Origin of the sequence: Streptomyces acidicola, from assembly GCF_009377235.1 — a bacterium.
In the GTDB taxonomy this organism is placed as follows: Bacteria; Actinomycetota; Actinomycetes; order Streptomycetales; family Streptomycetaceae; genus Streptomyces; species Streptomyces acidicola.
Genome location: NZ_VMNX01000065.1, coordinates 1 through 41,710, shown reverse-complemented (window position 1 = coordinate 41,710; position 41,710 = coordinate 1). Strand labels below are relative to the sequence as shown.

Below are 41,710 nucleotides of genomic sequence, written 5' to 3'. Positions count from 1 at the left end.
CGGATAGGGGCCACAGGCGCCGATCGGCAGCAACGGCTCGACCAACGCCCACTCGTCGTCGCTGAGTTCACGCCTCGCCACACGAGAGTTGTACCAGCAGGTGATCACGACTCCGTACAGGCCCTAGGCCTTGCGACGTGGGAGGCGGAAGCGAGGGCGCCTGCGGCTCTTCTTGCCCGAGGGCTTGCTCTGCTCGGGCGGGTGCACGGCGTGGCCCAGTCGTCGACCCAGCAGGACGTACCCCAGCAGTGCGCCCGTGGTGTTGAGGATGACGTCGTCGATGTCGAAGGCGCGCCCCGTGATCATTGCCCCCTGCACCAGTTCCACCAGAAGCATGACCATGGCGGTCAGTACCGGCACGCGCAGGATGCCCCGTGTCCCGGGCGCCAGCATGGGCAGCAGCACGCCGAACGGCACGCCGAGCAGGATGTTCCCGCCGATCTGCTTGACGGCGTCACGCAGCGCGGGCTGGTTCAGGTAGGCCTCCAGGGAGCGGCCGGGGTGCAGGTTGCTGTGGGTCAGCGCTTCCGAGGCCGGTGACGGCTGGAGCGTGAGCCGGGCCAGTACCGCCGCGAACGCGACCATGGCGGCGAAGGCCGTCACCATCGCCAGGAGACGCAAGGGGACGGAGAGCGGCCGCCGCCCGCGCGGGGCTGCCTTGGACCGACGGCGGGCTGTCGATGTGGGGGAACGTGACGTGGTACGGGCCATGCAACCCTCCCAGTTTCAACTTCCCTTGTACTGAAGGCGGTTACCCCCGAAGAGTGCGCCGATGCCGCTCACCCTGATGCCCTGGGCGGGCTCAGGCGTCGCCGTACGTCACCTTCACGTCCTCGAAGCCGAGCGAGCGGAGCAGTCCTTCGAGCATGCCGGTGGTGTTGGACTCGGCGCGGGCGGTGAGGCGGCTCTCCCTGGCCGCCTCGCCGATGTGCTGGGACGCGAGCTTCTGGACGGCCTGTTCGCTGTTGGGGTTGTCGGAGAAGAGGTCGCCGATCCGGTCGAGCAGCCCGCGCTGCTTGGAGACGGCGTAGGAGCGGTCGGGGTCGAGTGCGGGCTTGCCGAGCGCGGCGTGCGGCAGGTGGAGCGTGGCCGCGGTGCGGTCCTCGTTCACCGTGACGTCGTTCTCGCCCACCTTCCCCAGGTCGACGTAGGCGTCGACGGTGCCCGCGCCCACGTACAGGGTGCGGGTGCCGCGGATCGCGTCGGGCAGGTACTTGGCGTCCTTCTCCAGGTCCACCACCACCTGGAAGTTGCCCGTGGCGGCGTCGTAACGGCTGATGTCCTGGATGGACTTGAGGAGTGCGGGGCCGGACCGGTCGTGCGTCTCCTCGCCGAACACGTCCTTCAGCCCTCCGAGGACGAGCAGCGGAACCGCGGCGAGCACGACCACGACGAGCACCACGAGGACGGTCAGGAGCTTCGCCCAGCCGGGCATGTGACGGGCGCGCTTGATGGACGTCGTCATGTCGACGGTCCTCCTTCCTGTCTCCACAACTGCCCGCCAAATTCCTTGACAGAACGCCAAGTTGGCGGTTTGTCGACACCTGTTCGGGGCACGCACGGGTGCCCGGGCGCGGCCGCCGACAGCCTGACCCCGGTCGGTGGGCGGATACACCGGGGTGTGACTGGTACGGATGGACGCCCACCACGACCGCTGTTCGGCGTAGGCGGGGAACGCGTCCCGTCCCCCCGCCGCACGGGAACCTGCGGACCCGCATCCGTCCCGGCGTCAGGCGGTGCCCGAGGTGGCTTCCGGACGGGCCAGCGCCTCCTCCAGGGAGGCCGCTGGTGGCAGCAGGCGGGCGAGGCCGGTCACCCTGAGGACGCGCAGGGTCAGCTCGTGGGTGCACAGCAGGTGCAGCTGCCCGCCCCGGGCGAGGACCCTGCGCCGGGCCCGGTACAGCAGGCGCAGCCCCGAGCAGTCGAAGAACTCGACGGGCCGCAGGTCGATCACGATGTGCGGCTCTGGGCGGGCGGTCGCGGAGTCCAGGTACGGGATGATCTCCAGCGAGGCGAGGATGTCGATCTCGCCGTGGAACTCCAGCACGATGTGCCCGTACTCCTTGCGGACGCGCAGATGCCGGAGCGGCTGCGCGGAACCGTCGTGCACCGACATTGCCTCCATCCGGCTCCCTCATGGCAGGGCTCTCAAGTCACCGAGGGCCGGGGCGACGATGTCACGTGAACGTTGACGTGTCACCGGGGTCTCCGCGATGGCAAAACCGTTCCTTGCTCTGCAAGTTACCCTCGTTGGAGTGAATTTCAGCATGTTCGATTGACATATGTCTTCGATTTGAGGGGTGAGTCGTCCGGCAACTTGCGTGCCCGATCTACGACCGGGCGCGCGCCGGAGCCAGAAGAGGGCGTACGGGCGTTGGACGGCGACGAACGATTCGCCGGGAAGGCAGGCTTCGACTCGTCATTCGACCCGTCAACTGACCTCTCTCCACCTGTACTTCCCCATCCCGCCCAGCGCGCGGCCGCTGGCTGACTGATTCTCCGGAACGGGGTACCCGGCACCACACAGGCGCCGACGGACCGCCGTCCGCGCACAGGACACCGACGGAGGAACGATGGCACTGGTACAGGCAGGCGTCGTGGTACTGGACTGCGCCGAGCCCGAGAAACTCGCCGCCTTCTACAAGGAACTGCTCGACGCCGAGGAGACGGACACGTCCGCCAACCGGGTCGAGATCAAGGGTGCCGCCGACACCCGCATGGCGTTCCGCCGCGACGTGAACGCCACCCCGCCGAGCTGGCCGCGCCCGGAGCACTCCCTCCAGGTCCACCTGGACTTCCTCGTCGAGGACCTCGACGAGGCCGAACGCAAGGTCGTCGGCCTCGGCGGGCGCCCCGTGGACATCAAGGAGCCGGCGGGGCCGTTCGAGGAGCGCGGTTACGCCGACCCGGCCGGCCACTCCTTCACCCTGCGCCGCGTACGGCCCACGGCACCGAAACAGGGCTGAGGCCCGCGAGCCGGTCCGCCTCAGTCCCGGCTCTCCTCGGTCCCAGCCCTCCTCAACCTCGGCTCTCCTCAGACCCGGTCCTCCTTGTCGGACGACGGCCACACCCCCGTCCGGTGCGCGATGACCGTCGCACCCGCGCGGTCCAACGCGCTGCGGACCACCGCAAAGATGGCGCCCTGAACGGCCGCGGCCAGCAGCACCTCACCCCAGTCGCGGTCCTCGTCCAGCGCGTCGGGCGTGTCGTCCTCGTGCCGGATCGCCTTCCATGCCGTGCGGAACGCCATCCCGGCCAGGGCGCCACTCAGCCAGCCGAGCGCGAACCCGATGGGCTGGTAGGCGAGCGGGAGTTTCTTCTTCTTGGCCACCTGGATCTCTCCTTCGACCGCCTGGTGTGTCCGGATACGGGTACCCCTGGCGAGCGTGGTCAGCACCTCGGCGTGAACGAGGCCGACCGGGGCAGTCGGCCGGAGCGAACAGAACGAGGAACACACAAACCGAGGTCCGACGGAGAGTGCAGAGTGCGGAGAGTCGCCACGGGACCGCAAGGCGTACGCGGCCCGGCCCTGCAACCCCGCCCCGCGCCAGCGGCACGCTCGGGACGCCCGGGGGGCAGCAGAAAGCCCCGCCGCGACGGGGGAGCGCGGCGGGGCCTTAGGCACGGATGCCCGGCGGGAGTCGGTCCATGCCTCCCAAACCGAAGATTTTCTCGTGCTCTTTTCCTCAGCGTCTCAGATTGGCTTAGGGATCCCCAGTCTTGCTCAGGGATGTGAGCCAATCGCCTTCGTGCCCTGGTGCTGGATGGCGGGAGCCGTCAGCCCTCGTGACACGTCCCTCCGGACGCTGGTCGGCAAGGTCTCGCGATCTCACCGAGGAGGGTGCCCGACGTCGCCTGGGCGCCGGGCGTGCGCGTGACAGTCTGCCACGGGACCACTACGGACCGCTCATCCGGCTGATGAGCCTCCGGCTACCGGCTCCAGCACGAAGACGGGGATCACCCGATCGGTCTTCTTCTGGTAGTCCGCGTACGGCGGATACGCGGCGACGGCGCGCTCCCACCACAGGGCCTTCTCGTCCCCGGTGACCTCACGCGCCGCCATGTCCTGGCGTACGGGCCCGTCCTGGAGTTCCACGTGAGGATCGGAGACGACGTTGTGGTACCAGACCGGATGCTTGGGCGAGCCGCCCAGAGAGGCCACGACCGCGTACCGGCCCTCGTGCTCCACGCGCATCAGCGGGGTCTTGCGGATCTTGCCGGACTTCGCGCCGCGCGTGGTGAGGATGACGACGGGCATGCCCGTGTCCAGCAATGTCGTTCCCTCGGCTCCGCCCGTGCTCTCGTACAACTCGACCTGCTTGCGCACCCAGTCCGTCGGGCTGGGCACGTACTCGCCCTCAAGAGGCATGACTTCCGTCCCATCGTCGCTGCTTTGTTCTTCTCAGTAGTACCAACAGTCGCACCGGGAATCATTCATCCCGGTCCCGAGCCGAGTCTTACCTCCCGCGTAATCGCCATAACGCGAACGGCTCAGGCAAGGTGGTGACCGCCCCGGAGGGCTGGGGCCGACGGCTGGAAGAACCAGCAGAGAACCCGAAGAACCCGAAGAGCCGTAGGAACCCGAGAGAAACCGGAAGACCAGGAGGCCGTCCCATGTCCACCCGTGCCGTGGTCGAGGAGTTGCTGCGTCGGATGGGGGAGGGTGACCCCGAGCGGGTCGCCGAGCTGTACGCCGAGCGCGGCGACTGGCGCCTGAGCTGGCCCGAGAGCGAGCACGGCCGCGCGGAGACCCCGTGGATCCGCCATCGGTCGACGCGGGCCGACGCCGCCGCCCACTACCGCGAACTCGCCCAGAACCACGTTCCCGGCGAGGCGGGCACCGAGATCGAGCGGATCCTCGTCGACGGCGCCGACGCGGTCGTCCTCGGCGTGATCCGCCAGACGGCCAAGGGCACCGGGCGCCGTTACAGCGCCCCGTTCGCCCTGCACCTGACCGTCGAGGACGGACTGGTCGTACGGCATCACGTGTACGAGGACAGCCTCGCGGTGGCCCGGGCCTTCGCGCCGACCGTCACTTCCGAGGAGTCCCCGCTGTAGTCCCGGCCATCCCGAGGTCCGGAAGGCGGCGCAGGAGATCTTGACCGGCTGTATGTTACCGGTAACATCGGTGGGCTTCATGTGCCCGCTCCCCGATTCCGGCCAGGAGAAGCCCTGATGACACCCCCGCACCGCCTCCGTGTCCCCGCGCCCTCCGCACCCCCGCTCACCGGCCACCTGCCCTTCGCCGACGCGCCCGGAGTGCCCGGAGTGCCCGACCCGATCGAGGTGACCAGCCGCTGGCTCACCCGCGGTGGCCGCCCCTGGTTCCCCGTCTCCGGCGAGTTCCACTACTCCCGCTGTCCCGCCGGGGCGTGGGAGGAGGAGCTGCTGAAGATGAAGGCGGGAGGGGTGACGGCGGTCGCAAGTTACGTCATCTGGATCCACCACGAGGAGGTGGAGGGTCGTGTCCGCTTCGACGGGAATCTGGACCTGCGCCGCTTCGCCGAGCTGTGTGCCCGTCACGGACTGGACTTCGTCCCCCGCATCGGGCCCTGGGTCCACGCGGAGGTCCGGGGCGGTGGCCTGCCCGACTGGCTCCTCGCCCGCCCCTGCACGCCGCGCACCGACGATCCGGCCTACCTGGAGCCCGTACGGCACTGGTACGCGGCCGTCGCGGAGCAGCTGCGCGGCCTCGACCGCGCCCACGGCGGGCCCGTTGTGGCGATACAGATCGAGAACGAGCTCTACGACCAGCCCGGCCATCTGCTCACCCTGAAGCGCATGGCCCAGGAGCTCGGCCTGAGTGCCCCGCTGTGGACGTCGACCGCCTGGGGCGGAGTACAACTTCCGCCGGACGAGCTGTTCCCGCTGTACGGCGGCTACCCGGAGGCGTTCTGGACCGAGGCCGACGGCGGCTGGCCCGACACCTGCCGCAAGCACTTCTTCTTCACCCACCACCGCGACGACGAGGGCATCGGTGCCGACCTGCGCCCGACATCCGTGCGCGACACCGACCCGGCGGCCCTCGCGGAGCGCTTCCCTTGGGCCACCTGCGAGCTGGGCGGCGGCATGGCTGTCGCGTACCACCGCCGGCCGCGCGTCGACGCCGCCGACATCGGCGCGCTCGCCCTCACCAAGATCGGCTGCGGATCGGTGTGGCAGGGCTACTACATGTTCCACGGCGGCACCAACCCCGCCGGGGAGCTGACGACCCTGCAGGAGTCCCACGCCACCGGCTACCCCAACGACCTGCCCGTCCTCACGTACGACTTCCAGGCACCGCTCGGCGAGTACGGCCAGTACCGGCCCTCATACCACGAACTGCGCCTCCAGCACTTGCTGCTGGCGGACTTCGGCCATCGCATCGCGGTCATGGAGTCGGTCCTCCCAGAGCGGGTGCCGACGGGCCAGCACGACCGGGACACGTTGCGCTGGGCCGTGCGAGGCGACGGCCGCTCGGGCTTCCTGTTCGTCACCAACCACCAGCCGCACGAGCCGCTGCCGGATCATCCGGAGACCACCTTCGCCATCGAACTCCCTGGCTCCACTGCTCCGTTGACCCTGCCCAGTACGCCCGTCATCGTGCCCTCGGGCGCCTACTTCTGCTGGCCGCTGCGCCTCGACGTCGCCGGTCTGCGGCTCGACTGGGCCACCGCGCAGCCCGTGTGCACCGTCGACGACGAGGGCCGAACCGTCCTGGTGCTGGCCGCCACCGACGGCATCACCCCCGAACTAGCCCTGGAAACCGGCACGTTCACATCGGTCAGCACTCCCTCCGGCGACATCGCGCAGCTCGGTGACCGCACCCTGATCACCGGTCTGCGGCCCGGCACCGACGCCCTGGTCGAGGTGGACACCGTGGACGGCGGGCGCGTCGGCCTGCTGGTGCTCGACGCGGCCACGGCACGCACGCTCTACCGGGGCGTGGCATGGGGCGCCGAGCGGCTCGTGCTGTGCGCCGACGGGGTCGTCTTCGACGAGGCGGCCGACGAGGTACGGGTGCACGGCCCGTCCCCGGAGCTGTCGTTCGCCGTCCTGCCCGCGCCGGGCCGTGCTCCGGTGGTGGCCGGGGCGGACGTACAGGCCACGCAGGACGGGGTGTTCACCCGCTACACGGTGCCGGCCGGCCGCGGGTCCGACGTCACCGATGGACCCGACGTCACCGTCGCACGGGTCACGCGGCTCCGGCCCGCGGGACCGGCGCCCGAGCCCGTCACGGGAGTGATGGGCCGGGCGAGCGCGCCGACCGACAAGTACTTCGAGACGACCGCGGCCGAGTACCGCGTCGACGTACCGGAGGACCTTCCGGCGGAAACCCTGCTCCGCGTCCACTGGACGGGTGACGTGGCGCGCGCGTACGTGGGGGACACGCTGGTCGCCGACCAGTTCCACGCCGGGCGCGTCTGGGACCTCGGCCTCGACCGGCTGCCCGCCGGGGCCCCGCGTGCCGAAGGGCTGCGGCTGAGGGTGCTGCCCCGGCACGCCGACGCCAGGGTGTACGCACCCGAGGGGGCGGGCGACGGGGCAGTGGCGGCGGTCGAGCGGGCCGAGTGGATCACCGTACGGTCCTGGTCGGTCGGGGCGGGCTGAGGCCCTGGGCGCCGCCCCGTCCCGCCCGCCCTATCCTGTGGGCCTGCCGGGCGGGACGGAACCGCCGGGCCGTCGCCACGAGGTCGAAGGAAGCAGCCGCCATGACCCGAAGCGCCACGGACGGCGCCGCCCCCAGGGGCCGCAGCAGGCGCAACTTCGCCGGATCGCGGCCCGTGATGGACGACGTGGCGCGGCTGGCCGGTGTCTCCAAGCAGACAGTCTCCCGCGTGCTCAACGGCAACCCGGCGGTCCGCGCCGAGACCCGCGAGGCCGTGCTCGACGCCATGCGGTCGCTCGGCTACCGGCCCAGCCGCAGCGCCCGGTCCCTGGCCAGCGGCAGGACCCGCATGCTCGGTGTGATCTCCTTCGACGCGGCTCGCTACGGGCCTGCCTCCACCCTGACCGCTATCAACACGGCCGCCCAGGAGGCCGGTTACCTGGTCAGCTCCATCGCCCTCGACACGGCCGACAAGGACACCGTGGTCCGTGCCGTGGACCGGCTGTCGGCCGAGGGCGCGGACGGCGTGATCGCCATCGCCCCGCAGCGCCGGGTGGGCCGGGCGCTGGCCGAGGCCCGGCTCGACACCCCGCTGGTGACGCTCGACAACGCCCTCGGGGACGGCACCCCCATGGTCAGCGCGGACTCCCGGGCCGGGGCACGCGCCGCCACCGCACACCTCCTCGGGCTCGGACACGCGACTGTCTGGCACATCGCCGGTCCCACGGGCTGGACGTCCGCCGAGCAGAGACTGGCGAGCTGGCGCGAGACCCTCGAAGCGGCCGGAGCCGAGGTCCCCGAGCCCCTCCTGGGCGACTGGAGCGCCGAATCCGGCTACGCCCTGGGCCGGGGGCTGGCGCGGCGCCCCGAGGTCACAGCGGTGTTCGCGTCCAATGACCAGATGGCCCTGGGCGTCCTGCGCGCCTGTCACGAGGCCGGCCGCCGAGTCCCCGACGAGGTCAGCGTCGTCGGCTACGACGACATCCCCGAGGCCGCCCATCTGCTGCCCCCGCTGACCACGGTGCGCACGGACTTCACCGAGCTCGGCACCCGCTCCCTGCGGCTCCTCCTCGACCGGCTCGACGGCACGGACGGGCCACGGACCGACCCCGTCGTCCCCGTGCGGCTCGTTGTCCGCGACAGCACGGCTCCCGCTCCCGCGCCCCGGTGAGCGCTGCCGGGGACCGCACATCCGGCCGGCAGCACCGAGGCAGTCCCCGAACGCCTGCTCCTCCGGCGGAGTTCAGCGCCCGCTCGCGGGCTGTCGCGCTGTCCATGTACGTTTCCCTTGCTGTCGTCTCCCTCGCTGTCGCCACCGTTGCCTCCGGAAGGACGTGAGCATGACCGACCGCCCGCCTCTGCCGCCCTTCACCCGTGAGACCGCCGCGCGGAAGGTCCAGGCCGCCGAGGACGCCTGGAACACCCGCGACCCCCACAAGGTCGCGCTCGCCTACTCGGAGGACTCGGTCTGGCGCAACCGCGACACCTTCCTCACCGGCCGCGCGGCGATCGTCGCGTTCCTCACCGCGAAGTGGGAGCGCGAGCGGGAGTACGCGCTGCGCAAGGACCTGTGGGCCTTCGACGGCAACCGCATTGCCGTCCGCTTCCAGTACGAATGCCATGACGCCGACGGCCAGTGGTGGCGTTCCTACGGCAACGAGCTCTGGGAGTTCGACGAGCACGGGCTGATGACCCGGCGCGAGGCCAGCATCAACGACCTCCCGATCGATGAGACGGAGCGGCGCATCTTCGGGCCGCCGCCGGAGGCGGAGCAGGGGCGGTCGTTCCCCGTTCAGTAGGGTTCCCGGATGACCGAACAGGCCGAGAAGCCCTTCCTCTACGTCGTCGTCTGCGCCGCCGGGATCGCCGCGGACGTCAGCAAGCTGATCACGGCGGCGCAGGAACGGAACTGGGACGTCGGCGTGATCGCGACCCCGGTCGCCGTGCGCGGCTTCTTCGACACCACCGCAGTCGAGACGCAGACGGGCCGTCCCATCCGCTCCGCCTGGCGGTCCCCGGCCGACCCACGCCCCTTCCCCGCGCCCGACGCCGTGGCCGTCGCGCCCGCCACCTTCAACACGATCAACAAATGGGCGGCCGGCATCGCCGACACCCTCGCCCTCGGCACCCTCTGCGAGGCCTACGGGCTCGGCGTTCCGATCGCCGTCCTGCCCTGTGTGGCCGACGCGCTGGCGGCCCACCCCGCGTACCGGGCGAGCCTCGTCCGGCTGTGCGAGATGGGCGTCCGCTTCGGCGACCCCTACTCCGGTGAACCCCAACAGGACGGCGGGAGAGCGGAGTTCGCTTGGGATCGGGCCCTCGACCTGCTCGCTCTCGACGCGGGGTGACCGACCGGCTTCACAGGACGTCGAGATAGTCCCGCAGCGCCTGCGAGCGTGAGGGATGACGCAGCTTGGACATCGTCTTGGACTCGATCTGGCGGATGCGTTCACGGGTCACGCCGTACACCTGGCCGATCTCCTCCAGCGTCCGCGCCCGGCCGCCGAAGAGCCCGAACCGCAGGGAGATGATGCCGGCCTCCCGCGGCGTCATGTCCGCGAGGAGGGACTGGATGGTCTCCTGGAGCAGGACGAAGGTGACCGTCTCCCAGGGGGAGGCGCTGTCTGCGTCCTCGATCAGGTCGCCGAACTCGGTGTCGCCCTCCTCATTGAGCGCGGTGTGCAGGGAGACGGGTTCCCGGGTGTAGCCGTCGAGTTCGGTGAGCTTGTCCAAGGACACGCCCGCCTTGTCGGCCAGCTCCTGGGGCGAGGGTTCCGTGCCGCGCTCATGGAGCAGCTCGCGCCGCGTCCTGGCCACCCGGTTGATGACCTCCACCAAGTGGACCGGGATACGGATGGTCCGCCCCTGGTCGGCCAGCGCGCGCGTGATGGCTTGCCGGATCCACCAGGTCGCGTATGTCGAGAACTTGAATCCCTTGGCGTAGTCGAACTTCTCGACGGCGCGGATCAGACCGGTGTTGCCCTCCTGGATCAGGTCCAGGAACAGCAGCCCGCGGCCCGTGTACCGCTTCGCCACCGAGACGACCAGCCGGAGGTTCGCCTCGATGAGGTGGGCCTTGGCGCGGCACCCGTCCTCGGCGAGCAGGGCGAGCTCCCGGCGGAACGAGGGCGCCAGCTCCGGCTCCTCCTCCCTCCGCTTCTCCGCGTACAGGCCCGCCTCGATGCGCTTTGCCAGCTCCACCTCCTGCTCGGCGCTGAGGAGGCGCACCCGCGCGATGAGCCTGAGGTAGTCCCGTACCGGGTCCACCGACCCGTTCGCGGCGGCCGGCCGAGGGGCGGGCGCGTCGCTCTCGTCGTCCCCGAGCAGGAACTCCTCCCGCTCCTCCACCGGGGCGTCCGTGTCCACCACGCTCACGTCACCCCACCTCCAGCAGCGGACGCAGGAACTGCCCGGTGTACGAGTGCGGTTGAGCGGCTATCAGCTCGGGGGTTCCCTCGGCGATGACCGTGCCGCCGCCGTGGCCGCCCTCCGGGCCCATGTCGATCAGCCAGTCCGCCGTCTTGACGACGTCGAGGTTGTGCTCGATCACGACGACCGTGTTGCCCGAGTCGACGAGCCGGTGGAGCACGTCCAGCAGCCTGCGCACATCGTCGATGTGTAGTCCGGTGGTCGGTTCGTCGAGTACGTAGAGGGTGCGTCCGCGGGTACGGCGCTGGAGCTCGGAGGCGAGTTTGACGCGCTGTGCCTCGCCGCCGGACAGGGTCGTCGCGGGCTGGCCGATCCTGACGTAGCCGAGCCCGACGTCATGCAGGGTGCGCAGGTGCCGGGAGATGATCTGGTGCCCGTCGAAGAAGTCCAGGCTCTCCGCGACGGTCATGGCGAGGACGTCGGCGATGGACCGGCCCTTGTAGTGGACCTCCAGCGTCTCCCGGTTGTACTGGGCGCCGTGGCACACCTCGCACGGCACGTACACGTCCGGCAGGAAGTTCATCTCCACCTTGATGGTGCCGTCGCCGTAACAGTGGTCGCAGCGGCCACCCTTGAGGTTGAAGGAGAACCGGCCGGGCTGGTAGCCGCGCACCTTCGCCTCCGGGGTCTGGGCGAACAGCTTGCGCAGATGGTCGAAGACCCCCGTGTACGTCGCCGGGTTGGAGCGCGGGCTGCGGCCGATGGGGGACTGGTCGACCTGGACCACCTTGTCGATCTCCTCGGCACCGGTGATCGTGCGATGCCGGCCCGGCACCTTGTGGGCGCGGTGCAGCCGCTGGGCGAGCGCCGTGTGGAGGATGTCGTTCACCAGCGTCGACTTGCCCGAGCCGGAGACACCGGTGACCGCGACGAACTGCCCGAGCGGGAACGACACCGTGACGTCCTTCAAGTTGTGCTCGGCCGCGTCGTGCACCGTGAGCTCCCGGCCCTCCGTGCGCGGCCTGCGCTGCCGGGGCAGCGGTATCTCCCGGCGGCCCGACAGATAGGCCCCGGTGAGTGAGGTGGGGTGCTCCATGAGTTCGCGTACCGTTCCGGAGTGCACCACGTGCCCGCCGTGCTCGCCGGCGCCCGGCCCGATGTCCACCACCCAGTCGGCCACCTTCATGGTGTCCTCGTCGTGCTCGACGACGATCACGGTGTTGCCCCGGTCGCGCAGCCGCAGCAGGGTCTCGATCAGCCGCTGGTTGTCCCGCTGGTGCAGCCCGATGCTCGGCTCGTCCAGCACGTACAGCACCCCGACCAGGCCGGCGCCGATCTGTGTGGCCAGCCGGATGCGCTGCGCCTCCCCGCCCGACAGGCTCGCTGCGGGCCGGTCCAGGGACAGGTAGTGGAGTCCGACGTCCAGGAGGAACCGCAGCCGCTCGTCGATCTCGGCGAGCACGGCCTCCGCGACCCGGCGCTCCCATCCCTGGAGCTCCAAGTCGCGTATGAATTGCCCGAGTTGGTCGAGGGGGAGTGCGGTCAGCTCGGCTATGCCGCGCCCGCCCACCCGCACGGCGAGCACCGCGGGCCTCAGCCGCGCACCACCGCAGGCCGAGCAGGGCACCTCGCGCATATAGCCCGCGAACCGCGTCGGGGCGCCCTCGCCCTCGGCCTCCGTGTACCGCCGCTGGACGTGCGGGACGACCCCCTCGTACCGGGTCAGGTGGGAACGATCGCGCCCGAACCGGTTCTGGTACGTCAGGTGCAGTTGCCGCGGCGTGCCGTGCAGCACGATGTGCCGTACCTCGTCAGGCAGTTCGCGCCACGCGGTGGCGGTGCTGAAGCCGATCTCGGCGGCGAGTGCGTCGAGGAGCCGGGCGAAGTAGTCGGCGCCGCTGGTGTTGGTCCAGGGCGCGATGGCGCCCTCGGCCAGGGACTTCTCCTCGTCCGGGACGAGGAGTCCGGGGTCGACCTCGGTCCGTGAGCCGAGGCCGGTGCACTCGGGGCAGGCACCCCAGGGGGCGTTGAACGAGAACAGCCGGGGTTCCAGCGACTCCAGGCCGAGGTCGTGGCCGCGCGGGCACGCCATCTTCTCCGAGAACCGCAGCTCGCGTGCGGGATCGGCGGCGTCCAGGTCCACGAAGTCGACGCAGACGACACCGCCCGTGAGGCCCAGCGCGGTCTCGACGGACTCGGTCAGCCGCTGCCGGGCGCCCGCCTTGAGGGCGATCCGGTCCACCACGACCTCGATGGAGTGCTTCGTGCCCTTGTCGAGCGCGGGCGGTGCGCTCAGCGGAAGGACGACCCCGTCCACCCGCACCCGGCTGAAGCCATCCGTCTGCAACTGGCGGAACACCTCCGCGTGTTCGCCCTTGCGGTCCCGTACGACCGGGGCGAGCACCTGCACACGGACGCCCTCCTCCTCGGCCAGGAGCCGGTCCACGATCCGCTGGGGCGTCTGACGGCTGACCGGCTCGTCGCACTCGGGGCAGTGGGGGCGGCCGACACGGGCGTACAGCAGCCGCAGATGGTCGTACACCTCGGTGATGGTGCCGACGGTGGAGCGCGGATTGCGGCCGGCCGTCTTCTGGTCGATCGCGATGGCCGGCGACAGCCCCTCGATGACGTCGACGTCCGGCTTGTCCAGCTGCCCCAGGAACTGCCGCGCGTACGCCGAAAGCGACTCCACATAGCGGCGCTGTCCCTCGGCGAAAATCGTGTCGAAAGCGAGGCTCGACTTTCCCGAACCGGAAACACCCGAGAAAACGATGAGCGCCTCCCGGGGCAGCTCAACAGAGATGTCACGGAGATTGTGCTGACGAGCGCCCTTGATGACGATGCGGTCTCTCACGCCACCGACCCTAACGCGCAGGGAAGCGTGGGGTTATCGAATCGTTATGGCCCGTTGTCCAGGGTCTTTTGTTGCCCACATTCAACCGCCCAATGTCAAGCGCGTGGAACGGAAAGGCAGGAAAGGGTCTTTTCGAAAAAGGGGATGGGAGCGCGTTCCGGGGCGCACCCCCTCAGTGCGCGCCCGCCGCCTCGAACTCCGTGCCGCACGGCCCCGCGCCCTCGCTCTCCGGCAGGGCGACGGGTTCGCCGCTCATCGTGAGGGAGTGGTAGAAGCGGCCGATGCGCTCGGTGGAGCGGCCGACGTAGTGACCGATGAAGGAGCGGCGGAAGCGGTCGTCGGTGTGGTTGGGCTGGGAGCCGTGCACCAGGCTGCCGTTGAAGAACAGAACGTCACCCGGCTTCATGTCGACGGGTACGGCGGCCAGGCCGGGCGGCGGCGGCACGTACTCCCGGACGAAGGACAGCTCGGCGTCCGCCTCCTCCGGGCAGAACAGGTCCATGCGGTGCGTGCCCGGCACGACCTCCAGACCGCCGTTCTCCTGGTCGATCACATCACAGGCGATCCACGCGGCCACACATGTGCCCGGCTCCACCCGGAGATAGAAGTTGTCCTGGTGCAGCGCCTGACCACGGGCGCCCGGCGGCTTGAAGTAGAACATGCTCTGCGCGGCCAGGACCTCCTCGCCCAGGAGCACTTCGAGGATCTCCCGCAGCCGGGCGTCGAGGAGGACGCGCCGGGACAGCTCGTTGACGCGGTGCGGGTGCATGAACCGGGGGTAGATGTGCAGCGGGTCCGCGGCGGTGTCGGCCGCGGTCGCCCGGGGTTCGAAGTGCCCGGGGACCGGGCCGCGCGCGTGCAGCCGCGCGAACTCCGCGCACAGGCCGTCGATCTCGGCGGCGGAGAACAGCCCGCGCACCACCAGATGGCCGTTCTCCTCGAAGTCCGTCCTGAAGTCCGTCCTGACCGTGGCTGTCATCCGAGTGTCCCTTCTCGCCGATGTCCTTCCTGCCTCACGCTAGGTCGGAGCAACCGTCGGGAGGATGCCTGTGCGTGCTGACGACCTGTCCGAGACTGCTGTCCCGTCCCCGCCACCGGGCCTGGTGACCGTCGGCCGCTTCGACCAAGGAACGGGCTACCGCATCAACCGTCCGGGCGGATCGGACAGTTGGCTGTTCACGTGGACCACGGGCGGCGGGGGACTGCTGCGCCAGGGCACGGCCGAGACGGTCGCGGGCCCGGGCGACCTCGTCGTCCTGGGCCCCGGCGTGCCCCACCGGTACGCCCTCCGGCCCGGCGCGGACCACTGGGCGTTCTGGTGGGCGCACTGCCAGGCCAGGACGTCCTGGGCCGGCTGGTTGCGGCCGTACGAGATCGGGGACCGCCTCTACGCGGTGTCGCACACCCATGCCGGTGTCCGGGACCGTGTCGACGCCGCGTTCGGCCGGATGATCGCCGACGCGCGCTGGGCGGGGGAGGGAGCACCACCGGCCGAGGGTGTGCCGGGGGCCGAGGGTGTGGCGGGAGCCGGTGAGGTGGCCGTGGCGCACGGCACCGCGGCCCGTGAGCTGGCCCTGTGCTCGCTGGAGGAGGTCGTGCTGCTCGCCGCGGCCCGCTCGGAGCCGCGCCGGTCGGGGGTCGACCCGCGGATCCGGCGGGCGGAAGGGCTGATCGCCGCAGACCCGGGTGCCCGGCACACGGTCCGCTCCCTCGCCGAGCGCGTCTCGCTCTCGCCGTCACGGTTCGCACATCTGTTCACCCAGCAGCTCGGCCGGTCCCCGATGCGGGCGCTCCTCGACGCTCGGCTGCTGCACGCGGCGCGGCTCCTCGAAGCGACCGACCTGCCGGTCGAGCGGGTCGCCGCGGCCTCGGGCTTCACCAGCCCGTTTCACTTCAGCCGGGTGTTCCGGCAGCGGTACGGGGTCCCTCCGGGGGGTTACCGAAGCAGGCTCAGGGGCGCCTGACGGGGCGTTCGCCAGGGCGCGTCCGCTCTGAGCTGCCTCGCTCAGTCCGACAGTGTCAGCTCCGCCCAGATCGTCTTGCCGTTGTCCGTGTGGCGGCTGCCCCAGCGCTGGGTGAGCTGGGCCACCAGCAGCAGGCCGCGGCCGCCCTCGTCGAACGTCTTGGCCCGGCGCAGATGCGGTGCTGTACCGCTGGAGTCGGACACCTCACAGATCAGGGTGGAGTCCTCGTGGATGAGCCGCAGCTGGATCGGGGGCGCGCCGTGCCGGATCGCGTTGGTGACCAGCTCGCTCACCACGAGTTCGACGGTGAACGCCATCTCGGCCAGCCCCCACGCCGCCAGCTGGTCCAGGACGTACTGGCGGGTGCGGGAGACGACCGCTGGATTGGCCGGCAGTGCCCAGGTCGCGACCTGCGAGGGCTTCAGCCCGCGGGTCCGGGCCAGCAGCAGCGCCACGTCGTCGGTGGCTCCGGCCGCCGGCAGCATCGAGCGGATGACGTCCTGGCAGACCTCGTCCAGGGAACCGGTCGAGCGGGCGAGTGTCTGGCGCAGCAGGTCGTGCCCGGCGTCGATGTCGCGGTCGCGGCTCTCGATCAGCCCGTCGGTGTAGAGGGCGAGGAGTGTGCCCTCGGGGAGTTCCAGCTCGGTGGATTCGAAGGGCAGCCCGCCCAGGCCCAGCGGCGGGCCCGCCGGCACCTGCACATCGAGCGTTCGGCCGTCCGGCGTGAGCACCACCGGCGGCGGATGCCCGGCCCGCGCGAAACTGCACCGGCGGGTGACCGGGTCGTACACCGAGTACAGACAGGTGGCCCCCACCTCGGTCACCCCTTCGGCACCGGCCTCCTTCGACAGCCGTACGACGAGGTCGTCGACGTGGGTCAGCAGCTCGTCCGGAGCCAGGTCGACGTCCGCGAGCGTACGGACGGCCGTACGGAGCCGGCCCATCGTCGCCGACGCCTGGATGCCGTGGCCGACGACGTCACCGACCACCATGGCGACCCGCAGGCCGGACAGCGGGATCACGTCGAACCAGTCGCCGCCCACTCCGGCCCGCGCCGCCGGCAGGTACCGCGACGCCGCCTCCAGCGCGGGCATGCGGGGCAGCGTCAGCGGGAGCAGGCTGCGCTGGAGCGCCAGTGCCGTCTCGCGCTCGCGGGAGAAGCGGCGGGCGTTGTCGATACAGACGGCGGCGCGGGCCGTGACCTCCTCGGCCAGCAGCTCGTCGTCGGGCGTGAACGGGTCCTTGTGCCGGAAGCGGGTGAGCACGGCCACGCCGAGGGTCGTGCCGCGGGCCCGGATCGGGACCGACATCGTGGCGTGGATGCCGTACTCCTTTATCCGCGCACTGCGCACCGGGTCCCAGTCCAGCCACTCCCCGAGGGCGCCGCCGGAGTTCATCGCCACGACCGTCCGCCCGACGGCCAGCGAGGCGCCCTGCGGCGAGGAGGCGGGGTAGACGTCGAGGCCCCCCAGCTCGACCACGGCCTCGGGGCAGCCCGCGTTCACCGACTGGTGGGCGGCGCGGCGCAGAGTGAACGGGGCGGACAGCGATCCCACCGCCGGCTCGTCCCCGTACGCCAGGGACTCCATGAGGTCGACGCTGACGAAGTCGGCGAGCGTGGGCACGCACACATCGGCCAGCTCCTGGGCCGTGCGCGTCACGTCGAGGGTGCTGCCGATCCGGACGCTGGCCTCGTTCACGAGTTGCAGCCGCTGGCGGGCCTGGTACTGCTCGGTGATGTCGTGGCCGGTCACACAGACGCCGATCGCCCGCCCGTCGCTGTCGGTCAGGGGGGCGATCCGTGCGGACCAGGCGTGTGCGTCGGCCTCGTCCGCGGCCCGTAGAAAGGTCTGCACCTCCTTGCTCCGGCCGCTGTCGAGCACCTCGCGCAGGTGCTCCTCCAGCTTCTCGCCCTGCCGGCCGCCCACTATCTCGGACATGTGGAGCCCCCGGAGGTTCTCCTCCGGGATGCCGACCGCGTCCGCCATCGCGTTGTTGATGCCGCGCAGTCGTAGCCGCCCGTCGAACACGGCCGCCGCGCACGGCGACTGGGTCATGAGCGCCGCGGAGAGGGGCTCGTCGAGACTGAGCGGACCGGGGTCCTCCAGGGGGCAGAGAATCAGCCAGCCGCCGGCCTTGTCTCCGGTGTCTCCGGCCGTCGGCCGAAGGAGGTGGGCGAGCAGCCACACCGACACCGTCCGGCCGTCCTGGTGACGCAGCGGTACCGTGCCGCTCCAGACGAGGCTGCCTGGCGGAGGCAGCCGGAAGGAACCGTGCGCGGCCAGCAGTCGCGCGGCGGACCGGCCCAGGACGTCCGGCGCCGTCCAGCCCAACAGCAGCCGCGCTCCCTCGTTCCACTCGACGACCGAACCGTCGGCGGCCACGACCGCCCGCGCCGTGACGGTGCCGTCGAAGGTATACGCCACGGCGTCACCTTCTGTGACCTTGCGGCTCCTCATCGTGGCCAGATTCCATTTCGCCGGACCGAACGCGCATGCGGGCGAAATCCAGCCTAGTGCGTCGTTGTTCCCCGCACCCGGGGTGTCGCGCGAGTGGGGCGGGCCGATCGGTGCAGCTGCCGGGGCGGGGCGGGCGCAAGTGGCCGGACGGACCCTTGACGCGTCTGCGCGTCGCAACGTCAGAATCTGTTTGCTCACGAGCACTTGTGTGTGATCGCTTGCGCTTGTGGGCCCTTGTGCTGGAGGGCTTCTGCCCTGCCTGTGTGCCACGGAATCGTTCACCCGCACGTCCGACGAAGGGATGACCATGACGGTCACGCGCAGGTCGTTACTGATCGCGGGCTCCGCCGCGCCGATGGCGGGTGCGCTCGCGGGCACCGCGTCCGCCGCCGAGCCCCCGGCCCGCCCGGCCGACGCCACCTCGGGGCGCACGATCGACCTCCGCGACGGCTGGCGTTTCGCGCTGGTCAATCCCGGCGGCATCACCGACCCCACCGGCGACTACGCCGACGCGATGGACCCGGGCTACGACGACTCGGCCTGGCGTCAGGTGGCCGTGCCCCACGACTGGAGTATCGAGCAGACCCCCACCACCGAGTTCGGCACCACCAGCGGCACCGGTTTCCTCCCCGGAGGCCTCGGCTGGTACCGCCTCTCCTTCACCCTCCGGCCCGCCCTCGCCGGCAAGCGCGTCTCGGCGGAGTTCGACGGCGTCTACATGGACTCGTACGTCTACTGCAACGGCACCGAGGTCGGCCGTCACCCGTACGGGTACACCGGGTTCGCCCTCGACCTCACCGACCTGCTGCACACCGACGGCACCACCCCCAACGTGATCGTGGTCAAGGTCCAGAACCGGCTCCCCAGCAGCCGCTGGTACTCGGGCAGCGGCATCTACCGCACGGCCCGTCTGGTCGTCACCGACCCCGTGCACGTCCAGCGCTGGGGCACGTACGTGACAACCGAGGAGCTGAGCGGCGAGCGCGCCCTCCTGCGGGCCCGGACCACCGTCGTCAACGCGTCGGGAACCGGCACGGAGGTCACCGTGAGATCCCGCGTCGTCGACCCCGACGGCCGCACGGTCGCCCGCACGGAGTCCGCCGTGACGGCCGCCGCGGACCCCGAGACCGTCACCCACGAAATCGCCGTACCGGACCCGCGGGTGTGGGACATCGACACACCCCGGCTCTACAGCCTGCGGACCGAACTCCGCGTCGCCGGCCGCACCGTCGACACCTACGAAACCCCCTTCGGCATCCGCCACGTCACCATCGACGCGGACAACGGCCTCACCCTGAACGGCCGTTACGTCAAACTCCGCGGCGTCAACCTCCACCACGACCTCGGCGCCCTCGGCTCGGCCGTCCACGCCGACGCCGTGGAGCGGCAGCTGGTCATCATGAAGAGCATGGGCGTCAACGCCCTGCGCACCTCCCACAACCCGCCCGCGCCCGAGGTGCTCGCGGCCTGCGAGCGGCTCGGCATCGTCATGATCGTGGAGGCCTTCGACTGCTGGCGCAGCAGCAAGACCCGGTACGACTACGGCCGCTTCTTCGACGAGTGGTCCGACCGGGACCTCGCGGAGATGGTGCTCGCGAACCGCAACTCGCCCGCCGTCATCATGTGGTCCATCGGCAACGAGATCTCCGAGTTCACCTCCACCGCGGGCCTCACCATCGCGGACCGGCTGATCGCCGGAGTGAAGACGTACGACACCGCCCGCCCGATCGTGATCGGCTCCCACCGGCACCGCAGCGTGCCCGCCGAGGGCTCCCCGGCCGACCTGATCCTCGCCAAGGTCGACGGCCTGGGCGTCAACTACAACACCGCCGCCTCGGTCGACGCCCTGCACGCCCGCTACCCGAAGCTGTTCCTGTTCGAGTCGGAGTCCTCGTCCGAGACGTCGACCCGCGGCACCTACCAGGAGCCCGAGCGCCTCAACACGGGCGAGAACCAGACCCCGGGCAGGCGCGCCACCTCCTCGTACGACAACAACCTCGCCACGTGGACGTACAGCGGTGAGTACGGGCTGAAGAAGGACCGGGACCGGAAGTGGTTCACCGGGGAGTTCCTGTGGTCCGGCATCGACTACATCGGTGAGCCCACGCCCTACGACGTGTTCCCCGTGAAGGCGTCCTTCTTCGGCGCGGTCGACACGGCCGGGTTCCCCAAGGACACGTACCACCTGTTCAGGAGCCAGTGGACGGACGAGCCCATGGTCCACCTGCTGCCCATGAGCTGGAACCACGAGGAGGGCGACACCGTCGAGGTGTGGGCCTACTCCAACGTCGACACCGTCGAGCTGTACCTCAACGGCACGTCCCTCGGCGTCCGGAAGTTCGACCGCAAGAAGACCGTCGACGGACGCCCCTACCTGGAGACCACCGAGGCGACCGGCGACGACAAGACCGTCACCTCGGGCCCCTACCCGGGCAGTTACACCAGCCCGAACGGCAGCGCGGGCAAGCTCCACCTCACCTGGAAGGTCCCGTACGAGCCCGGTGAGCTGAAGGCGGTGGCGCGCCGCGACGGCCGCACGGTCGCCACGGACGTCCTGCGCACGGCGGGCCGGCCGTACGCGATCCGCCTCACCTCCGACCGTGCCTCCCTCGCTGCCGACGGCCGATCGCTGTGCTTCGTCACCGCCGAGGTGGTCGACGCCCGGGGCGTGGTCGTGCCCGGCGCCGAGCACCTGATCACCTTCGACACCGACGGCGGCTCGCTGGCGGGCCTCGACAACGGGCGCGAGGAGAGCGCCGAGCGCTACCAGGCGAGCACCCGAACCGCCTTCCACGGCAAGGCACTCGGGATCGTACGATCCGGCGTCGTGGCCGGCTCCCTGAAGGTGACGGCACGCGCGGACGGCCTGCGGAAGGGCACGGTGACCGTCCGCGTCACTCCGGCGCGGTCGAAGTCCACCACGCCACCGGCCGTGTTCGAGGCCGAGCACCCGCCCGCCCCGAACTTCCCGTTCGCCGACGCCAGTTACTCGGGGCGCTCCGACACCCTCCCGTCCGCCATGCTCGACGGCGACCCGGCCACCGGCTGGTCCAACGCGTTCAGCAAGGCGGCCACGGCCCTGCTCCCCGGGTTCGACGGTGCCCGTGCGCAGGACTGGGTCTCGGTCGACTGGGGCCGGACCCGTACGGTCGACCGGGCGGAGGTCTCCTTCACCGTCGGCGCCACGCACTCCCTGCCCGCCTCGGTCGAGGTGTCCGTCTGGGACGGCAGGCGGTACGTGCCCGTCCGGGGTGTGAAGACCGACTGGGTCATGGAGTCCGACGCCCCCACGGTGATCACCTTCGATCCGGTGCGCGGCACCCGGCTCCGGCTTCTCCTGACCAGCGCTCACCCGGGCGATGCCAAGGGGGCGGTGCGGATCAGCCGGCTGGAGGTGCCGACGACCGGCTGACCGAAGTGCCGAAGCCAAGCGAATGCGATGCCGTTACGGTCCGGACGGGAACGAGTCCTGTCCGGACCGTTGACGCGCTGTCATGTCTCGAACAGCATGACCTGCGTCCGCATTTGGGAGCGCTCCCACGCCCATGCGCCACCTCTGTGCGCCCCCATCTCCCCGAGGAGCCCAGACGTGAAACGACGCAGAACCACCCTGCTCTCCGTGACGGCCCTCCTCGCGGCGGCGCTCACCGCGCTGCCGGCCGGGCCGGCCGAGGCCGAGGAGGTCGAACAGGTCAAGAACGGCACCTTCGACACCACCACCGCCCCCTGGTGGACGACGAGCAACGTCACCGCGGGCCTGTCCGACGGCAGGCTCTGCGCCGACATCCCGGGCGGCACCGCCAACCGCTGGGACGCCGCCGTCGGCCAGAACGACATCACCCTCGTGAAGGGGGAGTCCTACCGGTTCAGCTTCACCGCGTCCGGCGCGCCCGAGGGAAACGTGCTGCGCGCGATCGTCGGACTGTCGGCGGCGCCGTACGACACCTACTTCGAGGTCAGCCCGCGTCTGAGCGTCTCGGGCGACGCGTACTCCTACACGTTCACCTCACCCGTCGACACCACCCAGGGGCAGGTCGGCTTCCAACTCGGCGGCGGCACCGACCCGTTCCGCTTCTGCATGGACGACGTGTCGCTGCTCGGCGGGGTGCCGCCCGAGGTGTACGAGCCCGACACCGGGCCGCGGGTACGCGTCAACCAGGTCGCCTACCTGCCCGCCGGGCCGAAGAACGCCACCCTCGTCACCGACGCCACCGCGAAGCTGCCCTGGCAGCTGAAGAACGCCTCCGGTACCACGGTCGCCCAGGGCTGGACCGTGCCGCGCGGCCTCGACGCCTCCTCCGGACAGAACGTCCACTCGATCGACTTCGGCTCCTACCGCACCCGGGTCAAGGACCTCACACTTGTCGCCGACGGCGAGACGAGCCGCCCGTTCGACATCGACCCGGGAGCCTACGAACAGCTGCGGCTCGACTCGCTGAAGTACTACTACACGCAGCGCAGCGGCATCGAGATCCGCGACGACCTGCGCCCCGGCTACGGCCGCCCGGCCGGTCACCTGAACGCCGCGCCCAACCGCGGCGACAAGGACGTGCCCTGCCAACCGGGCGTCTGCGACTACACGCTCGAGGTCACCGGCGGCTGGTACGACGCCGGCGACCACGGCAAGTACGTCGTCAACGGCGGCATCTCCACCTGGGAACTGCTGTCCACGTACGAGCGGTCCCTGCTGGCCCGCACCGGGCGGGCCGAGAAGCTCGGCGACGGCACGCTCGCCCTCCCGGAGAGCGGCAACAAGGTGCCGGACGTGCTGGACGAGGCCCGCTGGGAGCTGGAGTTCCTGCTGAAGATGCAGGTGCCGGCAGGACAGCCGCTCGCGGGCATGGCGCACCACAAGATCCACGACGAGCAGTGGACCGGACTGCCCCTGATGCCGGACGCCGACCCGCAGAAGCGCGAACTGCACCCGCCCACCACTACGGCGACCCTGAACCTCGCGGCCACCGCCGCACAGGCGGCGCGCCTGTACAAGCCGTACGACCAGGCCTTCGCGACGAAGACGCTCGCGGCGGCGCGGACGGCCTGGGCGGCGGCCCGCGCACACCCCGACACCCACCCCGACCCGAACGACGGCATCGGAGGCGGCACCTACGCGGACGACAACGCCACCGACGAGTTCTACTGGGCGGCCGCCGAGCTCTATCTCACCACCGGCGAGAAGGAGTTCGCCGACTTCGTCCTCGACTCCCCGGTCCACACGGCCGACCTCTTCGGCAGCCTCGGCTTCGACTGGTCCAGGACGGCCGCCGCGGGCCGCCTCGACCTCGCGATGGTCCCGAGCGCGCTGCCCGGCCGGGACAAGGTGCGCCAGTCCGTGGTCAAGGGGGCCGACCGCTATCTCGCCACGCTGAAATCACAGGCGTACGGCATGCCGTACGCACCCGACAACAACCTGTACGACTGGGGCTCCAGCCACCAGGTCCTCAACAACGCGGTGGTCATCGCCACCGCCTACGACATCACGGGCGCGTCGAAGTACCGCGACGGGGCGATCCAGAGCATGGACTACATCTTGGGCCGCAACGCGCTGAACATGTCCTATGTGACGGGCTACGGCGAGGTCAACGCGCACAACCAGCACAGCCGCTGGTACGCCCGCCAGCTCGATCCCGGCCTTCCGAACCCGCCGCGGGGCACGCTCGCCGGAGGTCCGAACTCAGGCATCCAGGACCCGTACGCACAGAGCAAACTCCAGGGCTGCGTCGGTCAGTTCTGCTACATCGACGACATCCAGTCCTGGTCGACGAACGAGCACACGATCAACTGGAACGCCGCGCTGGCACGGATGGCGTCGTTCGTGGCGGACCAGGCCTAGCGTTCGACGCCGCCGCGTCGGATGGCGCACCCTCTGTCGGTACCGCGTGCAACAGGTCCTGACCTGCCGGTATTTACCAGTCAGTACCCACGCGGTACCGTGAGGGCATGCCAGCTCTGAATGTGGAGTTCAGCGACCGCGAGCTAGAGGACCTGCGGCAGATGGCCAAGGAGCGCGGTACGTCGATGAAGGCCCTCGTGCGCGAGGCCGCCGCGGCCGACATCGTGCGCCACCGGGCGCTGAAGGAGGGCGCCGAGGCGTTCCGGCAGTTCTTCACGGCGCACGCGGATGAGTTCGCCGCCGCGTTCCCGGAGGACGAACCGGTCGACAAGGGCGAGGGGCGGGCCGTCTGACCGATGGCTCCTCCCGTCATCCATATCGACGTGCCCTGGCTGCTTCAGCGCCACGAAGAGCTTCTGCCCGACCAGCCGACGGTCGACGACTTCTCCGCCCTCGTCGCCGCCGTGGCCCGCCACCGCGTCGACCCGCCGCGCCTCGGCGTGGACTCCGACCCGGCCTGGCGTGCCGCGGCACTGCTGCACACACTGGCCCTGCTCAGGCCCCTGCCGTCCGCCAACGCCCGCTTCGCCTGCGCGACCGCCGTGTCGTACATGTTCGTGAGCGGTGCCGGGATCGATCCGCCGTACGGCGCTCTCGTGGACCTCACGCGCGATCTGATCTCCGACAAGGTCGATGTGTACGGCGCCGCGGACCGGCTGCGGTCCTGGCAGATCTGAGCGTTCCCGCCCAAGCCCTTGGGCGGGAGGATCAGGCCGTCGAGCGGTCGATCCCGGCCGACCACGGAATGCGTGTTTCTCGGAAGCGTGTGCGCGCCGTCCCGGTGCGTGCCCCCTTCGCCCGGCGCGCAACGCATGCGAATACCCGTACGAGCCGGGCGAGTTGACGTCTCGACAGGCCCGGCAAGGCCGTGATCGGAGACATACGGGAGGCATCGGTCACCAGCGCCGAAGGGGGGCCCTCGCCTTTCATGTGTCGAGCAGGACACGTTTTGACTTTCCTTCAGCAGGCCGGATGTTGCCCAAGTGCCTTGTTAGCCGCGAGTTACTTGTGCAAGGGTGAACTTCCCTGCGTACGGGCATTGGCCAGGTCTGAAACGCCGCTCGGCTTCTCGGTTCGTCGACGGGCCCAAAAGGTCCTCGGCCGGCGGCCACCGTGCGGCTCTGTCAGTCCCCTCGGGCCGTTTTCCCGGCGCACCGCCGAAAAAGGTCCGCACCAATCAGGCGCTCCTTTTCGGTAACCACCTCTGTGTGCCACCTTTGCGCCTCGGAAGGAAACCGCTCTGTGCACACCCCCCACCCCCCACGCCCGTCCTATCCGCCGCGCCCCGGCGTGATTCCCGGGGTATCGGACGAGAACCTCGCCGCCCAGCTGAGAGGCAGGCCGGAGAGCGAGGCCGGCGACCCCGTCGCGGTGCTGATGGCACGGCACTGGCAATCGACGCACGACTACGCGGTCATCTGCCTCGCTTCTTCGGCGAACGCAGCCTCGATGGTTACGGCCGCCTCCTTCCACCGGGTGCTGGAGGGGCTGATACGGGGGGAGTCGGGCGTCGCCCTGCGCCCCCGCCTTCTCGTGACCGTGCGGGACATGGTCAAGGAGTGGTCCGCACAGGACGAGCTCTCCACCGTTCTGCCGGACCTGAGAAAACCCGCCGGGGGCCGCGGCATGCGCGCCGCGAAGTCCATGACGCCGGACAATCGCAAGCTCGCCGAGCGTTCTTTTCAGGCCCTGCCCGGACTCGCCCAGTGTCTGCTGTGGCACACCGAGGTGGAAGCGGAACCGATCACCATTCCCGCCGGTCTGCTGGGCATGGACCCCGACACCGCGGCGACGGCACTGGAGCAGGCCCGCGAGCAATTCCGTCAGGGCTGTGTCCGCGCCCATCGTGAACTCGCGCCGGGCAAGGACTGCCGCTTCTACAACCGGCTGCTGGATGTGCCGATTCGGCGCGGCGGCGCCCTGCTCCCCGATGTGCAGCAACATCTGCTGGAGTGCCGCTACTGCCGTTACGCCGCCGAGCAACTCAGCCATTTCGAGGGATCGCTGGCAGGTCTGCTCGCCGAGGCCGTGCTCGGCTGGGGCGCGCGCCGCTACCTCGACTCGCGGCCCGACCGCGGCTCGCAGAGCGGTTTGCGCCAGGGGGGTGGCCGACGCGCCGCGAACAACGGCCGGCACCGTCTGCTGTCCCGTATCCCTCCCCAGCGCCGTGCCCGCGGCACGGCCGCACCGCGCATCAACGGCAGGGCCCTGCTCACCGGTGTCGGTGCCGCCTCGGGAGCCCTGATTGCGCTCGTCCTGTCCATCGCGATGCTCTCGGACGACGGCAGCGGAGCCGACCCCGCCGCGTCGACCAGCGCCAGCGGCGGCCGCAGCACGGCACCCGACCCCGGGACCACGCCCGCGCCCACGTCGTCCCCGCCCCCCGACTCGGCAGGCATGTCCACCACCCCCGACCAGACCCGGCTGCGCAATGTCGACGCCGACCTGTGTCTCGACATACGCGGCAAGGCGAAGGAGGGCGCCGCGACCGAACTCGCGGTGTGCTCGTCCGCCTGGACACAGAAGTGGTCGTACGAGGACGACGGCCAACTGCGCAGTGTCGCCAACCCCGAACTGTGCCTGGACTCGCACGTGGACGCCGGGGTCGTCGTCCTGGGCGAGTGCACCTCCGAGAAGGCCGACCGTGCCGAGGACGTGCGCTACGACCTCACCGTGCAGGGCGAGTTACTGCCCCGCTGGGAGGAGGAGCTCGCCGTCGCCCCCACCAACTCGGACCCGAAAGCCGACATCGTGGTCAAGGTCCGCGACGGCTCGGACACGCAGCGCTGGGCGACCGACGGCGCGTCGGCCACCCCCGAGTCCCTGTCGATCGCCGGCTCCGACGCCCCGCGGGCCGAAGCCAGCGCCACGGGAACGCCTCTCGCCGAGCTCGGGAGCCGGGTACGGGCCCCGGAACAGGTGGGCGCCCCGGACCTGACCGGTGCGCTGGAGCACGTGGAGGACGGCACGATCATGTCTGTCGGCGACAGCACGGTTTCGGCCTACGACGCGGCCTCCGCCGCCGCCGACACGAGCAACGTGCCGGCCCTGCCGCCGGCGGCGCGCCGGCCCACCGTCGCGGGCAGCGGCCTGGTGACCTGACGGGCGGGCGGGGCACCCTGACAGTGCAGGGTGCCCCGCCCACCGTACGGCCGCCGGCGCGGGCGGGTCGGAGGGATATGACGCGCCCGCGGACTTCAGGCCTCCTCGATGTCGTCGGCGCCGACCGTGCCCGGCCCGGCGTGCCCCGACAGCGCGAGTGTCAGGTCGAACTCCGCGAGCAGACAGCGGATCACGTGCTCCACGCCCGCCCGGCCGTCGAGGGCGAGCCCGTACACGTACGGACGCCCCACGAGGACGGCGTCGGCGCCCAGAGCGAGCGCCTTGAACATGTCGCCGCCCGTTCGGATGCCGCTGTCGAAGAGCACGGTCATCCGGTCGCCCACGGCCCCGGCCACCCGGGGCAACGCGTCGGCCGCCGCGATCGATCCGGCCACCTGGCGGCCGCCGTGGTTGGAGACGATCACCCCGTCCATCCCGGCGTCGAGGGCGAGCCGGGCGTCGTCCGGGTGGAGGATGCCCTTCAGGACGATCGGGCCGTCCCAGTTCTCCCGCAGGAACGCCAGGTCGGGCCAGGTCTTGCCGGGGTCCGAGAACAGGTTCACGAAGTGCAGCACGGCCGCGTTCGGGTCCTCGTGCACGGGCTTGGCCAGGCCCGCCTGGAACGCCGGGTCGGAGAAGTAGTTGGCGGTGCCCACGCCGTGCAGGAACGGCAGGTACGCCTGGTCGAGGTCACGCGGGCGCCAGGCGAGCAACGGCGTGTCGAGGGTGACGACCAGGACGGAGTACCCGGCCGCCTTCGCACGGCCGAGGAAACTCCGCGCCACCTCCGGGTCCTTCGGCCAGTACAGCTGGAACCAGCGCTCCGCGTCACCCATCGCCTCCGCGACCTGCTCCATGGGCGTGCTGGAGGCCGACGACAGCACGTACGGCACGCCCTGCGCGGCGGCGGCCCGGGCGGCCGCGGGCTCCGCCTCCGGGTGCATGATCGACAGCACACCCACCGGTGCCAGCGCCAGGGGCGCGGGCAGCGAGCGGCCCAACACCTCGACGGACAGGTCCCGTTCGTGCACGTCGCGCAGCATCCGCGGCACGGTCCTGCGCCGCTCCAGCGCGGCCCGGTTGGCGCGGGCGGTGCTGCCGTCACCCGCGCTGCCCGCCACGTAGCCGGCCGGACCGGGGCCGAGCCGCCGCTCGGTGAGCTCCTCCAGCCGTGTCAGATCGGTGGGCAGCCGTGGCACGGCACCCCCCAGACCGTTCAGATAGATCTCGTACTGGAAGTCGGCCCAGTGCTTCGCCATCGGTACGTCCCGCCTCTCGTCGCAGAACCACTGTGCTCGCGTCCGTTCGCGGGGACGCTCGAATCCTTCAGCCCCCGGGAGTGGACAGTTCCTCACTGAATGTTTCAGGCCGATTACTGAGCCGAACGAATCCAGCCAGGTGGACACCCTGGACGATCATCAGGCGCTCAGTTCCGGGCTTCACTCGATCAAGGTCCGTGACATCACGCCACTTCTTCAACACTCAAAGTTACTGAAACTCATGGGGTCGACGTGCCTTTCCCGCTCGGAGTCGGCAGACTCGCGCTCCGAGCGTTGTCATCACGTTCCGAAAGACCGGGGTCGCGGGGTTCCCGTGAGCGGCTACCGGGCTCGCGGATGGGGAGTGCGAGCCCACCACGGGAACCGTGCGGTCTCCGTACCGGGGGTCGGCCGACGGAGTGGGGCCGTCGGCCGGCCCCTGGATCACTCGGGCGCGACGGTCCAGTGCCCGACCTCGCGGTAGCCCGAGTCGTACACGGCGGAGCCGTCCCCGGGCCTGAGGTCGTAGTGGTGGAGGTTGCCGCCCCAGTACCGCAGGATGCGGCTCAACTCCTGCACGGTGGTGCCCTCGTTCCAGTCCGCACCGTCCAGCTCGACTTCGAGAACGAATTTCACGTACGCGCCTCCCTCTCCGTCGTCCGGCGCCTTCCGGCACCTCCTTCAATCGTTTCATTGAAGTACCTCTTGAGGCTTCGCCCGTGACGCCACAGGCCGGGAACGCGCTGTCGCACCGTCAGTCGCAAGTCCTGTCAGAAGTGTTGACCGGGATCTGAAAACGTTTTAACTTCCCCTCACTCGACACCCCGAGGTGAGGAGGCTCCGTGGCGGCGTTGCTACGGGAGCGCACAGGTAGGACGTCGGTGACTCCTTCACGACACCGCCCCACCCGCGCTCGTACCAAGCGAAAAGGTTTTCACGGCCGTAGGAGCCGGACGCTGTTCCTGCTCATGCTGCCCGGGCTCGCGTACTTCCTCGTGTTCCACTACGGCGCGCTCGTCGGCAACCTCATCGCCTTCAAGGACTACGTGCCGTTCGACGGCATCTGGGGCAGCCCCTGGGTCGGCCTCGGCAACTTCCAGCGGATGTTCGAGGACGACGCGTTCTGGGACGCGACCCTCAACACCGTATGGATCGCGCTCCTCCAGATCGTCTTCTACTTCCCGGTCCCGCTCGCCCTCGCCCTGCTGCTGCACACGCTCACCTGGAGCACGGTCCGCCGTTTCGTGCAGTCGGTGGCGTACCTGCCGCACTTCATCTCATGGGTGATCGTCGTCGCCCTCTTCCAGCAGGTACTCGGCGACACGGGCCTGGTGAACGGCTACCTCGGTGACGCCGGCCTGAGCACCGTCGACATCATCGGCAACCCCGACGCCTTCCAGCCGCTCGTCGTCGCCCAGGTGATCTGGAAGGACGCCGGCTGGGGCACGATCATCTTCCTCGCCGCGCTCTCCCAGGTCGACGAGCAGCAGTACGAGGCCGCCGCCATCGACGGCGCCGGACCCTGGCGGCGCTTCTGGCACGTCACCCTGCCCGCGATCCGCCCGGTCATCGTCCTGCTGCTGATCATGCGACTCGGCGACATCCTCTCCGTCGGCTTCGAGCAGATGCTGCTCCAGCGTGACGCGGTCGGCCCCGAGGCCGCCGAGATCATCGACACCTTCGTCTACTACCAGGGCATCGTCGGCGGCGACTACGGATTCGCCGCGGCCGCGGGCCTGTTCAAGGGCGTGGTGGGCGCCCTGCTCGTCTACGCGGCCAACAAGGTCGCCCACCGCCTCGGCGAACAGGGGGTCTACAAGTGAGCGCGCACACCCGGCCCGGCTGGATGGAGAAGCCGAAGCCCGTCACCCAGGCGGCCAAGATCCTCGCGCTCGCCGCGGTCGTCCTGCTGGTCTGCGTACCATTCCTGGTCATCCTGTCCACCTCGCTCGCCTCCCAGCGCGAGGTGATCGCGAACGGCGGCTGGGTGCTGTGGCCGCAGAACCCCACGCTCAAGGCGTACGAGGACATCCTCGACGGCGGCATCGTCACCCAGGCTCTCGGTGTCAGCGCGGGAGTCACCGTCATCGGCACCCTGCTCAGCCTCGCCTGCACCGTGACCCTCGCCTACGCCCTGTCCCGCCCCGGCGTCTTCGGCGGCAAACCCGTCCTGCTGCTCGTCCTGTTCACGTTCCTGTTCCCACCGGGCATGATCCCGAGCTTCCTGCTGGTCAAGGAGCTAGGGCTGCTCGACTCGTACACCTCACTGGTGCTGCCCGTCCTCGTCAACGTCTTCAACCTGGTCGTCCTGCGCGGCTTCTTCCAAGGCATCCCGGAAGAGCTGTACGAGGCGGCCCGGCTCGATGGCGCCGGGGACTGGCGCGTGCTGTGGTCGGTGGTCCTGCCCCTGTCGAAGGCGGCCCTCGCCGTCGTCGGCCTCTTCTACGCGGTGGCGTACTGGAACTCCTGGTTCTACGCCTCCCTCTACCTGGAGAGCGACAACTGGCCGCTGCAACAGGTGCTGCGCACCTATGTGGTGGCCGGTTCCGGGATCACCGACACCACCACCGGCGAGGCCACCGTCAACGCCCCGCAGACCGTGCAGATGGCCGTCCTCGTGATCGCCACCGTGCCGATCCTGCTCGTCTACCCCTTCCTCCAGAAGTACTTCACCAAGGGCGTGCTCACCGGAGCCATCAAGAGCTGAGCAGCACCCACCCGTACAGCTGACGCGACGTCAAGAGCCGTGCTACGAAAGGTCGCCTGCCCATGTCCCCGCAGCCATCGAAGCCCTCTATGTCCCGGCGCACCCTGCTGCGCTCGATCGCCGTCGGCGGAGCCGCACTCGCCGTCCCCGGCACGCTCACCGCCTGCTCCTCGGGCTCCGACGACGGCGACGTCTCCAACGCGGGCAAGAAACTGGCCCCTTGGCCCGCCTACGTCCCCTTCTCCGGCCCGAAGCCCGACCTCGCGCCCACCGAGGAGGGCGTCCAGGCCGGCTACACCGCGTACCCCTCCGACCTGGTGACGGCGGTCCCCGACAAGCCGGGCGACGGCTCGACGATCAGGGTCATGTCGGTGTCCTTCGGCGTGCCGCCCAAGCCGGCGTCGGCCAACCAGTTCTGGGCGGCGGTCGAGAAGGCGCTCGGCGTGAAGATCGAGTACGCGATCATCTCGCAGACCGACTACCAGAAGAAGATGGGGACCGTGATGGCCGGTGACGCCGGCGATCTGCCCGACATCATCAACGTCTTCTCCGGGTTCGTCCTGCCCCGGGAGTCCCAGTTCGTCCAGCGCCGCGCCGAGGACCTCACCCCGTTCCTGTCCGGCGACGCCGTCAAGGCGTACCCGAACCTGGCGGGCATCCCCACCCATGCCTGGCGCGACATGGGCCGCATCGGCGGCCGGATCTACGGCATCCCGCTGGAACGTCCGCTGCCCGGCTCCACCCTCTGGGTCAACCAGGGCTTCTTCACCGACGCGGGCATGAAGGAGGGCTGGACCTCCGAGGACTTCGCCGCCGTCGCCAAGAAGGGCACGGGCGGCAAGAAGTACGCCCTCGGCGCCGCCACCGGATCCGTTTTCGGCAACGGCTACCACTCGGCCGCGCACAACGCCCCGCAGGGCTGGGCCGTGGACAAGGAGGGCACCTTCCACTCCAACTTCACCGACGAGCGCTACAAGGCCGCCGTCGCCTACCAGGCACAGCTGCGCAAGGACGGCTCCTACCACCCCGACGCCACCTCGCTCTCCCAGGCGGACCTGGCCACGCTCTGGCTGAACGGGACCGTCGGCTCCATGCAGGACGGGTTCGGCGCCTATCTGCCCAAGTTCCTCGACTCCGAGGGACTGCTCACCCCGGCGGCGGCGCTGCCGTACGGCGTCGGCGGCGAACCGGGCGGCATCGTCGCGGCCCGCCGCTCCTTCGGCTACACCATCGTGAAGAAGGCGAAGAAGGACCGCGTCGAGCTGCTGCTGCGCATCCTCAACTACCTTGCCGCACCCTTCGGTTCGAAGGAGTGGGAGCTCGTCCACTACGGCGTCGAGGGCACCCACTTCACCCGTGCCAAGGACGGCTCGCCCGAACCCAACGAGCTGGGCAAGGTCGAGAACAACACCAACCTCCCGCTGAAGTACCTCGCCGAGGGCCCGCAGGTGCTCTTCGTACCGGGCATGCCCGACGCCGTACGCGCCCTGCACGCCTGGCAGCAGAAAACCGTCCCGCACGCGATCCGCAACGCCCGCTACGGCCTGCAGTCCCGCACCTACACCGCACAGGGCACCACCCTGGACGCCCTGATGACTGACACCGCGACCGGCATCATCGCCGGCCGCGTCCCGCTCTCGGAGTACGACGCGGCCGTGAAGAAGTGGCGGGACCGCGGCGGCGACAGAATGGCCGAGGAATTCGCCGAGGACCACGCGGCCAACAGCTGACGTGCGGCGACGGACGGCCGGAGGGAGACGCGGGGGATGGGAAGCGACATGACGACGTCGAAGGGGCGGGTCACGATCCGCGAGGTCGCCGAGCGGGCGGGCGTGTCCGTGGCCACCGTCTCGCGGGTGCTCAGCGGCAACTACCCGGTCCCGCCCGCGACGAGGACCCGGGTGCTGCGCGCGGCCCGCGACCTCGACTACGTCGCCAACGCGCACGCCCGCGCCCTGGTCGGCGGCGGCCGCAAGATGGTCGCCGTCGTCCTGCGCCAGGTCACCAGCCCCTTCTACGCCCAGGTCGCCGAGGGCGTCGAGGCGGAGGCCGCCGCCCGCGGCTGGCTCTGCCTGGTCGGCACGACCGGCGGCGACCCCGGGCGCGAGCTGGAGTTCGTGCAGCTGATGCGGGAGGAGGGCGCCCGGCTGGTGATCCTCGTCGGTGGGGTCGTCGAGGACGACGCCTACCGCGAGCGCGTCGCCCGCTACGCGCAGGCCCTCGACGCCTCCGGCGCCCGCCTCGTGCTGTGCGGACGGCCCGCGCCCGACCCCGGCATCCCCGCCCTCGTCGTGGAGTTCGACAACGAGGCCGGCGCCCGCGCCATCACCGGTCACCTGCTGTCGGCGGGCCACCGCCGTATCGTCTTCCTCGGCGGACTGCCCGGCAACACGGCCCTCGACGCCCGCGTCGCCGGCTACCGGGCCGCGCTCGCCGAACACGGCCTGCCGACCGATGCCGCCCACGTCATCGACTGCGGCCTCGGCCGAGCGGCAGGACACCGAGCCATGTCCGAACTCCTCAAAAATACAAGGGAGTTCACCGCCGTCTTCGCGGGGGACGACATGGTGGCCGCCGGCGCCCTGCGGGCCATCGCCGACGCGGGGCTGCGCGTGCCGCACGACATCTCCGTCGTCGGCTACAACGACATCCCGCTCGCCGAGGACTTCAACCCGCCGCTCACCACGGTCCGCACCCCCGCCGAGGAACTCGGCCGCGCCGCCGTCCGCATCGCTCTGCGCGACCCCGACCACACCGCGGGCACCCACCACCTGCTCGGCACCCACATCGTCGTCCGCGACAGCGTCCAGCCACCCCCGACTGACGGAGGACCAACCCCCGTATGACCGCGCCGCACGTGTCGCTCACCGGCCTGCCGCCCCTCGACCCCGCCCGCTCACCCGTCACCGGCTGGACCCGCGCCCACTGGGAGGCGACGGCCGACCGCCTCCTGGAAGGACTCCTGCCGTACGCCTCACCCGGGTTCGCCCAGTACCGACTGCCCGGCCGCGCAAGCTACTCCGGCCCTTGGTCCGACGGACTGGAGGGCTACGCCCGCTCCTTCCTGCTGGCGGCCTTCCGTATCGCCGGCTCCCAGGGGCGGGTCGGTCCGGAACTGATCGAACGGTACGCGGCCGGGCTCGCCGCCGGGACGGACCCGTACGGCGAGGAACGCTGGCCGCCGATCACGGACCGCGGCCAGCCCATGGTCGAGGCCGCCTCTCTCGCGATCGCCCTGCACGAGTCCCGGCGGTGGCTGTGGGACCACCTCGACGACCACGTCCGGGAACGTGTCGCCGAGTGGCTGGGCGGCTTCGTCGGCGCGCGGGCCAACGACTCCAACTGGCGGCTGTTCCAGGTCGTCACCGAGGAGTTCCTGGCCTCGGTGGGCGCCCCGCACAGCCGAGCCGAGATCGACGGCGGGCTCGCCCGGCTGGAGGACTGGTACCGGGGCGGCGGCTGGTACACCGACGGCGACGGACGCAAGTTCGACTACTACAACGCCTGGGCGCTGCACCTGTATCCGGCCCTGTGGGCGCGCATCGCGGGACCGCGCGCCAGCCCCGCCCTGGTGGACCGGCACCGTGCGCGACTGCGTGAGTTCCTCGCCGCGCACCAGCACTTCTTCGGCTCCGACGGCGCCCCCGTCCACCAGGGCCGCTCGCTCACGTACCGCTTCGGGGCGACGGCCCCGCTGTGGGCGGGGGCTCTGGCGGACGCGACCCCCCTTCCTCCGGGCCGCACCCGCCGCCTCGCCTCCGGCGCCCTCAAACACTTCGCCGACCACGGAGTACCGGACGAACACGGCCTGTTGAGCCTGGGCTGGTACCGGCCGTTCCTCCCGGTCACCCAGCGGTACTCGGGCCCGGCCTCCCCGTACTGGGCGAGCAAGGCGTTCCTCGGTCTGCTGCTGCCCGCCGACCACCCCGTGTGGACGGCCCCCGAGGAACCGGCCCCGGTCGACACCGACGACACCTGCCTGCCGCTGCCCGCTCCGGGCTGGCTGCTGCACTCAACGGCCGCCGACGGGATCGTACGGCTGGTCAACCATGGCACCGACCGGCTGCCGCCACCGCCCGCCGAGTCCGAGGACAACCCGCACTACACACGGTTCGCCTACGCGAGCGCGGCGGCCCCCGACACCGCGGGCCCGGCCATCGACAACCACATCGCCCTGGTCGCCCCCGACGGAACCGCCTCCCGGCGCGGGCGCATCCACGCGCTCGGGGTGACCGGACGCCGGGCGGCCTCCTGGCACACGGCGTCACTGGCGGGGGAGGAGCACCGGATCGAGACCACCAGCGTGGTGCACGGCCCGTGCGAGGTGCGGGTGCATCGCGTCGGGGGACCGTACGGGGTGGCCGTGCGTGAGGGCGGTTGGGCACTGGCCGACGACCCCCGGCCGCCCGAGGATGCGACGGGGCCGGGATGGGCGTGGGCGCGGCGCACGGACGGACTCGCCAGCGTCGTCGTCGCCCTGCACGGCTGGGACACCGAGACGCACGGAGCGGTCGCGCACGCGCAGGAGGCCAACGCGTACGGGGTGCACTCGGCGACTCCTCACCTCGTGCTGCCCGTTCACCCCGGAGGGGTGCACCTACTGGTCACCCTGGTGATGCTGGGCGCCGATCCGGAGGGCGCGCGCGGAGCGAGCGCGCGGGTCACGGAGGAGGGGGCTGTGGTGATTCGCTTTCCAGACGGCGTGGAGGAGGAAGTTCCGCCAGTGGGGGAAAGCGATTGAGCAGCCCGGCGGCGCGCAGCAGCCGCCGCATACGGGGCAGGTCGGAGACGATCCGCAGCCGGCCCCCGCGCTCCCTCGCCCTGGCCTCGGCCCGGCACAGCAGCCGCAGGCCCGAGCAGTCGAAGAACGTCACCCCGCGCAGGTCGACCAGAACATCCGGTTCGGCCGGCGCGGTGGCGGCGTCGAGGTGCTCGGCCACGAAGTCCGCGGTCGCCATGTCGATCTCGCCCAGGACCTCCACCACGGTGAAGGACCCGGTCCACCGGCTGTGGGCGTAGGGGTTCGCCGGCAGGGGGTGTGCACACGGACTCCTCGGAACGGGCCGTGACATCGCGGCCGTGTCCTCGGGCGGGTCGGCGGCACGGTCATGGTCTTCCGGCGGCATCTCGGCTCCACCTCGGGACGGTAGGGCGCATTCGATCTCGGTAGCTACCCCGGCCGGGGCGGCACCATCCCTGCCGCACGGGCCGCAAGATCTAGTTCACTCGACAAGGTGAACTTCGAGCCAAAGTATTGACTTTTACAGGTAGGTGCTGCTTCAAGGCGCCCTGATCAAGCGGAAGTTGACACCCCCGCTCATGGCCTCCGGGGGCGTCTCGTCTGCCGGGTTCTGTGTGCGGGCGGCTGCGGGTCCGTCGTGGCTGGTCGCGCCCACGCGGCGGAGCCGCAAATTCAGCACAGCCCCGCGCCCCTTGAAAGCACGGGCGCGCCCGGGATCGCAGCACGCCGCGAGTTCCGTACGCATCGCCGCACCGCATGGTGCGTTCCGTACACATCGCCGCACCGCAGGCGACGTGGGCGACGCCCGCCCCCACGCGCCGCGCGGCCGCGTACGGACGTAAGGGGGTGTGCCGGGAGGTGTCCGCCCGCAGCGGCCGGCGTCCGCCGCCGAGCACATACGACACCCCACAGACCCGCCGGACCGAGGACGGAGACCTCCCGGCGCGCACCCGACCCACGACGAAACCGCAGGCGCACAAGCCACAACGGCGCGGATTACCGGCGACGAGGGAGGAGTGCCACGGACACGACGGGGATCGCGGCGAGGACGAGCCAGGGCACGGCCGGCGGGAGTTCGGTGTCGAGCAGCGAGCCCGTGGCCGAGCTGCCCACCAGGACGATCAGCCCGGAGACCGACGACATCGCGCCCGTGTAGAGCCCCAGGCGTCCCTCCTCGGCCAGGTCCGGCACCCAGGCGCGGGCGGCGGGCGCGACAAGCATCTGGCCGAGGGTGAGCAGGACGACGAAGCCGGCGGCGGGCAGCAGGCCCACGGTCCCCGTCCACCCGGCGGGCCGCGCCGCAGCGACCACCCCGAAACCGGCGGCGATCAGCAGCAGCCCCGCCCCCATCGAGCGGCGCAGGTCGAGACGGTGCGCGGCCCAGCGGGTGACCGGCAACTGGGTGGTCACCACGAGCAGCGACGACAGCGCGAACAGCCACGCCAGCGGCGCCTGCGAGCCCGACGTGCGCTCCACCTCGTCGGGGAGGATCAGATACAGCTGGTTGTACGCGAGCAGATAGGCGCCGTAAGCGCAGCACAGCGCCAGAAAGCGGCCGTTGCGGCTGAGCGAGCGCAGGCCGCCCCCAGGGCGCTTCTGATGGATCTCCGCGGCGTCGCGGCGTCCGGCACGCACTCCCCCACTCTCGGCTTCGCTCGAGCGGGGGGACCCCCATGCCGCACGGCGCGCAGGGACAGGTGGCTCCGCCACATGACCCTCCACGCCGCACGCCGATCGCACGCACCGGACGCCGCTCCTTCCTCCACGGAGATCCATCAGAAGCGCCCTAGCCCGCACACGCACCCGACCGGGTATGTGCTGCGGCAGAAGCCGGAAGTGCCCGGCCAGGACTAGGACGAAGACTCCGGCGCCCGCGAGGCACACCGCACGGAAGTCCACCGCCAGCAGAGCCGCGCCGAGGAGCGGGCCGACGAAGGCCCCGGCCTGTCCCGCCACCGTGAACAGGGCCAGCACGTTCGTACGGGAGCCGCCGCCGGAGTGCTCCCAGAGCACCGCCTGCCGGGCCACCTCGGACTCGACGGCGGGGGAGAAGAGGGCCGCGGCGAAGCCGATCAGCAGGACAGCGCCGATGACCGCCCAGGTCTGTGCCGCGTACCCGAGCCACACGAACCCGGCGATCCGCAGCACACAGCCCGCGAGGACCACGGGCCGTACGCCGTACCGGTCGGCCAGCGCACCGCCCACCACGAACAGGCCCTGCTGGCTGAAGGTGCGCAGCCCCAGGACGAGGCCGACCATCCAGCCCGCCAGGCCGATCGCGGTGCCGAGGTGCTCGGCCAGGAAGGGCAGCACGGCGAAGAAGCCGATGTTGAAGGCGAGTTGGGTGAGGATCAGCAGACGCAGCAGAGGGCTGAGCCCGGTCCAGGTGTGCAGGCCGCGCCCCGTCGCCCGTGTCGTTCGCTCGGTCATCCGGACTCCCTGGCGCCGGCGCCGGGGCAGACGGCCGTGGCGGGCTTCGGTTGTCGTACGGTCACGGCACGCCGGCGTGGCAGTCGTACGCCACGTGCCACCTCGACCGCCAGGACACCGAGGAGGGCGAGGACCGCCGCGGGTGCGAGGACCGCCCAGGGGGCGCGTTCGACGTACGGCTGGTTCTCGGCGAGGAGGAGGCCCCACTCGGGGTCGGGCGGCTGGGTGCCGAGGCCCAGGAAGCCGAGGGCCGTGAGGGCGAGGGCCACGGAGGGCAGGCGGAGCAGGGCGTGCCGGGTGACCGGCGGGAGGACGGCGGGCAGGAGTTCGTGGCGGAGCAGGTACCACCGGTCTGCGCCGAGTCCCTTCGTGGCCGTCACGTGTGTGGTGGCCCGCTCCTGTTCCAGCAGGGCGGTGGTGTGCGCGGCGAGCGGGGCCCAGGCGACCGCGGCGACCGCGAGGGCGGGGGTCGCGGCGCCGCTTCCGGCGACCGCCGCCGTCAACAGGGCCACGAGGACGGGCGGTACGGCGTTGACGGTGTCCACGAGCGGACCGGACAGCCGCGGCAGAAGGCCGAGCACGACGCCGGTGAGCAGCGCGGCGGCGCTGATCGCCGACGCGAGGGTGAGCGTGCCGAACGCACCGTGCCCGATGCGGGCGAGGACGTCGCGGCCGAGCGCGTCGGTACCGAACGGGTGGACCCAGGAGGGAGGTTGGAGCCGGGCGCCGGTGTCCAGGGCGAGCGGGTCGCGCGCCAGGCCGACCGCGATGACACCGAGCAGGACGGCCCCGTACAGCAGTGGGGTCGCCCTCGGGACGGGCCGCGTGGGCCGGTGCAGGGACAGGAGGGCACCGTCGCGCAGGGCCGGGCCGATGAGCAGGCGGGCGGTGAGCCAGGCGAGGGCTCCGGCTCCGGCGGCCAGCAGGACCAGGGCGAGCGTCCCGGCCTGGAGGACGGGCAGGTCCTGGGCGATCGCGGCCTGGAGGGTCGTGCGGCCGAGTCCGGGGATGTCGAAGATCTGCTCCACGGCGACCGCGCCGCCGGTGAGACCGACGACGAACAGACCGGTGTTCGGCAGGAGTCCGGGCACACAGCGGCGCAGCGCCTGCCGGGCGACGGACCGGCCGGGTACGCCCCGTGCCGCGGCGGCCAGCGCCCAGGGCTCGGCGAAGGCGCCGGGCAGCATGTCGTCGAGCATCCGGCCGAGCAGCGCACCCGCGGGCAGACCGAGAGCGATGGCGGGAAGCAGCGTCCAGCGCGGCCCGTACCAGCCGAGGGCGGGCAACCAGCCGAGGTGCACCCCGACCACGGCGGCCAGCACGGACGCGGTCAGGAACTCGGGCAGTGCGGCCAGTACCGCCGAGGTGCCGCCGCCTCCCCCGCGCTCGTCGAGGCGGCGGCGCGAGCCCAGCCACAGGGTGCGCGCGGTGATCGCCGCCGCCGTGGCCGCCGCGACGACGAGCGCGACGGCCATCAGCAGGAGCGAGACGCCGAGGGTCTGGAGGACCGCGGGGCCCACCTCGTCCCCGGAGATCCACGACCGTCCGGCGTCACCGCGCGCCAGCCCGGCGAGCCACTGCCACAGAAGGTGCGACGGGCCCGCGTCCAGGCCCAGTTGTTCCCGTATGGCGGCCAGCACCTCGGGATCCGGGGTGCGTTCCGCCGAGCGGGCCTTGAGGACGGTGAGCGCCGGGTCGGTGCGCGACAGCCACGGCAGCAGGCCGATGGCACACAGGAGGGAGGCGGCGAGCAGGGCCCGCCAGAGTATCCGGCTCAGCGTCGCGTCCCCGTGTCGATGAGCGTGCGCTCGTACGGGTCGAAGACCACTCCCTGCACGGAGGTGCGGACCCCGGTGATGATCTGCTGGTGGACCAGGGGAACCACGGCGTCCGTGCCGATGATCGCGGCCTCGGCGTCCATCACCGCCTGCTGCCGCTTCGCGCTGTCGGACAGCCCCTCGGCCTCGGCTACGGCCCCGTCGACCTCCTTGTCGCAGAGCAGTGCGAGGTTGTAGCCGCCGTCGCAGGTGTAGTCACTGGCGAGGACGGACACCGGGTCACCGGTGTCGAGGAGGGTGTTGCGGGCGGCGACGAACGCGTCGAACTTCCCTGTCAGGGCGTCGCTTTCGAGCCGCGAGTACTCGCGCACCTCCAGCTCGACCCTGAATCCGGCCTTCTCCAGCTGCTGCCCGAGCACCTGGGCGACCTCGGGCAGTTCGGGCCGGTTGTTGTAGGTGGCCACGGTCACCGACGTGCCGTCCGGCTCGGCGGCTCCGGCGCGCCCGGCGGGCTTGACGCGCTTGTCGGCGGCCCAGGTGACGGCGGGTCCGAACACTCCGGCGCCCGGGTCGGCGTACCCCTCGTACACGTCCTTGGCGAACACCGACGTGTCGACGGCCCCACGGGCGGCGGACCGGAGCGCCGGGTCCTTGAAGGGACCTTTCTTCGTGTTGAGGAGGAGGCTGGTGGTGCGGGTGGTGGCCGTCTCGTGGCGGGTGCCCTCGTCCAGTGCGGCCGCTTGGGAGACGGGGACGGCCTCGGCGATGTCGGCCTGGCCGGTGCGCAGGGCGTTCGTGCGGGCCGTGCCGTCGGATATGAACCTGGCGTCGATGCCGGAGGCCTGGGCGCGGCCGCCCCAGTAGTCGTCGTACCGGTCGAGGGTGGCTGCGGTGGTGCCGGAGAGCTTGGTGAGCTCGAAGGGGCCGGTGGCGGTGCCGGTGGGGTCGGGCCTCCTGCCCTTGTCGCCACCGCCCCCGCTTTCGCCGCTGCCGTACGCCTTGGGCGAGAGGATCGCGAGGCCCGGGCTCGACAGGCGCAGGGGAAGGGCGGGGTCGGCGTCGCCGGTGGTGACGCGCACCCGACTGCCGTCGGCCTCGGCTGCCTTGAGGGTGACACCGGCGAGCGCGGCAGGTACGGGTTTTGCCTCGGTCGCGTGGGTGAGGGCGGCGGCGACGGCGGCCGGGGTGACGGCGGTGCCGTCCTGGAAGGTCGCCTCGCGCAGCGTGAACAGCCAGGTCCGGTCGTTCTCCCGGGTCCACGACTGGGCGAGCGCGGGGGCCGCCGAACCGTTGGCGTCCAGTTCGGTGAGGCCCTCGGTGACGCCGAGGCGGCTGAGGAGGGTGGCGTCGGCGCCGTACGGGGAGAGGTTCTCGGCGGGCGGGAAGGCGAGGGCGACGCGGAGGCGGGAGCCGTCCGCGGCGTCTTCTCCGGCTGCTTCGCCTCCGGAGGCGAAGCAGCCGGTCGTCAGTACGGGGGTCAGCAGCAGGCCGGCGAGCAGTCGGCGCCGGGGGACGGGGCGCATGGTCCTCATGGGGGCGTTCCTCATGGGGTGGTTGGTGTGGGGT

At 71.1% G+C, this 41,710-nt stretch carries 32 protein-coding genes; 17 read left to right on the top strand and 15 right to left on the bottom strand.

Going from position 1 to position 41,710, the window contains the following annotated elements; genetic code table 11:
* Positions 1–123: 123 nt before the first annotated feature.
* The 3 genes from FPZ41_RS18950 to FPZ41_RS18940 form a co-directional block, all read right to left on the bottom strand.
* Positions 124–711 (bottom strand): VanZ family protein, encoded by a 588-nt coding sequence (locus FPZ41_RS18950; protein WP_152864144.1) that lies wholly within the window; start codon positions 709–711, stop codon positions 124–126.
* A gap of 91 nt (positions 712–802) precedes the next feature.
* Complete coding sequence (locus FPZ41_RS18945; RefSeq protein ID WP_152864142.1) at positions 803–1,465, bottom strand: DUF4230 domain-containing protein; 663 nt, start codon at positions 1,463–1,465, stop codon at positions 803–805.
* Between the two features lie 264 nt (positions 1,466–1,729).
* Positions 1,730–2,125 carry an anti-sigma factor antagonist gene (locus tag FPZ41_RS18940; protein WP_228022824.1) on the bottom strand — a complete coding sequence of 132 codons (396 nt, stop codon included), beginning with the start codon at positions 2,123–2,125 and terminating at the stop codon, positions 1,730–1,732.
* A gap of 448 nt (positions 2,126–2,573) precedes the next feature.
* Here FPZ41_RS18940 and FPZ41_RS18935 point away from each other — a divergent pair, with 448 nt between their 5' ends.
* A complete protein-coding gene (locus FPZ41_RS18935) occupies positions 2,574–2,966 on the top strand; it encodes a VOC family protein (protein ID WP_152864140.1) in 393 nt (130 codons plus the stop codon).
* A 68-nt stretch (positions 2,967–3,034) separates the two neighbouring features.
* Here FPZ41_RS18935 and FPZ41_RS18930 read toward each other — a convergent pair whose 3' ends face one another.
* Together FPZ41_RS18930 and FPZ41_RS18925 are read right to left on the bottom strand one after the other, a co-directional pair.
* Positions 3,035–3,331, bottom strand: coding sequence for a DUF4235 domain-containing protein (locus FPZ41_RS18930; RefSeq protein WP_322620418.1), 297 nt, complete (start codon positions 3,329–3,331; stop codon positions 3,035–3,037).
* Positions 3,332–3,907: 576 nt separating this feature from the next.
* Positions 3,908–4,369: a nitroreductase family deazaflavin-dependent oxidoreductase gene (locus FPZ41_RS18925; RefSeq protein ID WP_152864138.1), complete on the bottom strand. Its 462-nt coding sequence runs from the start codon at positions 4,367–4,369 to the stop codon at positions 3,908–3,910.
* Between the two features lie 245 nt (positions 4,370–4,614).
* On the opposite strand from FPZ41_RS18925, the gene FPZ41_RS18920 reads away from it, so the two are divergent.
* The 5 genes from FPZ41_RS18920 (at position 4,615) to FPZ41_RS18900 (ending at position 9,936) form a co-directional block, all read left to right on the top strand.
* Positions 4,615–5,058, top strand: coding sequence for a nuclear transport factor 2 family protein (locus FPZ41_RS18920; protein WP_152864136.1), 444 nt, complete (start codon positions 4,615–4,617; stop codon positions 5,056–5,058).
* Positions 5,059–5,175: 117 nt separating this feature from the next.
* Entirely contained in the window at positions 5,176–7,590 is a 2,415-nt protein-coding gene (locus FPZ41_RS18915) for a beta-galactosidase (protein ID WP_152864134.1), read from the top strand.
* A gap of 101 nt (positions 7,591–7,691) precedes the next feature.
* A complete protein-coding gene (locus FPZ41_RS18910; RefSeq protein ID WP_152864132.1) occupies positions 7,692–8,759 on the top strand; it encodes a LacI family DNA-binding transcriptional regulator in 1,068 nt (355 codons plus the stop codon).
* A 169-nt stretch (positions 8,760–8,928) separates the two neighbouring features.
* The gene (locus FPZ41_RS18905; protein ID WP_152864131.1) at positions 8,929–9,387 is read left to right on the top strand and encodes a nuclear transport factor 2 family protein; all 459 of its coding nucleotides are present in this window, start codon (positions 8,929–8,931) and stop codon (positions 9,385–9,387) included.
* Positions 9,388–9,396: 9 nt separating this feature from the next.
* On the top strand, positions 9,397–9,936 hold the full coding sequence (locus FPZ41_RS18900) for a flavoprotein (RefSeq protein ID WP_152864129.1): 540 nt from the start codon (positions 9,397–9,399) through the stop codon (positions 9,934–9,936).
* A 10-nt stretch (positions 9,937–9,946) separates the two neighbouring features.
* On the opposite strand, the gene FPZ41_RS18895 is transcribed toward FPZ41_RS18900, so the two are convergent.
* The 3 genes from FPZ41_RS18895 to FPZ41_RS18885 all read right to left on the bottom strand — a co-directional run bounded on the left by FPZ41_RS18895 (position 9,947) and on the right by FPZ41_RS18885 (position 14,790).
* Positions 9,947–10,963 carry an RNA polymerase sigma factor gene (locus tag FPZ41_RS18895; RefSeq protein ID WP_322620417.1) on the bottom strand — a complete coding sequence of 339 codons (1,017 nt, stop codon included), beginning with the start codon at positions 10,961–10,963 and terminating at the stop codon, positions 9,947–9,949.
* 1 nt (position 10,964) lies between these two features.
* Complete coding sequence (gene uvrA, locus FPZ41_RS18890) at positions 10,965–13,811, bottom strand: excinuclease ABC subunit UvrA (RefSeq protein ID WP_322620416.1); 2,847 nt, start codon at positions 13,809–13,811, stop codon at positions 10,965–10,967.
* Positions 13,812–13,983: 172 nt separating this feature from the next.
* On the bottom strand, positions 13,984–14,790 hold the full coding sequence (locus FPZ41_RS18885) for a phytanoyl-CoA dioxygenase family protein (protein ID WP_152864125.1): 807 nt from the start codon (positions 14,788–14,790) through the stop codon (positions 13,984–13,986).
* A 64-nt stretch (positions 14,791–14,854) separates the two neighbouring features.
* On the opposite strand from FPZ41_RS18885, the gene FPZ41_RS18880 reads away from it, so the two are divergent.
* Positions 14,855–15,775 (top strand): helix-turn-helix domain-containing protein, encoded by a 921-nt coding sequence (locus FPZ41_RS18880; RefSeq protein ID WP_152864123.1) that lies wholly within the window; start codon positions 14,855–14,857, stop codon positions 15,773–15,775.
* 41 nt (positions 15,776–15,816) lie between these two features.
* Here the strand turns inward: FPZ41_RS18880 and FPZ41_RS18875 are convergent, their stop codons facing one another.
* Complete coding sequence (locus FPZ41_RS18875) at positions 15,817–18,234, bottom strand: SpoIIE family protein phosphatase (protein ID WP_152864121.1); 2,418 nt, start codon at positions 18,232–18,234, stop codon at positions 15,817–15,819.
* 307 nt (positions 18,235–18,541) lie between these two features.
* Here FPZ41_RS18875 and FPZ41_RS18870 point away from each other — a divergent pair, with 307 nt between their 5' ends.
* The 5 genes from FPZ41_RS18870 (at position 18,542) to FPZ41_RS18850 (ending at position 27,229) form a co-directional block, all read left to right on the top strand.
* Positions 18,542–21,646 (top strand): glycoside hydrolase family 2 TIM barrel-domain containing protein, encoded by a 3,105-nt coding sequence (locus tag FPZ41_RS18870; RefSeq protein WP_152864119.1) that lies wholly within the window; start codon positions 18,542–18,544, stop codon positions 21,644–21,646.
* Between the two features lie 177 nt (positions 21,647–21,823).
* Positions 21,824–24,067: a glycoside hydrolase family 9 protein gene (locus FPZ41_RS18865; RefSeq protein WP_322620415.1), complete on the top strand. Its 2,244-nt coding sequence runs from the start codon at positions 21,824–21,826 to the stop codon at positions 24,065–24,067.
* Positions 24,068–24,174: 107 nt separating this feature from the next.
* Positions 24,175–24,420 (top strand): hypothetical protein, encoded by a 246-nt coding sequence (locus FPZ41_RS18860; RefSeq protein ID WP_152864115.1) that lies wholly within the window; start codon positions 24,175–24,177, stop codon positions 24,418–24,420.
* Between the two features lie 3 nt (positions 24,421–24,423).
* A complete protein-coding gene (locus FPZ41_RS18855) occupies positions 24,424–24,804 on the top strand; it encodes a toxin Doc (protein ID WP_152864113.1) in 381 nt (126 codons plus the stop codon).
* A 565-nt stretch (positions 24,805–25,369) separates the two neighbouring features.
* Positions 25,370–27,229 (top strand): RICIN domain-containing protein, encoded by a 1,860-nt coding sequence (locus FPZ41_RS18850; RefSeq protein WP_322620414.1) that lies wholly within the window; start codon positions 25,370–25,372, stop codon positions 27,227–27,229.
* Between the two features lie 95 nt (positions 27,230–27,324).
* Here FPZ41_RS18850 and FPZ41_RS18845 read toward each other — a convergent pair whose 3' ends face one another.
* A complete protein-coding gene (locus tag FPZ41_RS18845; RefSeq protein WP_152864112.1) occupies positions 27,325–28,488 on the bottom strand; it encodes a lactate 2-monooxygenase in 1,164 nt (387 codons plus the stop codon).
* A gap of 444 nt (positions 28,489–28,932) precedes the next feature.
* The gene (locus FPZ41_RS18840) at positions 28,933–29,124 is read right to left on the bottom strand and encodes a hypothetical protein (protein WP_131569513.1); all 192 of its coding nucleotides are present in this window, start codon (positions 29,122–29,124) and stop codon (positions 28,933–28,935) included.
* 332 nt (positions 29,125–29,456) lie between these two features.
* Here FPZ41_RS18840 and FPZ41_RS18835 point away from each other — a divergent pair, with 332 nt between their 5' ends.
* From FPZ41_RS18835 to FPZ41_RS18815, 5 genes are all read left to right on the top strand, one after another.
* On the top strand, positions 29,457–30,311 hold the full coding sequence (locus tag FPZ41_RS18835) for an ABC transporter permease (protein ID WP_131569515.1): 855 nt from the start codon (positions 29,457–29,459) through the stop codon (positions 30,309–30,311).
* Positions 30,308–31,195 carry a carbohydrate ABC transporter permease gene (locus FPZ41_RS18830; RefSeq protein WP_322620413.1) on the top strand — a complete coding sequence of 296 codons (888 nt, stop codon included), beginning with the start codon at positions 30,308–30,310 and terminating at the stop codon, positions 31,193–31,195. Before FPZ41_RS18835 ends, FPZ41_RS18830 begins: the two co-directional genes overlap by 4 nt.
* Before the next feature lie 62 nt (positions 31,196–31,257).
* Entirely contained in the window at positions 31,258–32,925 is a 1,668-nt protein-coding gene (locus FPZ41_RS18825) for a type 2 periplasmic-binding domain-containing protein (RefSeq protein WP_152864110.1), read from the top strand.
* A gap of 48 nt (positions 32,926–32,973) precedes the next feature.
* The gene (locus FPZ41_RS18820; RefSeq protein WP_228022823.1) at positions 32,974–34,041 is read left to right on the top strand and encodes a LacI family DNA-binding transcriptional regulator; all 1,068 of its coding nucleotides are present in this window, start codon (positions 32,974–32,976) and stop codon (positions 34,039–34,041) included.
* Positions 34,038–35,936 carry a DUF2264 domain-containing protein gene (locus FPZ41_RS18815; protein ID WP_152864106.1) on the top strand — a complete coding sequence of 633 codons (1,899 nt, stop codon included), beginning with the start codon at positions 34,038–34,040 and terminating at the stop codon, positions 35,934–35,936. Before FPZ41_RS18820 ends, FPZ41_RS18815 begins: the two co-directional genes overlap by 4 nt.
* On the opposite strand, the gene FPZ41_RS18810 is transcribed toward FPZ41_RS18815, so the two are convergent.
* From FPZ41_RS18810 to FPZ41_RS18795, 4 genes are all read right to left on the bottom strand, one after another.
* Positions 35,857–36,321 carry an STAS domain-containing protein gene (locus tag FPZ41_RS18810; protein ID WP_152864104.1) on the bottom strand — a complete coding sequence of 155 codons (465 nt, stop codon included), beginning with the start codon at positions 36,319–36,321 and terminating at the stop codon, positions 35,857–35,859. The two genes, FPZ41_RS18815 and FPZ41_RS18810, sit on opposite strands and share 80 nt — an antisense overlap.
* Before the next feature lie 611 nt (positions 36,322–36,932).
* A complete protein-coding gene (locus FPZ41_RS48390; protein WP_152864102.1) occupies positions 36,933–38,366 on the bottom strand; it encodes an MDR family MFS transporter in 1,434 nt (477 codons plus the stop codon).
* Complete coding sequence (locus FPZ41_RS18800) at positions 38,363–40,144, bottom strand: ABC transporter permease subunit (RefSeq protein WP_152864100.1); 1,782 nt, start codon at positions 40,142–40,144, stop codon at positions 38,363–38,365. Before FPZ41_RS18800 ends, FPZ41_RS48390 begins: the two co-directional genes overlap by 4 nt.
* Entirely contained in the window at positions 40,141–41,667 is a 1,527-nt protein-coding gene (locus FPZ41_RS18795) for an ABC transporter substrate-binding protein (protein WP_152864146.1), read from the bottom strand. The genes FPZ41_RS18800 and FPZ41_RS18795 overlap by 4 nt, the downstream gene beginning before the upstream one ends.
* Between the last annotated feature and the right edge of the window lie 43 nt (positions 41,668–41,710).

Excerpts from the sequence above, each read along its gene's own strand:
- FPZ41_RS18915 (WP_152864134.1), top strand. The coding sequence starts at position 5,176 with ATGACACCCCCGCACCGCCTCCGTGTCCCCGCGCCCTCCGCACCCCCG.
- FPZ41_RS18795 (WP_152864146.1), bottom strand. The coding sequence starts at position 41,667 with ATGCGCCCCGTCCCCCGGCGCCGACTGCTCGCCGGCCTGCTGCTGACC.
- FPZ41_RS18950 (WP_152864144.1), bottom strand. The coding sequence starts at position 711 with ATGGCCCGTACCACGTCACGTTCCCCCACATCGACAGCCCGCCGTCGG.
- FPZ41_RS18935 (WP_152864140.1), top strand. The coding sequence starts at position 2,574 with ATGGCACTGGTACAGGCAGGCGTCGTGGTACTGGACTGCGCCGAGCCC.
- FPZ41_RS18920 (WP_152864136.1), top strand. The coding sequence starts at position 4,615 with ATGTCCACCCGTGCCGTGGTCGAGGAGTTGCTGCGTCGGATGGGGGAG.
- FPZ41_RS18925 (WP_152864138.1), bottom strand. The coding sequence starts at position 4,369 with ATGCCTCTTGAGGGCGAGTACGTGCCCAGCCCGACGGACTGGGTGCGC.
- FPZ41_RS18885 (WP_152864125.1), bottom strand. The coding sequence starts at position 14,790 with ATGACAGCCACGGTCAGGACGGACTTCAGGACGGACTTCGAGGAGAAC.
- FPZ41_RS18825 (WP_152864110.1), top strand. The coding sequence starts at position 31,258 with ATGTCCCCGCAGCCATCGAAGCCCTCTATGTCCCGGCGCACCCTGCTG.
- FPZ41_RS18820 (WP_228022823.1), top strand. The coding sequence starts at position 32,974 with ATGACGACGTCGAAGGGGCGGGTCACGATCCGCGAGGTCGCCGAGCGG.
- FPZ41_RS18870 (WP_152864119.1), top strand. The coding sequence starts at position 18,542 with ATGACGGTCACGCGCAGGTCGTTACTGATCGCGGGCTCCGCCGCGCCG.
- FPZ41_RS18880 (WP_152864123.1), top strand. The coding sequence starts at position 14,855 with ATGCCTGTGCGTGCTGACGACCTGTCCGAGACTGCTGTCCCGTCCCCG.
- FPZ41_RS18940 (WP_228022824.1), bottom strand. The coding sequence starts at position 2,125 with ATGGAGGCAATGTCGGTGCACGACGGTTCCGCGCAGCCGCTCCGGCAT.
- FPZ41_RS18810 (WP_152864104.1), bottom strand. The coding sequence starts at position 36,321 with ATGCCGCCGGAAGACCATGACCGTGCCGCCGACCCGCCCGAGGACACG.
- FPZ41_RS18835 (WP_131569515.1), top strand. The coding sequence starts at position 29,457 with ATGCTGCCCGGGCTCGCGTACTTCCTCGTGTTCCACTACGGCGCGCTC.
- FPZ41_RS18905 (WP_152864131.1), top strand. The coding sequence starts at position 8,929 with ATGACCGACCGCCCGCCTCTGCCGCCCTTCACCCGTGAGACCGCCGCG.
- FPZ41_RS18815 (WP_152864106.1), top strand. The coding sequence starts at position 34,038 with ATGACCGCGCCGCACGTGTCGCTCACCGGCCTGCCGCCCCTCGACCCC.
- FPZ41_RS48390 (WP_152864102.1), bottom strand. The coding sequence starts at position 38,366 with ATGACCGAGCGAACGACACGGGCGACGGGGCGCGGCCTGCACACCTGG.
- FPZ41_RS18875 (WP_152864121.1), bottom strand. The coding sequence starts at position 18,234 with ATGAGGAGCCGCAAGGTCACAGAAGGTGACGCCGTGGCGTATACCTTC.
- FPZ41_RS18855 (WP_152864113.1), top strand. The coding sequence starts at position 24,424 with ATGGCTCCTCCCGTCATCCATATCGACGTGCCCTGGCTGCTTCAGCGC.
- FPZ41_RS18910 (WP_152864132.1), top strand. The coding sequence starts at position 7,692 with ATGACCCGAAGCGCCACGGACGGCGCCGCCCCCAGGGGCCGCAGCAGG.
- FPZ41_RS18900 (WP_152864129.1), top strand. The coding sequence starts at position 9,397 with ATGACCGAACAGGCCGAGAAGCCCTTCCTCTACGTCGTCGTCTGCGCC.
- FPZ41_RS18845 (WP_152864112.1), bottom strand. The coding sequence starts at position 28,488 with ATGGCGAAGCACTGGGCCGACTTCCAGTACGAGATCTATCTGAACGGT.
- FPZ41_RS18860 (WP_152864115.1), top strand. The coding sequence starts at position 24,175 with ATGCCAGCTCTGAATGTGGAGTTCAGCGACCGCGAGCTAGAGGACCTG.
- FPZ41_RS18945 (WP_152864142.1), bottom strand. The coding sequence starts at position 1,465 with ATGACGACGTCCATCAAGCGCGCCCGTCACATGCCCGGCTGGGCGAAG.